A 56,503-nucleotide genomic window follows, 5' to 3' on the forward strand; every position below is an offset into this window, starting at 1 on the left:
GTCCAACGCGATGTGATCCGGGCTCGCATCGCTGGCGGGCTGTAGAGCTGCCTTCTGCACCCAGTCGTGAACCGCTTTTCGTGACCGATGGACACCGAACTTCTCAAGTTCTGAGACGGTATTCGAAAGTGATAATCCAGCCAGATGTAACCGAATACCGAGCTTCATCAACTCGCTCGGTGTCCGCTCTCGCTCCACAAAATCTAATTCAAGCCAGTCGTTACAACCGCTGAGGCGAGTGATTTCCGCCATAGACCAGCCGAAATTCACTCCGCCTCAGTTTTCACTCTTAACTAAACACGACCGGCTGTGGACGAACAACACTTTAGCTATCGGGCCGCGTAGCACGTCCAAATGGTACTCGATGATCTCGGGAGTTCGCTGCGGGGCACCCTCGACAACCTCCGCGGGAAATCCCGGCTGGAGGAAGACGATATTCAGGAGGTCGTCAAGCAGATCCAACGCTCGCTGCTGGAGGCCGACGTCGAAGTCGACCTCGTGATGGCGCTGTCGGACTCGATCAAGAGCCGCGCGCTCGACGAGGAACCGCCAGGCGGCACGTCCGCACGCGATCACGTCCTCAAGATCGTCTACGAGGAACTGGTCGAGCTTGTCGGTGACTCCACCGAGTTGCCGCTGGAGTCCCAAACGATTNTGCTNGCNGGCCTNCAGGGGTCGGGGAAGACCACCTCGGCCGCGAAGATGGCGTGGTGGTTCTCGAAGAAGGGGCTCCGCGCCGGCGTCATCCAGACGGACACGTTCCGCCCCGGCGCCTACGACCAGGCGAAGCAGATGNNCGAANNCGCCGAGGTNGANTTCTACGGCGACCCCGACGCCGATGACCCGGTCCAGATTGCCCGCGACGGCCTCGAAGCGACCGAGCAGGCCGAAGTCCACATCGTCGACACCGCCGGTCGACACGCCCTCGAAGAGGAGCTGATCGCCGAAATCGAGGAGATCGACTCGCTTGTCGATCCCGACACTCGACTGCTCGTCCTCGACGCAGCAATCGGGCAGGGCGCGAAAGAGCAGGCCCAACGCTTTGAGGAGGCCNTCGGCNTCGANGGNGTCGNCATCACGAAGCTCGACGGGACGGCGAAGGGTGGCGGCGCGCTCGCCGCGGTCGACCGAACGGACTCCTCCATCGCCTTCCTCGGCACCGGCGAGGAGGTGCAGGACGTCGAGCGGTTCGAGCCGGACGGCTTCATCTCCCGGCTGCTCGGGATGGGCGACCTGAAGCAGCTCACCGAGCGCGTCGAGCGCGCGATGGAGGAGACTGGCACCGAGGAGGACGAGTGGGACCCCGANNNNATGNTNNAGGGGAGTTTCACGCTGAAAGACATGCAGAAACAGATGGAGACGATGAACAANATGGGGCCGCTCGNNCAGGTGATGGATATGATCCCGGGCATGGGCGGCGGGATGATGGACCAGCTACCGGACGACGCGATGGACGTGACACAGGAACGGATGCGGAAGTTCAACGTCATCATGGACTCGATGACCGAGGGGGAACTCGAAGAGCCACGCTCGATCAGCGCGAGTCAGGTCGAGCGCGTTGCCCGCGGCTCCGGCACCGACACCGAGACGGTNNNCGAACTGCTNGAACAGCACAAGATGATGNNCCNNANNNTGANNCAGTTCCAGGGNATGGGCGACGGCGACATGCAGCGGATGATGAAGAAGATGCAGGGCGGCGNCGGCGAGGGTGGTCTTGGCGGCCTCGGCGGCGGTGGCGGCCCCGGCGGCATGATGTGAAGCCGTGCGCTTACGATTTTGCAATCGGGTATCGATCTAACGCCGCGACGACATCCGCCGGCGGATCGACGACTTCCTGTGGCATCCCCAGCGGCGTCACGCTGATCTCGCCGTCGACGATAGCGGCGCGGTCGCTCCACGCCGGGTAGTCGTCCTCGTAGCCATCGAGACCGATGGGAAAGCCGTCGCCTTCGACGGGATGGTTCGCCCAGTAGTTGCTCTCGAACGCGCTCTCTCCTTCGCCCTCGCTGTCGACGACGCGGGTATCGTAGTCGGCCAGCGGCCGCGTCAGCGCGATGGTGTCGCTGCCCGCGGCCGGGGCGTTGACGTTGAGGTAGTCAGTGTCGCCTTCGAACAGCGAGGTGTTCTCGATCAGCGCGAGTAGATCGCGCGTTGCCGCCGCGATGGCATCGAACGAGTGGTCGCCGTCCTCGGGGAAGTACGCCTCGTGGTCGTAGCCAGAGACGGCGACGGCGGGCGTCCCGAGAAAGGCTGCCTCGACGGCCGCGCCGACGGTCCCCGAGTGCCCGAGGATGTAGCTGCCGACGTTCGGGCCGTTGTTCGCCCCCGAGACGACGAGGTCGATCTCGTCGGCTTCGGGGATGTGTCGGAGTCCGACAGCAACACAGTCGGCGGGCGTGCCGTCGACGACGTACCCCCACTCGTGGTCGGTGATCGTGATCTCGTTGTCGAGTTCGAAGGAGAGGTCCGACCGCGTCCGGCCGACGCCGCTTTGATCTTCGGCTGGCGCGACGACTGTCACGTCCCACTTTTCGGCGAGGGCGGTGTAGAGTGCCGCTAATCCCGGACTGTGGATACCGTCGTCGTTGGTAAGGAGAATCCGCATTACCGCCTCCTTGCCAGCCTCGGTGTATAAATTTCTCTACCGCCCGCGGCTGCGCTCAGTGAACCCGAACCGCAAGCGTTCGCGTTCGTGGCCCGTCGCACTCGACGGCGAGGATCGACTGCCAACGGCCCAGTTGTAGCTCGCCATTGTCGACGGGAACGGTCACGTGCTCGCCGACCAGCATCGCTCGGACGTGGCTGTCGGCATTGTCATCGATCTGATCGTGTTGCCAGCCGTCGTCAGGAATGAGCTCATCGAGCGCGTCGCTGAGATCGTCGAGCAACCGGCGTTCGGCTTCGTTGACGACGACGCCCATCGTCGTGTGCTGGCTGAACACGGTACAGACGCCGCTGGCATCGTCAGGCAGTGTCGCCGCCACGCGATCGGTTATGTCGATACATTCGGTTCGGCTATCGGTCTCGACTGTGATCGTTGACATACCAGCCGTTGACTGGCGGGTCCCGAAAACGTGGTGGCAGCGGGACCGACGATCATTTGATCGCGCCGCTCGGACGGACGACTGTGCCGCCCGCTGTCTTCGTCTCGGCTGTCGCCAGCGCGCTCGTCGCGGTGGCCCCGCAGGTCGCCCGGATCACCGCCCTCGTGTCTGTGTCGGTCTATCTCGCCAACGTCGCCGTCGCCTTCGGGCTGGTCGAGAAGATCGCTGGCCTCTCGCGGCTGCTGACCGGGCCCGCGAATCTCCCTGACGAGGTCGGGACTACGATTTTGACGACGACGGCGTCGACGACGGCGGGTTATTCGATGCTGGCCGATCTGCGCGAATCCGGCTATCTCGACGACCGGGCAACGTTGATCGCCGTCGTGATGAACACGTTCTTCGGCTTCGCCCAGCACGTTTTCACCTACTATATTCCGGTCCTCATTCCGATTCTCGGGCTCCACGTCGGCGTGTTGTACGTGAGTTTGCGCGCACTCATCGCGTTGGCGATCACGCTGGTCGGCATCCTCGCTGGCGCGCTGTTTCTCTCTGAGCGAAACATCGACGCGGACGCTCAACTCGATCCCGACGCGCTCGATGACGAGGAGCAAACACCGAAAGAACGGCTGCTGGCGGCGTGGGATCGCACCCGACCGACGCTGCGACGACTCGTCCCGCGGCTCGTGATCGTCTATACCTTGGTCACACTGCTGGTGAGTCAATACGACCTCGCGGAGATCACCGGCTCCGCGGATCCGCTGGTCGCGCTGGTCGGCTTGCCGTCGGCTGCTGTACCGGTAATCGCAGTCTACACGTTCGATACGACCGCCGGCGCGGCGACGATCGCACCGCTGTTGGGCGACGTGTTCACCCCGCGGCAGGCGGTGGCAACGCTGCTNNTCGGCGGNATCGTCTCCTTCGCCGTCTCNACGTTCAANCGNTCNATNCCCTTCCANTACGGCATCTGGGGCNCNGAGTTCGGNACGAAAGTCATTGTCGTCAACACGGCCCTGAAGATCGTTTTCATCAGCATCACGGTCGTGTTGCTGCTGGTCGTCTGAATCGGGTTAGAGGGTGGAAGGAAAGGGAGAAGCAGTGTGGTGCTTGGCGACGGTGAGCCGGCGCGTCAGTTGGTTCGTTCGACGCGCCACGTCGTCGCGCCGGTGTAGGACCAGCGTTCGATGGAGAGATCGGCGACCGAGTCCTGCAGTTTGAGGATCAGCGCGCCGATCTCCTTTGCGGAGAGATCGACGTCGTCGGCGATGAACTTGCTCTTGAAGTACACCTCGCCGTCGTCGGCGCGCTCGCGGAGATAGGCCGCGAGCCGCTGCTGTTTCGTCGCGGTCGATTCCTTGTCGGCTGTCTCGTCGGACTTGTCGCTTGGTTTGTCGCGGGCTGTGCGCGTGTCGTCAGCGGGGGAGTGGTGGGACGTACTCATGGGTGATCTTGGTTGTAGTCGTGACCGGCGAACAGTGCGAGCAGGTGGCAACCGAGGAGGCTGAGGCCGACGGTGCCGGGTTCGGGGCCGATGCCGAAGGCGAGGATCGGCAGATACACCAGCGGCAGCAGAATCGCGGCCCAAAACCCCGTCCAGCGAACCGTGGTGTGGAGGGCGTGCTGGCCGTGGGCGAGGACTCGCTGTCCGCGGCGAACGGTTCCTGCGGCTGCGTTCGTCACAACCGTCTCGATGCGTCGGGTCGATTGGAGGCCTTTCATTTCGTGCTCACCGTCTGTCTTCCCCAACGACCCATACCCACATATAGTGGCCAGAGCGTTGGAGTAAATTCACTCGGAAAAACGGCGAAAACGGTGATTGGGCGACTGTTCACAACTGTTTTAGATTCGTTTAAACGGTTTAGAAACTATTTTGCGCCCGTTTCCCGTTCGTGTCAAGTAAAAAGAAATAAACGCAGTAAGGTCGGCTTACTCCGCCTTCGACTCGGGATCGACGGGCGTTCCGTCCTTGGTCGGCGGCGCGACGCGGTCGATCATCGACTCCACATCTGGCTCGCGCACCGTTACCGACACCTCGATGTCGCCGAGTTCGTCCGGGTTGCCGACGGCGAAGTTAATGACGCCCTGAAAGGCAGCCTGCTTTTTGAGCGCGAACTCGAAGCCATCGTCGTCAGCGTGCTTGTGGAACTCCCGGCGCGCAGTATCGAGGATCTCCTGTTCGTGGAGCAGATCGGAAAACGGGTCGAGGGTATGGGTCTCGCCGACCAGTAGCCCGTCCTCGTGGCTGAACTCGGCGTTCGGGAAGACGTTGCCGACGGCGTCGGCGACGCGGTCGGTGACCTCGGTGTCGTTGACCGGGGCTTCGATCCGCACGTCAATGCTGTATATCATTGGTCCCCACCTGCGAGAGCAACTCGCGCGCGTCGGCTCGGAACGCTTCGAGGCTATCGGTATTCTGGATTCGGTAGTCGGCGGTGTCCATCACGTCGCCCATGCCGAACTCCAGTTCGCGCTCTTCGCGCTTTTTGAGCTGTTCGCGGTCGGTGTCGGTGCCATCCCGGCCGCGCTCGCCGAGTCGCTCGGCGCGAAGCTCGAAGGGGGCTTCGATGCTGACGATCGAGAACTCGTCGCCGAATTCGTCGGTGAACGCCTCGACTTCGATCATCGACCGCAGGCCATCGACGACGACCGTGTCGGTGCCGTCGTCGGCCAAGTGCTCGCGGATGTGCGGCAGCGATTCCTCGGCGATGGCGGCGGGGCCGTTTTCCTCCCGCAGGGCTTGGGCGACCTCGCCGTGGGCCTCGGCGGGATCGAGCCCGCGGTCGCGGCAGGCCTGCCGGATCACGTCGCCCATCGTGACGACCGGGACGCCCGCCTCGCGGGCNACCGCGGCGAACTCGCCTTTCCCGCTNCCGGGAAGGCCGACCGTTCCGAGTACGTGCATACACGCGGTACTCCGCTGACGGACTTGAGCCTGTGGCTTCCGATTCGCCATCGCCGTCGGCGTGGCCTATTTAGCGGTCGATGCCCTACTCCTGTTTGTGACCGTCCGGACGAACGCCATCGACGCGCCGGTGTTCGGCGTCGACATCCAAAGCGGCGATATCCGGGGCGACGCGCCAGCGTACGCGTTGGTCGTCCTCGACGACGGCGAGATCGAGCGCGATGTCGTTTCCTTCCGGAAGCTCTGCCGACTCATCGACGACGAGGAGCCCGCACTCGTCGCTACCGACAACGCCTACGAACTCGCCGCCGACAAGAACGAACTCGTCGGCTTTTTGCGATCGTTGCCCTCGACAACGAAACTCGTCCAAGTGACGGGCGACGAACGTCCCGAACCGCTCTCGCGGGTCGCCTCCAGACACGGCGTTCCCTACGAGAAAAAACCGATGGCTGAAGCCGAGGCCGCCGCGCGGCTGGCGACCGCCAACGTCGGCTGTGAGGTCTCAGCGTTCACTGACACCACGACCGTCAAGGTCGCCCGCGGCCGCTCGACCGGCAGCGGCGGCTGGAGTCAGGACCGCTTCACGCGCCGGATTCACGGCAACGTCAAGAAGGTCGCCCGCGAGGTCGAATCCAAACTTGACAGCGCGAATCTCGACTACACGAAGGACGTGACCGAGAAGTACGGCGGCTACTCGAATGCGATTTTCACCGTCGAGGCGACGCCCGACGAATTGCCCGTCTCTACGCATCGCGCCGGCGACACCCGGATCGAGATCGAACGCGAGCAACGTGACGGGATCAGCTACGAACCGCTCGTCAAGCGGCGCGACCGCGTGATCGTCGGCATCGACCCCGGGACGACGACCGCCGCCGCCGTCGTCTCGCTGGACGGCCGCGTGTTGGCGACCTTTTCGAGTCGAACGGCCGACACCGCCGCCGTCACCGAGTGGCTGATCGAGCAGGGTCGCCCGCTGATCGTCGCTGCCGACGTGACGCCGATCCCCCAGACGGTCGAAGAGTTCCGCCGGAGTTTCGAGGCGACCGCGTGGACGCCCGAGAGCGATCTCCCGGTCGATGAAAAACTCCACCGCACCCGCGATCACGAGTATGAGAACGACCACGAACGCGACGCGTTAGCGGCCGCGCTCTACGCCTACGACGACCGCGAGGATCAGTTCGATCGCATCACCGAAAAGACGCCACCGCAGTTCGACCGCGAGGAGGTCATCGCCCACGTCGTCGCCAACGAATCCTCTGTCGAGGCCGCGCTGGCGGATCTCTCAGACGAGGACGACGGCGACGACGAGGAGTCAACTCACGAACCGCGAGAACTCACCAGCGAGGAACAGCGCATCAAGGACCTCGAAGCACAGGTCGACCGCCTGCAAGCACACACCGAGGAACTCCGCAACGAGTTGGCCGACCGCGAGGAGACAATAGAGGAATACGAGGAAGAACTCTCGGACGCCAAACGCGAGGAACGCCGGGAGGCCCGCGAGCGACGCGCAGTCTCGCGGCTCAAACGCGAAACCGACCGACTGGAACGCGAACGTGACGAGGCCCGCGAGCGCGCCGACGAACTGGAGGCCAAACTCGACCGCCTCAAAGAGCTCTGGAAGCTCGACCACTCGGATGCGACCGTCACCGGCGACCGGAACCTCGTTTCGGTGAAGATCGTCGAGCAGTTCACCAACCGCGCGCTCGACGACGCCGAAGACGAGGTCGGCCTCACGCGCGGCGACATCATCTACTTCCGTGACGCGTCGGGAGCCGGCCGGAGCACGGCCGAACGCGTCGCCGAGATCGAGCCGCGGGTCGTCCTCCGCGGCGGCGGGCTGTCGGATGCGGCCGACGAGGTGCTGTTCGAGGCCGGTATCCCCGTCGGCCCCGCTGAGGACGTGTCGATTCAGGAAATCGACGAGTTGGCCGTCGTTGACGACAGCGAGATCGAGGCTGTTATCGACGACTGGAAGGACCGTGCCGAAGCGCGCGAACGCGAGGCGAAAGCCAGCATGGTCGACGAACTCATCAGCGAACACCGGGCGGATACGAAAAGCGGCGGCACGTAACTCGGTCAGGTTCCGGCCGTATTCAGAAGTCATTTTACACCGCTGACCCGACGGGAGTGCATGGACGCCTACGAGCTGATCACCCGGAACGCTGCCGAGGTGGTCACCGAGGAGGAGCTTCGCACGCTAGCCGACGACCCCGACGGCAAGCGCGCGTACGTCGGTTACGAACCCTCCGGCGTCCTCCACCTCGGCCACATGCTGACCGCGACGAAACTCATCGAACTCCAGGAGGCGGGCTTCGAGGTCACCGTCCTCCTGGCCGACGTGCATGCCTACCTGAACGACAAGGGTAGCTTCGAGGAAATTCGGGAAACGGCCGACCGCATGCAAGAGCAGTTTATCGCCTACGGCCTCGACGAATCCCAAACCGAATTCGTCCTCGGATCGGAGTTCCAACTCGACGAGGAGTACACCCTCGACCTCCACGCCGCTGAACTCGAAACGACGCTCTCGCGGGCCAAACGCGCGATGGCCGAAATCCAGCGCGGCGACCACGCGAAGGTCTCCCAGATGGTCTATCCGCTCATGCAGGCACTCGATATCGAATATCTCGATGTCGACCTCGCGGTCGGCGGTCTCGACCAGCGGAAAGTCCACATGCTCGCCCGGGAGACACTGCCGGAACTTGACTACGAGGTTCGACCCGCCCTCCACACGCCGATCATCGCCGATCTCGACAGCGGCGTCGGCAAGATGGCCTCCAGCTCAGGCGTGACGATCTCGATGGAGGACAGCGAAGACGAAATCGAGGCAAAAATCAACGACGCCTACTGCCCGCCGACAGCTGATCCCGACCCCGACGGCGATGGCAACGAGCGTGAGAACCCCGTCCTCCAACTGTACCAGTATCACGTCTTCCCGCGAGTCGAGACGGTCGTCGTCGAACGCCCAGAGCAGTACGGTGGCAACCTCGAATACGACGACTACGAAACGCTGGAAGCCGACCTCGAATCCGGCGACCTCCACCCGATGGACGCGAAATCCGCGCTGGCTGCGGAACTCAACGCGCTCATCGAACCCGGTCGCCAGCAACTGAACGCCTAACGCTTCGCCACGACGCTTCTTCCTTGCGGCCGATGTTTTTTGTTGGATACCGCGACCACGCTGCCCAATGCGTTTCTCCGACAGTCGCGGGCAGTCGCTGCAGATCGGTGCGATCCTACTGTTCGGCTTTCTCCTCATCGCGGTGACGACGGCGCAAGCACATCTCGTCCCGGCGGATATCAGTCGCGCGGAACTGGACCACAGCCAGCGCGTGGCCGATCAGTTGGTCGGTCTTGAAACGGCGATCTTCGAGACCAGCGTGACCGGCCGCCCGCAGCCGGCGACGCTCGATCTCGGGCCCACGTACGACGACCGCCTGCTGTTCGTCTATCCACCGCCCCAAGCCGGCACGCTTCGCACGACTGAACCGGCGACACTCCACATCGACAACGCCGAAGCCGTCGGCGACGACGACGCGTTTGCCACCTACTGGAACGGGACCACACGGAGCTACGTGACGCGGGCGCTCACCTACGAGCCAGCCTACCGGGAACTCGATGAGACGCCGCGCTACCGCATCGAACACGGCGTACTCGCTGCTCAGCACGAATCGGACAGCCGAATCGAGATGGCCGCCAACCGTCAGCCGGTCGTTGACGATACCGACCTCTCGCTACTCGTTGTCGACGGTGAGTTGGCGGCAGCGGGCCTCGGAACTGAATCCGTCGTTCCCGAACGCGTCACCGACTCGACGACAGTAGAGATTGAGGACAGCGGCGATCCGATTCGGCTTCGACTGCCGACCGAACTGTCGGCTGAGACGTGGCGTGAGACGATTCTCGACGGACAGGCGGCTGTCGATTCAGTCGCCGTCGCTGGCGACGTTGTCACCATCACTCTCGACAGTGCGGAAACGTACGAGTTGACGCTCCACAAGATCGATATCGGGACGAACGCCGCAGAACCATCGCCGACCTATCTGCGAAACGCCACCGCTGACGCTGATTGGCCGTTCCCGGTGGATGTACGGGATCGGTACAACGACCGCGTCGCCGATACGACGACGGTCTACGTCTACAACGACAGCGACTACGACAGCCCGGAAGCGTCGTTCACGGTGCCGGACGGCTCCGATCCGGCGGTGGCTGGCGACTTGTGTTACACGCTAACGAAAGACGTGGTCGCTGCCGACGCGCCGGAAACCGTCGAATCGACCGCTGGCGGGTGTGCGTAGCCCTGTCTCGTGGCTCACTCGCAACCCCACGATTTTTACACCCGTGATTCCCTACCGTCGCGTATGAGCGACAACGAGGGGCGACGTGACCTCCGCATGCCTGACGAGGGGGAGGTCTTCGCGGAGGTCACCGACATGCTCGGTGCGAACCGTGTCACCGTCCGGTGTGCCGACGGTGTCGANCGAACNGCCCGCATNCCNGGNCGGATGCAGAANCGCGTCTGGATCCGCGAGGACGACGTCGTCCTCGTCGAGCCGTGGGACTGGCAGGACGAGAAGGGCGACATCNCGTNNCGCTACGAGNANAGCGNGGCCGACCAGCTCCGCNACGAAGGCCACATTCAGTAACCGCTGCCGACCGGCGACTCTTTTCCCGCTGCCGCGTGTAGCCATCGGCAATGACCGACGAGTATGGACTGCTCGATACCGATCCCGAGGCCGCTATCGGCGACGAGTGGGAGGAGATCGACGTCACCGACACCGAGGCCGACCGGATCGCCCGCGAGCGCGACCGGGAGTTCGAGCAGTTCGAAGAGCAGATCAAAGACGCCGAGCAGTTCAAAGTCGAGCAGTCGGTCTTCGACGACGCGACGTTCGGCGCGCTCTACAAACTCGTCGCCGACGGCCACATCGAGGCCTTCGGCGGCCCGATTTCGACCGGTAAGGAGGCCAACGTCTACGAGGCGATGGGCGGCGAGGGGACCGAGGTCGCCGTCAAGATCTTCCGGGTCAACGCCTCGCCGTTCCAGCAGATGCGGACGTATCTGGAGGGCGACCCGCGATTCGAGGGGATCGGCAACGACAAGAAACAGGTCGTCCTCGCGTGGGTGCGCAAAGAGTTCGCCAACCTCGGCCGCGCCCGAGAGGCCGGCGTCCGTGTCCCGCGTCCCATCGCCGTCGAGCGCAACGTCCTCGTGATGGAACTGGTGGGGCTGGTCGAGGATCGCGCCCGCAGACTCGCCGAGGTAAACGTCGAAAACCCCGAGACAGCCTACGAGGTCGTCCGCGAGTACATGCGCCGGCTCCACACGGCCGGGCTGATCCACGGCGACCTCTCGGAGTACAACATGATCATCCACGACGGCGAACTCGTGATTATTGATCTCGGACAGGCTGTCACCGTTCACCATCCTAACGCTAGCGACCTGCTGTACCGCGACTGCGAGAACGTCGCCTCCTTTTTCAGCCGACAGGGCCTTGAGACCGATGCCGACGAACTCTTCGAGTTCATCGCCGGCGACGACGACCGGATCGTCCGCTGAGGCGTCGCCCGCCGCCTGCGTCCCGAGGAACACGCTTAAACGGATTCGCCGGATACCACCGGTATGCAACACGTAAAAGTCCCGCAGGATCGGATCGGCGTCCTCATCGGCGAGGGTGGCGAGACGATGCGGGAGATCGAATCCCGCGCGGAGGTCCGGCTCGATATCGACTCCGAATCGGGCTCCGTCGCCATCGAGTCTGTCGGCGACCCGGTCACCGCGTTGGTCGCGCCCGACATCGTCCGGGCCATCGGCCGCGGCTTCAAACCGGAAACCGCGCTGTCGCTACTCGACAGCGACCTCCGCCGGTTCGACCTGATCGACCTCTCGGAGAAAACGCGCAACGACAACGACCTCCGCCGGCAGAAAGGTCGCCTTATCGGCGAGAACGGTCGCACCCGTGAGTTGATGGAAGAGCTGTCAGGGGCCGATGTCGTCATCTACGGCTCGACGCTCGGCGTCATCGGCGACCCCGAGGAGGTCGAGGCTGTCCGGCGCGCCACTGGAATGATTCTCGACGGCGCGCCCCACGGCGCGGTCTATGCCTTCCTCGAAGAGAAACACCAAGAACTGACGCGCGGTCCGGACCTCGCCTGAGTCTCGTTTTATTCGACCGCTGGCAGCGTTCTTAGTCGACCGCGAGCAACCGTTCTCGCACTGTTTCGGCGACACCTGAGAGATGCGCCTGTCCGAACGTGGCGACGATGATCGCGCCGAGGGTGTTGAAGAGCATGTCCTTGATGGTGTCGTCAATGCCGAATTGGGCCAGCGGCATCGACACCCCCGTTTCGTCGGCGAGGATGTCGAGACCGAACTCGAAAAGCTCCCAGACGACGCCGAAGGCCATCACGACGATGAGAATAAAGCCGAACGCAAAGCGCGTTGGAATCTGGACCTCCTCGTTGTGAAGATCGACTGCCCGCGCGAACGTGTAGCCGATAGCGGCGATGAGCGTCGCCGACAGCGCGTGGGTGATACTGTCCCACCAGCCGACCGTGGCGTAGAGTCCGGCCGACCCCAACGTGTGCAGAAAGACCGCCAGCGTGATCCACAGCCCGAGCCACGGGTCCAGCGGGAGGTTGTAGTTCCGTCGCAACACCGCGGGCGTAAACGTCACGAGCAGGCCCATACTCCCGTTCGTAATCGCCTTTGGCTGTCCGAACAGGACGCCGTAAGCGACAATCCCCAGCAGCACCACCTGCATCCCGCGTGTCATTCGGCGTTGGTTTTGCACCGACGGCCGCGGTAGCAACGTCATCGCCGGACCACCTGCCGGAGGCGACGGCGCAGCGTCCGGCCGCGCCCTCTGAAGTAGGCGTCGAACAGCACGCCGGCGACGAGGCCGGCCAGCGTCACCCAGAGCCATTCCTCCATCAACGCGGCGTTGGCGGCGTCCTGTGAGACGCCCGGCTGCAGGAGGAATTCGGTGCCGAACCGCTGATCGAACAGCCAGCGCACGGCCGACCACGCCGCCACCGAGGCCATCGTCGTCAACACGACCAACAGCACGGCAAACCAGTGGGTGAGCTGGAGGTCGGTGAACATGTGGAGTTCGACGGTCACCAGCAAGGCGAGGGCGGCCAAGGAGAGGTAGGAGCCGAACGTGCCGAGTTCGCCGCCGAAGAGTGCCCGCACGAGGATCGGGGCTAAGGCGATGACGAGCAGTTCCCACGGCAGCATCATCCGCCAGTCACGGTAGGTGACCGGCGGCAACAGAACGATCGCAGCGGTGGCCGTCACGAACAGCGTCCACAGCAGGTCGATATCGAGGATGCTTTCGACGAACACGACGGCGAGAATCCCGACGAGCAGCCACGAGATGACGGCGTTGGTCCGGCCGCTCTTGAAGAGTCGGGCGAGGGCGTCGGTCCCGTCGGCACCGCTCCGGTCGGGTACCGTCTCGGAGGGCATAGCTCAGGTAAGGGTGGCCGACTTGATAAACGTACCAGAGACAGGCCAGTTGGCTGTCGTCTCCGTGTCACTAACTACTCACGTGACGGCGCACTACTACGGTTCGGCGTCGCTACCGGCGTGGTCACCGTTTTCGGCGGGGTCCTCGACGGCTGCCTCGGCTGCCGTCTCGTTGCTCCCGTCCTCCGGAGTCTCTGATTCACTGGCGGCGTCTGGAGCATCAGTGGTTGTCTCAGTTGTTGGCTCCTCGCTTGGTGCCTCCGCGGGAGTCGCCTCGCCGGTGGCGGTTCCAGCACCACCAGAATCGGCAGTCGCCGCTTCGGCACGCTTGGCCTCGCTGTCGCCTGCGTCGCCGGTCGATTCCGTCGTTGCCGCGCTCTCGGTTTCCGATTCGGCGGGCACCGTGAGTTCCCTGTCGTCGTCGCTGACTTCCCTGAGCGCGGCGGCGAACTGCGCCTGCGTCAATCGCATCTCATCGACGGCGGCTGGCTCGCCGGTCGTTCGCGCGCGGACGTGTTCCCGCACCGCAGCGGTCGCCGCCTCACGACAGAGGGCCGCCAACTCCGCGCCGACGAACCCCTCGCTGGCGGCCGCCAGCGCGTCGAGGTCGACATCGTCGGCAAGCGGGCGACTGCGGGTGTGAATCCCCAGGATTTCGCGTCGCGTTTCCTCGTCGGGTTCGCCGACTTCGATCTCCGTTTCGATTCGCCCAGCCCGCGTCAGCGCGTCGTCGATGAGATCCAGTCGGTTGGTGGCGGCGATGACGACCACGTCTTCCAACTCTTCGAGGCCGTCGAGTTCCGTCAGGAGTTGGCTGACGACCCGCTCGCTCACGCTGCTGTCGCTGTCGCCGCTGCCGCGCTGGGTGGCGATGGCGTCGATCTCATCGAAGAAGATCACCGTTGGCGCGTTCTCGCGGGCCTTCGAGAAGATTTCACGGACGCCCTTCTCGCTCTCGCCGACGTACTTGTCGAACAGTTCGGGGCCTTTCACCGAGATGAAATTCGACTGGGCCTCGTTGGCGACGGCCTTGGCGAGCAGCGTTTTGCCCGTTCCCGGCGGGCCATGAAGCAGGATACCCTTCGTCGATTGCAGATCGACCTGTCGGTAGGCGTCGGGGTATTCGAGCGGCCACTGGATCGCCTCACGGAGCCTCGCTTTCGTTGCCTCCAGCCCGCCGACATCGGCCCATGTGACGTCCGGTGTTTCGACGAAGACTTCTCGAAGCGCGCTCGGTTCGATTTCCCGGAGCGCGCCGCGGAAGTCGCGTTCGGTGACCGACAGCCGCTCCAACGTCGCGGCGTCGATCTCGTCGCCTTCGAGGTCGAGTTCCGGCCGGACGCGACGGAGGGCGTTCATCGCCGCCTCCCGGACGAGGCTTTCGAGATCCGCTCCGACGAATCCGTGCGTGCTGTTGGCGTACTGGTCGAGATCGATCCCCTCGACCAGCGGCATCTCGCGGGTGTGAATCCGAAGGATCTCGCTTCGGCCGTGGGTGTCGGGCGCGCCGATCTCGATTTCTCGATCGAACCGGCCGCCGCGGCGGAGTGCGGGATCGACGGCGTCGATGCGGTTGGTCGTGCCGATAACGGTGATCTGCCCGCGGTCCTGCAGGCCGTCCATCAACGAGAGCAACTGCGCGACGACGCGGCGTTCCACGTCGCCTTGGGTGTCGTCGCGTTTGGGCGCGATGGAATCGATCTCGTCGATGAAGACGATCGCAGGTTCGGCCTCCTCGGCCGTCTCGAAGACCTCCCGGAGTCGTTCCTCGCTTTCGCCGTGGTACTTCGACATGATCTCCGGGCCGGAGATCGTCTGGAAGTTCGCGTCGATCTCGGTCGCCACGGCTTTCGCAATCAGCGTTTTCCCCGTCCCGGGTGGCCCATGTAGGAGGACACCCTGTGGCGGTTTGATGCCGAGGGCTTGGAACAGTTCGGGGTGTCGCATCGGCAACTCGATCATCTCCCGCACCATATCGAGTTCGTCATCGAGCCCACCCACGTCCTCGTAAGTGATTCCCGGCGGCTCGGCACTCTCCTCCTCGTCGTCGCTGGCGGTTTCGGGTGGTTGTTCGACGATCTCGACAGTGGTCGAGCCGGTGACGACGACGGTGCCGCCGGGATCGGTATCGACGACCTGCACCGGGATTCGGCGGTTCGAACTCCCGTTGAGCGAGCTAAAGCCGAGCGTCACCGCCACGGTCTTGCCCGCGCGGACGCCGCGGTTGGTCAGCTTCTCGTGGACGTAGGAGGCGAGGTCGCCCTGAATCCGGAGTTCGTCGGGGAGGACGACCGCGATGCGGGACGCCGGCGAGACGTCGACCGGTTTAGCCCGGACGAGTTGGTCGATTCGGGTCCCGATGGCCTTCCGTGTTTGGCCGTCGATCCCGATGACGCCGCGCTGGCGGTCGCGGCTCCGCCCGACGCGGACCCGAAGGACGGCGGTTCCGCTGTCGCCTTTGATCCGGACGAACTCGCCGTTGCTGACGCCGAGATCCGCCATCGCCTCCCGGTCTATCGTTGCGATCCCCTTGCCCGCGTTCTCCCGATCGAGCGGTTTGACTCGTAGTTTCATAGTGCGTCGTCGGCCACTCCCGGGGCCTGCCCGGGACCCGCTGGAGTGGCTGGTAGTGCGTGGCTACTCGTAGCGCGAGCGGCTTGAAATAGGTGGGTGCTTGCGAGCGGCGTCGCGCGTCGAGCGTGCGTCGGGCCGCTACTGATATCGTTCGGGGACGTACGACGCGAGCCAGTCGGGCGCGTAGCCGAAGACGACCGGCGCGAGCGACGCGAGCCACCGCCGGAGGCCGACATACAGGACGCCGACAAGCAGCGCGAAGCCGACGACGAGGCGGAACGGGTCGTCAAGCACGACCAACAGCGGGAGGGCGACCGCCGCCAGCAACAGCAGGTCACGCGGCGAGCCGTCGTAGGGGATCCACCGTTTCGGCTCGCGCCACTCGCCGCGAGCGTGATCGTAGACCGCGCGGTCGGAGGTGCCCTCCCACGGCTTGAGTTCGAGCCCGCCGCCGTAGCGATCCATCCGGCAGTGGGCGACCGCGCCGAAGACGAAAAACGCGAGGCCGACCGTGATCGGGCCGGGCGCGAGCAACGCGGCACCCGCTGCTGGCAGGGCGGCGACGACATAGCCGGTCGGGAAATGGAGCGTTTTCCGGTGGCCGAAATAGAGATCGAGATCCGGGAAGATACCGCCAAGCAGGCCGCCGGTGAGCGCGGCCGGCGCGAGGTCGGGCGCGAGCGTCAGCAGCGGCGTCGCTATCGCCAGCCCGACGACGGCGTGGGTCGGAAGCATCATCTGCGGTAGCCTCTCACCCCGACGGAGTAGCTTGCGGCTTATTAGTGCTCCTGTCGAAAAAACAGCGGCAGTCTCGCTGTCGCCGTTCTCAGTCGTCGGCTTCGACCGCGGCACCCGGCGCGTTGCGTTTCACGCTCTCGATGCCGTCGCGGGCCTTGATTCGAGAGGCGTAGCCTTCGCCGCTGTCGGCGAGGATGTTGCCGTTGCGGTGGCGGAGCCGCCAGCGGAACTCGCCGCCTTTGTCCTCGTAGATTTCGAAGGCCGCCAGCCCGATATCGAGGGTGTCGGCGTCGGGCGCATATTCCTTGACCTTCTCGACGGCGTCCTCGGCTCCCGATTTCGAGTCGTAGCCTTCGCCGCTGTCGGCGAGGATGTTGCCGTTCGCACTCTCGACGCGGAAGCGGTACTCGCCGGCGTTGTCCTCGTAGACTTCGAACTCGAGGTCGGCAGCGTTCTCCTGCAGCCGGGTGACGGCACGACTGGCGTCGTGTCGCCGGCTGTAGCCCTCGCCGCTGTCGGCGAGGATGTTGCCGTTGCGGTGGACGAGCCGCCATCGCCACTCGTCGGCTTTGTCCCGATAGACTTCGAACCCGGTCGGGTCGAACCAGAGGTAGTCGGCCGGGCCGACGTAGGTTTTGAGCTTCTCGATGGCGCGTTTCGCGTTGGATTTCGAATCGTAGCCCTCGCCGCTGTCGCCGATGATGTTGCCGTTGTCGTGGCGGAGTCGCCAGCGCACGTCGCCGCGTTTGTCGCTGAACGTCTCGAAGGTCGCCTTGCTCTCGATTTCTTCGACGGCTGCGGGGACGGCTACGACCGGCTCGTCGGCGTCGTCGGGCGATTCGTCTTCTATTTCGGGGTCGATCCGGAGGACGCCCGCGCCGAGGGCGTTGCGGCGGACGCTCGCCAGCCCTTTCTGGGCGTTATGGAGGGCAGTGTAGCCCTGTCCGCTGTCGGCGATGACGTTGCCGTTGCGGTGGCGGAGCCGCCAGCGGTGCTTGCCGCTTTTGTCGGTGAACAGCTCGAAGCGGCCCTGACTCTGGCGGGTCGCAGCGAGTTCGGCCTGGAGGGCGGTTACTTCGGCTTCGAGGTCGGCCGCGCGATCGGTTGCGGCGGCCAGCTCTTCGTCGGCAGCGGCCAGCTCCTCGTCGTGTGCCGCCTGCGCAGCCCGCGTTTCCTCGTCGTGAGCGGCTTGGGCGGCTCGTGTTGCGTCCTCGTGGCTGGTGTCGACCGGCGCGGTCAACAGCGGGACGAGGGCACCGGCTAATCCGAGTAGTAGGATCCCAAGGCTGTAGAGGCCGATGATGCCCGTGTTGCCTGAGGCGGTGAACCAGCCACCGGGGAAGACGGCGACGAACCAGATGACTGCGATCGAACACACGAGCGCGCCCGCGTAGCCGATGGAGGTCGCCGCCTTTCGGAGCGGGAAGCGGATGATCGCCCCGAGCATGAGGAACGGCGGCGACAACGCCGCGAGAGCGTAGCCCAGTCCGCGGCTCCCGGTGGCTGCTTCGGTCAGCAACACCACCACGATGCCGAGGAGGCCCAGGAGGATCCCGGCCACGAACAGCCAGTAGCCGTTCACCTCGTCGTCCGTCGTCGGGGTGCCAATTCGTTGATTGTACCAGCCTGCGAGCAGGCCGGATGGCTCGTTGGATGCCATAGAGTGGCAATTACTGCCGGCGTACTTATAACAGGGGCTAATATACCAGATATCCAAGCACTGCGGCCTGCTTGAGACGTGATTTCTTCCGAATAGCTATATATAAACCACGTCATTGATAGACACTCACACACCCAAATATGGGCGACTGAGCGGCTTTCGATCGTCCCCACACACAACATTTATATAGAATCACAAACAATCCGGAGGTGACTATGTCTCAACAACAGCGAATGGGTAATCAGCCGATGATCGTCCTNTCGGAGGACAGCCAGCGAACCTCCGGCAAGGACGCNCAGTCGATGAACATCACGGCNGGGAAGGCCGTCGCCGAGTCCGTCCGGACGACGCTCGGCCCGAANGGNATGGACAAGATGCTCGTCNNNGACTCCGGCGGCNNNGTCGTCGTCACGAACGACGGCGTCACCATCCTCNAGGAGATGGACATCGAGCACCCGGCNGCNAACATGATCGTCGAGGTCNNCGAGACNCAGGAGNACGANGTCGGCGACGGGACCACCTCCGCCGTCGTCGTCGCGGGTGAACTCCTCGATCAGGCCGAGGAACTGATCGACTCCGAGATCCACGCGACCACCATCGCCCAAGGGTACCGACAGGCCGCCGAGAAGGCCAAAGAGATCCTCGAAAACGAGGCCATCGAGGTCTCCGCGGACGACCGCGACACCCTCGTCCAGATCGCCACCACGGCGATGACCGGCAAGGGCGCGGAAGGCGCGAAAGACCATCTCGCCGAACTCGTCGTCGACGCCGTCTTGGCAGTCGACGACGACGACGGCATCGACCTCGACAACATCGACGTCGAGACCGTTGTCGGCGGTTCTATCGACAACTCAGAACTTATCGAGGGCGTCATCGTCGACAAGGAACGCGTCGACGAGAACATGCCGTACTTCGCCGAGGACGCCAACATCGCGCTCTTCGACGGCGCGTTCGAAGTCAAAGAGACCGAGATCGACGCCGAGGTCAACGTTTCCGACCCATCCCAGCTGCAGGAGTTCCTCGACCAAGAGGAAGCCCAGCTCAAGGAAATGGTCGACCAGCTCGCCGACGCCGGCGTCGACGTGGTCTTCGTCGGTGACGGCATCGACGACATGGCCCAACACTACCTCGCCCAGGAGGGCATTCTCGCGGCCCGCCGCGTGAAAAGCTCCGATCTCAAAGCCCTCGCTCGCGCGACCGGCGGCCGCGTCGTCTCCAACCTCGACGACCTCACCGCCGACGACCTCGGCCAGGCCGGCAGCGTTGCCCAGAAGGACATCGGCGGCGACGAGCGGCTCTTCGTCGAAGATGTCGAGGACGCCAAAAGCGTCACGCTNGTNNTNCGCGGNNGCACCGANCACGTCGTCGACGAGGTCGAACGCGCTATCGACGACTCGCTCGGCGTCGTCCGNNCNACGCTNNANGANGGNAAGGTGCTNCCCGGCGGCGGCGCNCCNGANACNGANCTCGCNCTCNNGCTNCGNGACTACGCCGACTCCGTCGGGGGCCGCGAACAGCTGGCCGTCGAGGCCTTCGCNGACGCNNTNGANGTCATCCCGCGCACNCTCGCNGANAACGCCGGNCTNGANNCCATCGACTCGCTGGTCGCACTCCGCTCCCAGCACGACGGCGGCGACTTCACCGCCGGGCTGGACGCCTACTCGGGTGACGTGATCGACATGCAGAGCGAGGGCGTCGTCGAGCCGCTCCGCGTCAAAACGCAGGCGATCGAATCCGCAACCGAAGCCGCTGTGATGATCCTCCGCATCGACGACGTCATCGCCGCTGGCGACCTCTCCGGTGGTCAGGTTGGGGACGACGACGATGACGGACCAGACATGCCCGGTGGCGGCGGCATGGGCGGCGGCATGGGCGGCATGGGCGGTATGGGTGGCATGGGCGGCGCAATGTAAGCGAGGCAGGCAAAGACGAACCACCGGTGAGTGGCAAACTGCCTCGATGTCGAGCGGGCGGCCGGCGACGCCGGCCGCCTCTAACGTGGCGGCGCAGCCGCCACGCGGGCTTCGCCCGCGAGACGAAGTAGGCCCTGAGCCAACTCACACCCACGCCAACCTGACCGCTGTACTGCCTTCGAATCGACTGCGTTGCGATTGCGGCCATTCTCGTTTTTATTTACGTCGCGTATCGAGGATAGCGACTCGTTTCCGCTGGAGTCTGTCAGGGTATATTGTGCAAAATGAGGGGCGGCCGTCCCGTCTCCAATTTTACGAGCCGTCGGTTACAATCTCGAACCGCGCACCGCCAGCAGCACTCTCCGAGACACTGATCGTCCATCCGTGCGCCTCAATCAGTTCACGGATGATTGCCAGACCGAGTCCGGTCCCGCTCTCGTTGGTGGTGTACCCGTGCTCGAATACTGTGTCCTGTTCGGATTCGGGGATTCCCCCGCCGGTATCCTCAATGTAGAACCCCCTGTTGTCTAACTGGCCGACAGATATGGTCACTCGGGAGTCGTTGTGTTCAACTGCATTCCGAAAACAGTTCTCGAGGACGTTTCGGAGTAACGATTTATCAGCCGCGACTGTCATTGATTCCGGAATTTCACATTCGAGAATGGCTTCATCCGTCTGGGTTGTTTCCCACGTCGTCACGACGATATCAGCCAGCACGACCGGCTCGGTTTCCGGGTCGACCGTCTCCGCGCGAGCCAGTGTCAGAAAGTCATCAATCATCGTCCCCATGCGGTCGAGTGCCGCTTCGACCGTATCGAGATCGGCCTCGTCATCCGTCTCACGAGCTTTCTCTAGGTATCCTTCCGCGATCTCAAGCGGATTTCGAAGGTCGTGGGAAATCATCGACGCGAACTCATTGAGCCGCTCGTTTTTCCGCTGGAGGGTCTCTTTTGTCCGTTCGAGTTCGCGTTCACGCTCTTTCCCCTCGGTGATGTCGGTTTGAATTCCGATCACCCGGTCAGGGTTCCCGCTGTCATCGTACTCAACGACACCACGGGCTCGTATCCATCGCTGGGCTCCATCCGGCTGCTGCACCCGAAAATCAGCTTGATACTGCTCGCCGGTCTCAATAGCGTGGTCGAGCTGTTGGGAAACACGGTCTAAATCCTCCGACGGGATTCTGTCGTCGTAGTCGGGTCGATACTGCGCGTCTGTCTCAGTATCGGGGTCGGATTCCGCCGCACCAGGCTCCGAATCGTGCTCCGTGGCTCGACTGCCGACCCCAGCGTAGGTGCCTGGATACTCTCCGGGTTCGTACCCGAACAGTCGTTCACTTGTTGTATCCCAGCGGACGGTGTTCGAATCGAGATCGAGTTCCCAGATCCCCGTATCCGTTTCCGCAAGCGCGAGTTCGAACCGTGTATGGAGGTTTCTGAGGTCCTGCTCTCGCTGTTTGCGGGCTGTAATATCACGGGCGATTCCGATAATCCCGGTTGGGGTTCCGGCGTCGTCAGTCATCGTGACGCCTCTGAACTCGTGGGGGATGTCTCGCCCGTCTTTCGTCGTGATTTCGGCCTCGGTTACGTCTGAGCCTGTCTGAAGGATGTTCTCGATGGCTGCTTCTATCGATTCGCGGTGCTCGCCCTCGAAGAATTCGAGGGCGTTCATCGAATCGATTTCCGCGTCCGTGTAGCCGGTCAGGTCCGGGAGTTTGTCGTTCCACCGCTGGAAGTTCCCCTCGGTGTCGACTACGTAGAAAATATCTGTAATCGTATTGAGACCTGCTTCAATGAATGCTCGGTCGGACTCGAATTCGTGTTGGTTCTCTTTCACGACTCTGGTAGCCTCGACTTCAACAACGTTTCACAGTTACACTTCACCTGAATCACCAACTCATTAGAGCGATTGCCAGTCTCTCCGACTGGTGATGCTTTTCTCATGTCAGCAATCTCTATATTGCATATACCAACGATGTTCTGGCATATCTTTCTTTTTATTAATCACGTGTAATCTAACTGTCTCGTTGTGTGACTTTAGGTAGTGAGCGGGTCGTACCGTGCCCTCGTGAGGAACAGTTTTCGTCCTACCAGTCGTTGTTGCGATATGACGACGACCGTCGCAACACCCGTCGCTGACCAGACGTGTGCATACTGTGGAGCCCATATCTTCGATCACGACCCGATCTGTGTCCGTGATTGTACCGCTGATTGTGGCTCACCTGAATACTTCTGTAACCACGCCTGTCTTGCCGTCTACATCGACGAAAACAGCCTCACGACTGGCGATGCGTGTGCGTGGACACCCACTCAAAACGACTGTTGCTAACTGGGCGACGCAGTAGATTCGTCTCCTCCGAGATTTCGTCGGGTAGCCTGTCTATCGAGGAGGCCAGCACAATTCTTGTTCTAGTAACGGTCGGAGCCGATGGACCCCTACATCGCCGAACACCACCCGGACGTGCTGTGAGGGGGTGCGGCTGCCATCAACACAAGCGAATACGATGGCACCCCACCGGAGCGACCGTGAAACTAAGCGGCTCCTGCTAGTAGTCTGCATATGCCAATGGGAATCGTCGGGAAAGAAGAGTTAGCCCGAGAGGTCGCAGCCGCGCTTGGCGACTGGACACCGGCCCAAGCGTACGAACAAGACGGTGAGTTTCGAGATGACCTCCATGCGTATCTCGATGCACGACTGAATGCTGGCGGCGGGAAAATACTCGACACCGGTGGAAACTTCGTGGTTGAACGAGCGTATGGAGAACTGGAACCCGACGTTGTCGTTAGCGATACGGTTGGAATCACGATCAGACGAAATCTCACAGCCAATGGGATCGATCAACTGGCCGGACACGTACACGAGTATCAAAAATCGCACACTCATGTCGTGGTCATTGCCTGCGGCAGTATTGACGGCGACAACTGGGAGAAATTAAAGAACACGTATGCGAATCAGCAGGGCATGAACAACGACCCCGGCAGCACGCCAGTCATGTTCCTCCGTCGCCGGGAACCCAACTACGGCAAAGGCGATGCCGCTGAGAACTACCAACAGCCGAGTGAGGGAGATACCGACGGGAATATCCTGCAGACGACAGTCTCGTTGGTGCAACGAAGTTTACGACGACTCCGCTAGCCGCTATCGCCCGTGGATCACCGTTTTGATATACGCCGACCCACTGCCTCTCAGCATGGACGACGTTAGCGACCAGTATTCGCCCGCCGACGTGGAGGCGGCCATCGACGACTACTGGGACGACCACGACGCCTACGAGGCGACCAAGGCGGCCCACGCCGACGACCCCACCTTCTTCTTCGTCGACGGCCCGCCCTATACCTCCGGGCAGATGCACCTCGGCACCGCCTGGAACAAGACCCTGAAGGACGCNNNNATCCGCNANAAGCGGATGNNCGGCNACNANGTCACCGACCGNCCGGGCTACGACATGCACGGNCTCCCNATCGAGNNNAANGTNGAGGANNANCTCGGCTTCGAGANCAANNAGGANATCGAGGACTACGGGATGGAAGCCTTCATCGAGGAGTGCAAGACCTTCGCCGAGGACAACCGCGTGGCGATGGACGACGATTTCCAATCTATTGGCGCGTGGTTCGACTGGGACAATCCCTACAAAACCATCTCGCCGGAGTACATGGAGGCCGCGTGGTACGGCTTCAAGCAGGTCGCCGACCGCGGCCTCGTCGAGCAGGGCAAACGATCGATTTCGCAGTGTCCGCGCTGTGAAACCGGGATCGCCAACAACGAAGTCGAGTACGATCAGGTCGAGGATCCCTCGATCTACGTCAAATTCCCGCTGGCCGACCGTGAGGGGAGTCTCGTCATCTGGACGACGACGCCGTGGACGATCCCCGCAAACACGTTCGTCGGCGTCGGTGAAGACCTGACATACCAGCAAGTCCGCGCAACGAAAGGCGGCGACGAAGATGTCCTCTACATCGCCGCCGAGTGTGTCGACGACGTGCTCGGCAAGGGCCGCTACGACGACTACGAGATCGAAGCCGAACTCGACGGCTCCGAACTCGTCGGGTGGGAGTACGACCACCCACTCGCCGAGGAAGTCCCCGACTACCCGAGCTTCGAGGGCGCGGGCGAAGTCTACACTGCCGACTTCGTCGAGGCCGACCGCACCGGCCTNGTCCACTCNGCNCCCGGCCACGGTGAGGAGGACTTCNACCGCGGGCAGGAACTCGGCCTCGATATATTTTGCCCCGTCGCCGGTGACGGCACCTACACCGACGCTGGCGGCAAATACGCGGATCAGTTCGTCCGCGACGCCAACGATGAGATCACCGCCGACCTCGACGCCAACGGCGCGCTGCTGGCCGAGGAAACCTACACCCACTCCTACGGCCACTGTTGGCGATGCGATACGGACATCATCCAGCTCGCCACCGATCAGTGGTTCATCTCGATCACGGATATCAAGGACGAACTGCTGGACAACATCGAGGACGCGGAGTGGCACCCACAGTGGGCCCGCGACAACCGCTTCCGGGACTTCATCGAGAACGCCCCCGACTGGAACGTCTCCCGACAGCGGTACTGGGGGATTCCGATCCCAATCTGGGTTCCCGAAGACGCCGCCAGCGACGGCGGCGACGGCGACGCCAGTCTCGACGAGGAGATGATCGTCATCGGCACCCGCGAGGAACTCGTCGAACGCGCCGATCAGGATATCGACCCCGACGACATCGACCTCCACCGCCCGACCGTCGACGACATCACGATCACCGAGGACGGCACGACCTACCGCCGCATCGAGGATGTCTTCGACGTGTGGCTCGACTCCTCGGTGGCGACGTGGGGAACCCTCGATTACCCCACTGAAACCGACGCTTTCGACGAGCTCTGGCCCGCCGACCTCATCATNGAGGCNCACGACCAGACNCGCGGNTGGTTCTGGTCGCANCTCGGCATGGGNACCGCCGCGCTCGGCGAGANNCCCTACNAGGANGTNCTCATGCACGGCTTCGCCAACGACAAACACGGCCGGAAGATGTCGAAATCCGTCGGCAACATCGTCACGCCGGAGGAAGCTATCGAACGGGCCGGCCGCGACCCGCTGCGTGCGTACCTGCTCAGCCACGACCAGCAGGGCGTTGATCTCTCCTTCGACTGGGACGGCCTCGGCAGCATGGTCGGGACGCTCAATATCTGCTGGAACGTCTTCCGCTTCCCGCTCACGTACATGGATCTCGACGGCTACGATCCCGCCGACCCGGACCTCAGCGAAGGCGAGCTGACGACGGTTGACGAGTGGGTCCTCTCGCGGCTGCAATCCGTCATCGAGGAGGCCAGCGAGGCGTGGGCCGACTACCGCATCGACGACGCGCTCAACACGGTGCTGGATTTCGTCACCGAGGACGTCTCGCGGTTCTACATCAAGGCGACCCGCGAACGGATGTGGGAGGAGGGTGATTCCCCCACGAAGCTCGGCGCATATGCAACCCTCGCCACCGTGACCAACGCGGTCATCCGCCTGCTGGCACCGGTCACGCCGTACATGGCCGAGGAGATGTACCAGACCATCGACGGCAGCGCGACGACCGTCCACGCACTCGACTGGCCCGAGGTCGACGACGACCTCCGGGACGCCGACCTCGAAGCCGACATGGCCGTCCTCCGCAATGTGGAGGAAGCCGCGGCCAACGCACGCCAGCGCGGCGGTCGGAAGCTCCGGTGGCCCGTTTCGCGGGTCGTCGTCGAAACCGACGACGAGGACGTTGCCAGCGCGGTCGAAAATCTCGCTGATCTCCTCAGCGAGCGCGTCAACACCCGCGCGATCGACGTTGTCGACGAATTTGACGAACTCATCGCGTACGCCGACCCACAGATGGGCGAGATCGGTCCTGCCTTCGGTGGCGACGCACAGGACGTGATGAATGCCGTCGAGGGCGCGACACGCGAGGAGGTCGAAGCCGGTATCGAAGTCAATGGCGAAACAGTCGAACTCGACGACGAGATGGTCGAGTACCGCAAGGAGCCGCCGGAACACGTCACCGGCACCGACTTCGAGGGCGGCACGGTCTACGTCGATACGACGCTGACCGACGAGCTCGAAGCCGAGGGGTACGCCCGCGACGTGATCCGTCGGATTCAGGAGATGCGGAAGGAACTGGATCTCGATGTCGAAGCCGAAATCAGCGTCGGCCTCGCTGTCGCCGACGACCGTGTTGCTGGCTTCGTCGACGAGCACCGCGACCTCATCAGCGAAGAAGTTCGGGCGGCCGAACTCACCGACACACCGAGCGAGAACGCCGACCGACTGGAAACGTGGGAAATCGAGGATACCGAAGTCGAAATCGGTGTCTCGGTTGTCGCAGAACAGACGGCCTAATTCCGGTTCCGGGTACGCTCGATTACTGCTCCGCGCAGAGATCGACGAAGTTCCGGAGGATTCGCAGACCGGTCTCGCCGCTTTTTTCCGGGTGGAATTGGGTGCCGAAAATCGTGCCGTCCTCGTTAGCGATCACGGACGGGAAGTCGACGCCGTAGTCTGTGCTGGCGACGACCGCGTCCTCGTCGTCGGGAGCGGCGTAGTAGGAGTGGACGAAGTAGGCGTACTCGCCGTCGATACCTTCGACGAGTGGGTGCTCCCGTTGGACGTTCAGTTCGTTCCAGCCCATATGCGGGACTTTCTGCTCGATGTCGAATCGGACGTTGGTGCCGGGCACGAAGTTCAGCCCCTCGACATCGCCTTCACCGGCGTGTTCGGCCTCCTCGCTGGAGCCGAGTAGCATCTGCATACCAAGACAGATGCCGAAAATCGGCTGGCCGCGGTCGGCGGTGTCAGCGAGTGCCTCACGGTAGGGGCCGGCGTTCTCCATGCCTTCGCGGAACGCACCGACGCCGGGGAGGACGATGCCGTCGGCGGCGGCGAAGTCAGCAGGGTCGTCGGTAATCGTCACGCCCGCGTTCGCGCGTTCGAGCCCGCGGGTGACGCTGCGGAGGTTGCCGAGCCCGTAGTCGACGACGACGACATCGGCTGCCGTCGCCGTTTGGTGGGTGGTGCTCATACCGGTGCTCTGTCGGCGACTCTCAAGGGCTTTCCGCTCGGTCGCTGTTTCCGTCCGTTCGCCCAGTTCTGTGTTGTTCGGTTCCGACTACCGCTACCGCCGCTACGCTCGGCTGGCGGCATCGGAGAAGCAAATAGGGTGTTGTGCGGTCGTTAGTCCTCGTCTTCGTCAACGTCGAGATCGAACTGNTCGTTNTCGNCGACGGNGTTGAGCACGACGCTCGTGTTCGACTCCTTGATGTCCGGATCGACGAGCAGCTCCTTGATCTGGTCGTTCATGTGGTCCGTGTCGGTGAACTTCCCGATGGCGATGATGTCGTGGTCGCCGGTCACCTCGTAGACGGAGACCATCTGNTNNTGCTCTCGGAGNCGGTCGGTGATCTCCNGNAGCGCNNNCCCCTCGNCCTTGAGGTGGATAACGGCAGTGACATCGTAGCCGAGATTCCCGTAATCGACGATCGGCGTGTAGCCGTTGATAACCCCCTCCGCTTCGAGATCGCGCAGGTGATTCGAGACGGTCGTTACTGAGACATCGAGGTCCTCCCCTAGGCTTCGCAGACTGGCCCGCCCGTTCCCGAGTAGTGCATTGATCAACTTGGCGTCCAAGTTTTCGTACGTCATACAACCTACCGACGGACTGGGGGGTTTAGAATTTTACGAATATCCAGTTTCTGAGTTCGAGCGGTGTAATTGCCATAAGCGACAAGACCTTTATACTGGCACTAAATGATGTAGCTGTCCGGAACATGACCGAAAAGAACGTCGCTACAGACGGTGGATTGACCGAAGAAGAACAGGAAGTTATTGACGAAATTGAAGATGAGGGAATCGACTTCCTTCGTCTACAGTTCACGGATATCCTTGGCACGGTAAAGAACGTTTCAGTTCCNGCNNACCANGCNGAGAANGCNTTNACNGAGGGNATCTACTTCGANGGNTCCTCGATCNANGGNTTCGTCCGNATCCAGGAGTCCGACATGCGGCTNAANCCGGANCCCGAGACGTTCGCCATTCTCCCGTGGCGACAAAGCGAGGAAAGCGGTGCGGCTCGTCTCATTTGTGACATCATCGACACCTCAACCGGCGAGCCCTTCGAGGGCGACCCACGCTATGTCCTGAAAGAGGCACTCGACAAAGCCGATGACCACGGCTTCACGGTCAACATGGCCCCCGAGCCGGAGTTCTTCCTCTTCAAACACGACGAGGACGGCTATGCGACGACGGAGTTCGCCGACCACGGCGGTTACTTCGACCTCGCACCGAAGGACCTGCAGAGCGACGTGCGTCGNGANATCATCTTCNNNCTCGANGAGATGGGCNTCGACNTCGAGGCCAGCCACCACGAGGTGGCACAGGGCCAACACGAGATCAACTTCGNGTACGNNGACGCCCTGACGACNGCNGACAACGTCGNNACNTTCCGNNNNGTCGTNCGNGCNNTCGCNGCNCAGCACGACCTNCACGCGACGTTCATGCCCAANCCNNTNCCGNNNATCAACGGCTCNGGNATGCACACNCACNNNTCGCTGTTCANNNAGGACGGCGAGAACGCCTTCCACGGCGACGAGGACNNNTTCGACCTCAGCGAGACCGCCCTGTCGTACATCGGCGGTATTCTCGATCACGCACCGGCGATCACGGCCGTCACCAACCCGACCGTGAACTCCTACAAACGCCTCGTCCCCGGCTACGAGGCACCGGTCTACATCGCGTGGTCCGACCGCAACCGCTCGGCGCTCGTCCGCAAGCCGGCGGCCCGCGAGCCGGTCGCAACCCGTATCGAGGCACGGTTCCCCGATCCGTCCTGTAACCCGTACCTCGGCTTCGCGTCGCTCATCAACGCCGGTCTCGACGGCATCGAGCGCGATCTCGCCGACGAGGCTCGCGACAAACTCAAACGCGAGAACATCTACGACTTCAGCGAGGAGAAACTCGAAGAGGAAGGCATCGAGACCCTCCCGAAGAACCTCGGCGACGCCGTCGAGGCACTGGAAGACGACGACGTGATCCTCGGTGGTCTCGGCGACCACGTCGCAGAGAAGTTCGTCGAAGCAAAGAAAGAAGAATTCAAAGAGTACCTCGTCAACGTCTCTCAGTGGGAAATCGACCGCTACCTCGAGAAGTTCTAAGCGGGCTCACTGATTATCGCGCTTTTTTCGACGCCACGACTCGACCAGCGGCAGCCACAGAATAATCGTCACGCCGACCGCGCTGCCGACGACTGTACCGACGAGCCCGAACACTCCTTCGTAGGCACCGATCCACAGCGCACCGGCGACGACGATGCCGGCGAGGGCGACCGGCAGCGAGACGGCTGGTGCGTCAGTCAACCGCTCGCCGACGCGGTGCCACACGCCGAGCGCGCCGAGTGTGGTCCCGATACCGATCACGCCCTGTCTCACTTCTTCAGTGTGGCCACCCTGCCATGCGACGACGGCACCGATACTGGCAGCGACGCCGGCCAGCACGAAGACGCGGTCGGGGCGTAAGCGATCGCCGTCGCGGGCGAGTTTCACCCCACCAGCGACCAGCAACGTCCCAAGGAGCATGCCAGCGATAATATCTCGTGGGTAGTGGACGCCGATGACGACCCGCGAGAGGCTGATCAGCCCGATCGCCACCCCGGCCACGAGATACCGAAGTCGCCGCCGACCGACCGTCAGCAACACCGCGAGACTCCCGTAGACAGCAGTCGATCCGGTAGCGTGGCCGCTCGGGAAACTGAACCCGTCGGAGTCGAGTTCGCCGCCGACGAAGTCGGCGAGCCCGCCCGGCAGGACCGTGGGATCGATCGGCATCGCCGCGGGTCGCGGGATCGCGGTGTAGCTCTTGACTGCGAGCACAACGGCCAACGCGAGCATGGCGACGGCAATCGTCGTCGCCGCGGCCGGCCGCGTCGTCTCGTCGAGCCGTGGCCCGAACCAGTATCCCAGCGAGAGGCCGACAAAGAGGACTCCCACGTCGCCACCCAGCGTAATGAACGCGAAGACGGTCACGAGGAGTTCGGTCGGCGTGAGCAGGGGCGTGGCTGTCACCATTTGGTACCCTGTGTCGGTCGCCGTAGTAGTGGCTGTCGAACTACTGCTTGAGACTGACATGGGGTTCGTCGTCGCCATCGTTGACAACGACCAGCCCGTCGTCAGCGAGATCCGAGACCAGCCCTTCCAGCCACTCCCGGCCGGTGTCGCCGCCGTAATCGACGCGGATCCGCGGGCCCAACTCCGACAGCGGCAGGTCGTCGTACTCGCCAAGCGTCTCGATCACGCGCCCGCGGAACTGCCGGCGACTCCCCTCGAAACTCGGCTGGGTCGGCACGTCCGGCGCGGTGAAATCACCGGTTTCGTAGGCGTGACACCAGCGACGCCATGGACAGCCGGCTGCATCGCAGCTGGGGGTTTTCTCGCAGGCGACGCCACCGAGTTCCATGATCGCGTTGTTCCAGACGCGCGAGTCGCCCGCGGGCATGAGGTCGCTGGCGACCCGCTCAAATTCGGTATCGTCGTCCGGTACGTCGAAGGCGCGATACAGCACGCGTTTGACGTTGGTGTCGACGACGGCGTCGCCGTTGTTGAACGCGAAGGAGGCGACGGCGTTGGCGGTGTAGGGGCCGACGCCCATCAACTCCTGTAGCTCCTCGGGTGTGTCGGGAAACTGGCCGTCGTACTCCTCGACGATTTGGGTGGCTGCCTCGTGGAGGTACTTCGCGCGGTTGTTGTAGCCGAGGCTGTGGCCGCTCCAAAACGAAACCACGTCGCTCCGTGGTGCGTCGGCCAACGCTTCGACGGTCGGCCAACGATCGAGGAAATCGCCCCACGCGTCGACAACGCGATCCAGTTGAGTCTGCTGGCTCATGATCTCCGAGACGAGGATCGGGTATGCGTCGTCGGTTTCGCGCCACGGGTACTCGCGGTGATCGGCCTCGTACCACTCGATCAACGCCGAGCGGACCGCATCGAGCTCGTCGGCAGCCGGGAGGAAGGCATCGCCGGTGTCGGCCTCGGTCATTACCTGCAGTGAGGACGCGGTGAGTTTAGGAATACTGCTTTCGACGGGGCGCGGAGACACATAATCACTATCTGTCGGTCGTCCCACCGATCGGATATGAGTCTCGACGATCTGAACGACGATATCACCAGCCAGTACAGCGATCTCGACGACGAACTCGCCGTCGACCTCGACCGCGAAACGAAAAACGAGCTGGCGATGCTCGCAGCCGTCTTCGAGACTGACGAGCCCGCCGAACTGCTCCGCCGCGGCGTCCACCTGCTGTACCGGCAGGCTGTCGAGAGCGGCGATCTCGATTTCCACCTTCGATCGGCCTACGACGTGACCTACGACGAATATCTCTCGGGGATGACTTACGATGAGATGGCCGGCGGCGACAGCCTCCCGTCGCTCGACGACGAGAACCGGTATCGAATGTGAGCCCGGTCGCTCCACCTTGATCAGCTGGCTCCGAACACGTCCGCCAGCGAGTCGGCGAGCAAGTCACAGCTGAGATGCACCTCGCGTTCGGTTACATCGAGCGGTGGCAGAAGTCGGAGTACCGAGTGCCCACAGCCGAGCGTCAACAGCCCTCGCTGGAGCGCGGCTTTCTGTACAGCATCGCGGTCGGCCTTCGTGTCGAACTCGACGGCGAGCATGAGCCCGAGTCCACGCACGTCGGTGATCGCCTCGAAGTCGGCTGCCAACCCAGCCAGTCGATCGAGGAACTGTTCGCCGCGCGTCCGCGCGTTCACTCGGAGGTCGTGTTCCTCGATGGCGTCGATCGTGAGCGCGCCCTGCAGCGCGGCGAGGATGTCGCCGGCTCCCCATGTCGAGGAGAGTCGGCTCTTCTGATCGGGAAATATCTCGTCAGTTGAGATCGTCGCACCCACTCGGAGGGCTTTCGCGGCGGCGATCACGTCCGGCTCGAAGCTGTAGTGATCCGCTCCCCAGCGTTTGCCCGTTCGGCTCAGCCCGCTTTGGATCTCATCGGCCATGAGCGTGATGTCGTACTCGTCGGCCAGTGCGGCGATCTCGTCGCCGAACGACTGGCTCGGAATCCGGTAGCCACCTTCGCCCTGCACCGGTTCGAGGATGATGAACGCGATCTCCTCAGGATCGAGGACGCCGCGGTCGCCATCGACGAGCCGGCGGAGCTGGGAGCCCTCGTCGGTGAAAAACCCGCAGTCACAGCTCTCAGCGGTGCAGTCGCGGTCGGTACAGAACGGCACGCTGTGGATCGACGGCAANCTCCGGGAACCCGCGTTTGTGGACGGCCTTCGAGCGNTTNANCGAGAGCGNNCCNAGCGTCCGGCCGTGGAACGCGCCGTCGAAGGTGANNCCGTANTNGCCGNCGCTGTGNTCGTAGNNGATCTTGAGCGCGTTCTCGACGGCTTCGGCCCCGGAATTCGAGAGGAAGATCCTCTCCATACCGTACTCGTCTGTGAGTTCGACGAGTCGATCCATCAGTCCGGCCGGGCCGGGGAGGTCGTCGGCATCGGGTGCGCCGCCGCTGGAGACGTAGAAATCCTGTCCGGCGATTTTCAGGGGATCGACGAGATCGAACTCACGTAGTCGATCCATGATTTTCGGGTTGTTGTAGCCGAGCGGTGCGGCAGCGACGTGACTCGTGAAATCCATGAGCACGTTGCCGTCGACGTCGGTACAGAACGGCCCCGCTGCCGGCCCGGAGAGGTCCCACACGAATTCGTAGACGTAGGTGCTCGGCGCGGCCGTCGTGTGGTGGTATTCGACCCATTCAGCGGCCCGTTCGCCCGGCAGCCGCTCGACCTGTGGCTCGGCCGTGTCACGATCCATGCTAACAATTCAACGAAGACCCGGTAAAGCGTTCCGCCGGGAGGCTGGTGGACTGGTAGATTTGCGGACTAATCGACGATTTCAGGCTTGCGCGTCGGTGCTGGCGGTCCGTAGTGCCGACATTCTTTTTTCGCGCCCACAGAGCTATATGGTATGTCCCTCCGGCAGACCCTCCACGACCACCCGCTGTGGATTCTCCTCGGGATCGTGCTGTTCGGTGCCCTCGGCTACGTGCTGGCTGCGTTCGTCGGTACCGTCATCGTCGCCGTCTTCGTCTACTACGCCGCCCGTCCGATCTATCGACAGCTCACCGACCGCATCGAGAACAGAACCGCCGCCGCCGGTATATCGATTATTGCCCTCGTGTTACCGGCCATCGCGCTGGTGGGGTACGCGCTGCTCATCGTCACCCGCCAACTCCGGGAAGTTGCCGACGTGGTCACAGTACGGCCGCAGGATCTCGGGATCTCCCCGGAACTGTACAACCGATTGACCGATCCGACGTTCTTCGTTTCGGGCGAGTTCCGGCAGTTGTTCAGTGGCGAACTCGCCGGGTCGGTCATCGACTCGCTGGCGTCGGTCGCCGGGGCCGCGACCACCGTCGGCGTCATCGTCATCAATCTGTTTGCGATGGTCGTCCTCGCCTTCTACCTCCTGCGGGACGACCGCCGCCTCGCAGGGTGGGTCAACGACCAGTTCGAAACCGACGACAGCATCGTCAGCGACTTTGGTCGTGCGGTCGACCGCGACCTTAGCAGCATCTTCTTCGGTAATATTCTCAACGCGATCATCACCGGCACCATCGCCGTCATCGTCTACTCGTTGCTGAACGTCATTGCTCCCGAGGGTGCGGCGATCCCGGCGGCCGCGTTGGTCGGACTGCTTGCCGGCGTCGCCAGCCTGATCCCCGTCATCGGGATGAAGATCGTCTACGTCCCGGTTGCCCTCTACATGGCCGCCCGCGGCGTGATGACCGCGGGCGGCGAGACGCTCTGGTTCGTGGTGCTGTTCACGGCCGTCTCGGTCGTGATCATCGACCTGATCCCCGATATGATTCTTCGCCCCTACGTTTCCGGGAAGAACATCCACATCGGGTTGCTAATGCTGGCGTACATCCTCGGCCCGCTGTTTTTCGGCTGGTACGGGCTGTTCCTCATGCCCGCGCTGTTGGTCGTTGCAGTGCAGTTCGCCCGGATCGTTGTTCCGGCACTCGTCGACGAAGCAGCCGATCCGCAACTTCCGCCGAGCGGCGCGCGGATCGATGCGAACCCGTTACTTCGGACGACAGTCGGCACGGCGGCACCGGAAACGACCGACGAAGCGGCTGCTGGCACGCAGCCGCGAACCGATGTTGCCGAATCGACAGCCGATGACGACGATTCGGTCGACGACGCCGATCGAGAGACATCGACATAGTCGGCTCCGTCGCTGTCGACGACAGCAGTGAGGAGAGAAGCGAAGAGGATTCGCCCGGTGCCTGTCTCAGGCGTCGATGTATTGGGCTTCCCACTCCGAGCGGGCGTCGATCTCGCGGTCGCCGCGGCGGGTGAGCGTATAGAAGTTGGTTCGCCGGTCGCGCTGGCCTTTTTCCACGAGACCCTTGTCGACGAGGGTATCCAGGTTCGGATACAGGCGGCCGTGGTGAATTTCCTTTTCGTAGTACGCTTCGAGTTCGTCCTTGATCGCAAGGCCGTGTGGCTCTTCGAGGCCGGCGATGACGTACAGCAGGTCGCGTTGGAATCCAGTCAAGTCGTACATCGGTTATGTTCGATTACCAGTTATTCTCTCCAACAAATAAATATATCGAATGATGTGTTCCAGCGCGTCGAAACCGACCGCAGGACGGCTCTATCCCGAATGCGGAACGTGTTTTTCTCCTGTTGTATCTACAATCGCACCGCCCGTATATCACATGATTGTTCGTTTCAGTGCCGCCCACTATTTATTATGGTTCGTCGCCTCCAGTAAGGTATGCCCGAAGAAGTCCTCTTCAAATCCGAATCCACCCAGTCCCGGGACGAAATCGCCAGCTACCTCCGCTCGGTTGCCGACAAACTCGACAGCGGCGAGTCGGTGACGCTGAGTGCCGGGGCCGAAACAACGACGCTTGACATTCCATCCCGACCGACCTTCGAAGTCAAAGCCGAACGCGAAACCGACAGCAGCGGCGGCAACGCCGAGCAGTCCCTTGAACTGGAAATCGAGTGGGACGAAGACGGCAGCGACGGCGGCGAATCCGGGTCGCTGAGTATCGAGTGACGAGTCACCGGCGACCCGGCTGGCTATTGTGTAACGCCTGACCCGAGCTATTATGTCCTGTCGTGGCCGACAGTAAGTTATGAGCATCGCCACCGTCAGCGGTGTCGATATCGCCGTTGCGGCCGCCGTCCTCATCGGGCTCGTACTCGGCGGCCGCGGCCTCCGGCAGTACTGGCGACTCTCTAGCGTCGTCCGCCGCGCCGAGGAGACGACCGCCACTATCGAACGGGCGGCTATCGAGCCGGTCAGAGGTGGCCGATCGCGGAGCTACATCCCCGCGGTCGAATACACCTACCAGACGCCAACCCAGAAACGCGAGGGTGAGACGGTCTACCCGGGACAGAGCCGATTCGTCAAGCGGTTCGGAACCGAAGCCGCCGCGCGCAACGCCATCGACTCCTACGAACCTGGCACTCAGACGCGGGTCTACTACGATCCGAACCAGCCGAGCCACTCGTTTCTCGAACCCGAGGTCCAGACCGGTCCGCAGTTCTCACAGCTGGTCGTCGGTCTCGCCGCGCTCGGGGTGGCCGTGCTGCTCGCGGTGGGGCTCTGAGGGGCCGCCACTCCGCTCCTCGCCGCGGCTCGCCGCATCCACCACCACCGGTTTTACACAGTGCAACCGATAGCTACCGACGAGAAACGCATGGGCCGCATCAACCGACGGACGCTTCGGATTGCTTACGCCCTCACTACTGCCGTCGGTGTCGCGCTTCACGAGTTGGCCCACAAATGGTTTGCCGAGGAGCGCGGGCTGGCGGTTACCGAGGTAACGTACTTCCAGTTGGGCGAGCCCGCGGGCTACGTCCGACACGAAACGCCCGACAGCTACCGCTCGCTGCTGGCTGTTTCGCTGGCTCCGTTTCTTGTCAACTCGTCGGTCGGGGTCGCCGCGTTCGTCGCTGCCAACTGGCTCCGGTATACCACCGATTTCTCGGAGCCGTCGCTGCCGGTGTGGGGTGGGTTCACGGTCTGTCTGTGGCTCGGTGCGGCCTGCTGTCTCCACGCGTTTCCCAGCCGCACCGACATCGGCAACGGGGTTGACGAACTCCGAGCCCGCTTCGCCGGCGCGGGCCTGCCATCGCTGCAGTCGTCGCTCGCAACAACGGCCGCTCGCCACTGGAGTTTGTGGCTGCTGGTGGCTCCGATTCGGGCGATAATTGCGGTACTCCAGATGGCGTGGTTCTCCATTCGTCACCTCGGTGCGCTCTTGACGCTCCCCCTCTTGGTGGTGATGAGTTTCTGTAGCCGGACCCGCCGGTACGGATCACACGTCATCTACACTGGCCTCGTTTTCTGGGTCGCAACCGTCGTCGTCAGCCGGTACGCACCACTCGTCTCGGGGTTGCTCGCCTGACTCGATTCCCCCGGACAGAACCGTTAACCCGCTTGCGGCTGAGGTGCCCGTATGGCTGGCAGCAGATCGGTCGTCATCGCCGCGCTCATCGCCAACGGAGCGATTGCTGTCCTCAAGTTCTTCGCCTACCTCCTCACCGGAAGTCCGTCGATGCTCTCGGAAGTGTATCACTCCATCTCGGATACGGGCAACCAAGTCTTTCTGTTGTTTGGGATCCGATACAGCGATCGGGCCGCAGATCAGAACCACCCGTTCGGCTACGGGAAAGCCCAGTTCTTCTATAGCTTCCTCGTTTCGGTGCTGCTGTTCGGGATCGCCGGCTGGGAGTCGCTCAAACACGGCTACAGTGCCGTTGTCAACCCTCATACGGCGGCGGCAGACCCGGTAACGATCCTCGGTGTTGGGCCGTTCCCGCCGTGGTACGTGAGCGTCGTCGTCCTCCTCGGTGCCATCGGTTTCGAGATTTACGCCTTTGCCAAGGCAAACGCCGAACTCCAACGTCAGATCAAGACTCATGGCTGGGCTGGCATCCCCGAGGCGTTCCGAAAGACCAGCGACGTGACGACGCTCACCGCCTACACTGAGGACGCCATCGCCCTCGCGGGAGCCAGCCTCGCATTGATCGGCATCCTGCTGACGGAAGCCACCGGCAACCCGATCTACGACGCGGTCGCGGCGGTCTGTATCGGCGTGCTGCTGATGGGATTCGCTCTCGCGTTGGCCTGGGAGAACAAGCGACTCCTGTTGGGCGAAAGTCTCGATGGGGCGGTCGAATCCGAACTCAGAGCCACGATTCTTGCGGATGACGGCGTCGCCAATGTCGACGGCCTGCGGACGATGTTCATCGGGCCACAGGAAGTCCTCGTGACGGCCGATGTCTCCTTCGAACCGACGGATACGGACGACCTCGACGCCGTTATCGAGCGGCTCGACGCTGCACTCAAATCAGCAGACAGCCGCGTGAAGATCGTCTACATCGAACCCGAAGCCTAACTGACCGACCCCACAGGCCGAAACTCACACGAACTGAAAGCCGACGTGGACGAGACACAACAGTAGTGCGACGTGTTTGACACCCGCTCGAAGCCGTCCCTCTCCCAGTTTGCCAGCGACCAACCCCGAGCAGACCGCCTGCACGGCCGCGATCTGGAAGAACAGCGATTCGTAGGCACCAATCGCGCTGGCGGCAATGTCGCCTCTGCCGGTGGTCGCTGGGATAGCACTGCCAACCGCCGCGGCCGTTGATTCTTGCGCGGCGGTTTCGAGTGCCGGTACGAACGACGCCGACAGGGCGACGACGATCCCGAGGAACACGACGACGGCGACGTATATCACGAGCAGATAGGTCGCCATCATCCGCTTTCGATTCGCGGCGAGCCGCTGACTCGCCCGGAGTTCGTCGGCCGCGATCGAGAGGACAGGCGCGATATCGCTGCTCGCTCGGAGTGCGTTCGTGACGAGCGTGACGGCTCCCGTGACCAGCGGCGAGCGAACGCGTCCGGTCAGCCGCTGCAGTGCGGTTTCGGCGTCGGCACCCAACTGAACGTCTTGCCAGACCTTCTCGACTTCTGGCGTCAACGCACCGAGATCACCCGACGAGACCTGTTTGAACCCGCCGATGATGGACATACCTGCGTCGTTGAGGCTGCCCAATCGGTCGAGGAAGTCCGGGACTGCCCGCTCAATGCGCCGTCGCCGACGGGTAGCGAGTTCGTAGCCGACCGAGTAGATTCCACAGACGCCGATGGCGACGACCGACAGCGGCCGAATGAGGGCATCCAGCAGTTCGACTGGTGTTACTGCCGGAATACGAACTGTCGCCGCGAGCCACGCGACTCCGACTGGGACGGTCACCAGCAGCGTCAGCCACGGGTTGCCGATGACAGCCGCGACAGGGTCCCGTAGCCAGCGATGGCCGCGTTTGAGTCGATCGTAGCATCGGAGTGTCGCTCGCTGTCGATTTCGTTTTTCGTCCTCCTTAGTGCCAGCGTTGTCGACGACTGTCTTTCGTGCCTGGTGGCTCTCGTCGGCATCGACTCCTTGCCGCGTCGGCGACATTCGCCTCGATTCGAGGACTCGATCAAGTCCCAGAAGAAAGCCGGCTGTCGCCAGCGGGAGCACACCGAACGTGATGACGTGGAGCGCGGTCAGCGTCTCGGTGACCACCAACCCGACGACGGTGAGCGTCGTGATCACGAACAGCGGGCCGACAACCAACACCGTCACGTAACCCTCCGCACACATCGATAGCAGATCGAGATACTGCTGTTGTTCGGCGGCCGCTTCATCGCGGTAGCGGTCGTGTTGTGCCTGAAGATACGCCGGCAAGCTCTGCCCGCTGTTGAGCACGTTACCGAGATTCTCGGTCAGTTCCGCAAGTCCGTCCGACGGCGTTCGCTCCCCGACCGTCTCAAGCGCGGTGATCGGATCGCGGCCGAAGGTGTCGATCTCGCGGACGGCGATGCCGAGTTCGGTCGCAGCCGCGCCGTAGGTGTCCTCGTTTTCCGAGAGGAGCCGCAGGATCCGCGGCAGCGGCATCCCGCTGCGCGACAGTGCGTACATGAACGCGACAGTCCGCGGCAGCGTCGCCTCGATCCGTCGCTCGCGGGCCGCGGCGCGCCGACTGAGGAGCCACCACCGGAGTTCGTGCGTTGCGACCGCGCTCCCGGTAGCACTGAGTACGCTGCCGACGATCATAACTCCGATTACTATCGGTTGGACCGACTCTATCGATAGTACGCCCGCGGTGAGTGGTGTTCCACCCGAATCCGCACTAATTTGCCCGAGTAGCGATCCCGCAACTGGGAGGGCTGACAGTGCGCAAAATCCTGTACCGACACCGACTACGACAGCGGCGAGGAGTGTTCGGGACTCGAATACGTCGTAGGAATCTGCGGCGTGCATGGCCGCCAGCGTCTCAGCGCGGTCGGGCCGGCGAAGGTTGTCGACCAGCCAGCCGAACAGCGCGAGGGCGACGCCATCGACGACGCGACTCGTCTGGTCGCTTGTGATTGTAACTACACCGGCGACAACGCCGCTCAGTCCGATGACTGCCGGGACTCCTGTCATTACCAGTTGGTGACTGCCTTCGGATCGAAGTGGGCTGCGGGGTCGGTCGTCTCGTCACCATCGGTCTGATTCGCACCCGCGTTGCCCGCTCTATCTTGCTCAACCGCTGTGAGCGATTCGCCCGCGTCGCCATCTGAATCGACGGCCTCGATCCGATCTAACACAGCCTCGCTATCCGCGTAGTAATCGCCGACCAGCGTGGTGAACGTCCGGTAGTCGGTGATGCCGTGTTCCTGTAATCCGGTCAAGAATCGTTTGCGGTCACGGAGTTCGCGGCGGAGGTCGCTGCGGCTCCAGCCCCGTTCGGTCCGGATCGTCTCTACGAGCCCGCTATCGTTTTCGACGAACGAATCGGACTGTGGCTCCCACTCGAAAGCCGACGCGTAGTCGAGTTCGCCGGTCCGGCCGTCGATTCCGCGGATCTCGCCGATCACGCCCGCCCGCCGGACACGCCGGCCGTCGAGCCGTCGCTGGGTCTGCACGGAGATGAGATCCAGCGATTCGACCATCGATCGCGGCACGTTGATCGGCTCGTTTTCGAGTCGGTTGACGACNGTCTNGANGGAGTCGGCGTGNATNGTNGACANCGTCGTGTGGCCGGTGTTCATCGCCTGGAACAGCGTNNNNGCNTCCTCNCCNCGAACCTCGCCGACGAGGAGGTACTCCGGGCGGTGCCGGAGGGCCGACCGCAGCAGGTCATACATGTCGATGTCCGTGCCGTCGTGCAGTTGATCCCGCGTGACGGCGGCCAGCCAGTTGTCGTGGGCTAAGGCGAGTTCGCGGGTGTCTTCGATGGTGATCGTCTTTGCTCCTGGTGGGATAAACATCGATACCGCGTTCAGCGAGGTTGTTTTGCCGGCCGCGGTCCCGCCAGCGAAAAGGAGGCTCTTGTTGTGTTCGATGCAGAGCCAGCAGTAGGCGAGTTGGGCGGCATCAAACGTCCCGTAGTCCAATAGATCGATCGGGGTCAGCGGTTCGGTGGCGTACTGTCGAATTGTGAACGCCGAGCCGCGCGGCGTCACCTCCTCGCCGAGGGAGAGTTCCGCCCGCGAGCCGTCGGGCAGCGTCGCTTCGACTAACGGGTCGCCGACGCTGATGTGTTGGCCCGATTGTTGGGCCAACCGGACGACGAAATCGTCGAGAGCGGTTCCCTCGAAGCTGATGTCCGTCTCGATGTCGGTGTAGGTCTCGTGGTAGATGAACACCGGCAGCCCATAGCCGTCACAGGAGATGTCTTCGACGCGGTCGTCCTGTAGCAGTGGATCCAGACGGCCGTAGCCGCGGAAATCTCGGTAGAGGTAGTACCACAGCGCGTGCAACGTCTGCGTGTCAACGGTGATGCCGTACCGCTCGATACAGGCCGTGAGTTCGGTGGTGAGTCGCTCGTCGGGGGCGGGTTCGTCGCCGATATCGGCCGTGCTCGATCCCTCCAATAGCGGCGGCCGGATATCGCGTCGCACGCGGTCGAGCACGTCAGCTTCGAACTCGTCGAGATCGGGTTCGACGGTGTAGTAGCGGTGCTCGTTGTCGTCATCGTCGTAGGTGATGACGACGGCAGCGAAGGGGGCGTTGACCCAGTAGCGATCGATCTCGGTTTCGCCAGCCGGCGGCTCGAACGTCGCCAGCGGCGCGTCGATCCCCGAGCGATGTGGACGATACTCGACGGTTGAGCCGCGGAGGACGCGAGCCACGCGTCGCAATCGATTCCACTGCTCTGACTTTGACTCGTCTGTCAGCTCACTCTGTGAGTTGGTCGCCGTTTCGGCCGATTCAGTCTCCTGTGGCCGTTCTGCCGTCGATTCTGATTTCGACGTCGCTGACGGTAGCAGTGGTTTGACTGCCGGGAGCGGCGTATCGAACGGTAGCTTCGCAGTGAGGCGGCTCCAGTCGAGTGAGGGTGAGCGATCCGACATGCGCCGAAGGGGTCGTCGCTCGGAATCATATATATAAATCTCCGGCGCGGTCGCGTTAGAGTTCGATCCGTTCGACCAACGAGTCGTCGCCTTTCGTGTTGAGGGCGACGATGCGAACGTGGTCTTCGAGTAGCGAGTCCTCCAGCTTCGCTTTCAGGAGGTTATCGACCTGATAGACGCCGGCGGCGTTGATCATCTCGATTTCGACTAAGACGGGTCTGTCTTCGCCTTCTTTGAGCCGGACTTCCTCGATGGCCTGACTCGAGATTGTGTTGATCCCGCGGCCGCCGTGCTCGTAGGGGATGCGTGAGCGACCGCGCTCCATGTCGAGACCGTCGGCGATCCGGATGATGCCGGCTTCCGTCGTCAGCGGTGTCTCCTCGGTATGATGACAGAGAATCGCGTGGAGTACTTCGGCTTTCACGCGAACCGCGGTATCGACGCTGTAGCGATCCATCAGGATCCGGTCGAGTACGTCGGCCGCAAGCGGGATTGAGTAATAGGAGTGGTCGTGGCGGTGGACGACGTGGCCGATGTCGTGGAGTGTTGCTGCCAGTAGGATGATAACTGGCTCGAAAGATTCATCGAGCCCCTGATCGCTCGCGCCGTTGAACGCGACGCCGCCGCGTTTGAGCAGTTCGTAGAGCCGGAGGGCGCGATTGCGGACGATTTCGATGTGTTTCGGGCCGTGGTCACTGTACCGGAGTCGCGTGACGGCGTTGACGTTCTGGGCTTCGAGGTAGGTCGTGATCTCAGGATCCGCGGTGATGACCGGCAGGAGTTCGTTGAGCCGGTCGTCGGGGAAGGAGTGGTCGGCATCCGGGTCGTACTCGCGGGTGCCGTTGGGCGTACTCGTCATTCGGTTGGTGTACTGCCCCGACTGGGAAAAAGACACACGACGGTCGGAGCCGCGTTCGAGCCTATCTATTTGTACCGAACCGTCCACAGACCGCACATGCCAGCGGTCGATCTCACGACGTTCGTCGATGGTATCGTTCACGAGCCGACACAGACCGACGGCTCGGGGCTGGATCTCACCGTCAGCGAGGTCTACGAGGTGACGGCTCCCGGCCGCGTCGATTTCGGCGGCGGCGAGCTGGAATCTGCTGACACCGAACCACATCCGACCGCCAAACGCAATCCGGATGACGACTACGAGTGGTGGACCCTTGAGGCCGGTCAGTATCTGATCGAATACAACGAGACGTTGTCACCACCGGAGGACGTAACGCTCGTCGTCCAGACCCGCGACGAATTGCTGGCCCGCGGTGCGTTCCATCCGACCCTCCACACGCAGGATCTCGACCGCGTCCCGCTGAGCGTCGCTGGGGCCGGCCTCAAGCTCAAAGAGAACGCCCGGGTTTCGACGATCCGTCGCGCCGAACGGTCGTAAGCAGTTGTCGGCAGGTCTCAATCGAACACCGGCTTACGCCACCGACTCGACCGCGTCGGCGACGGCGTCGTAATCGGGTTCTTGTCCGGGGTTGTCCGCGCGCCACGCGTAGCGGACGATGCCCTCGGTGTCGATGACGAACACTGCCCGCTGGGCGACCTCCGAGAGGCTGATGTGGTCCCACTCGTCGACGACATCGTAGGCGTCGATGATCGCGCCGTCGTTGTCGCTAACGAGGTCGAAACCGAGGTCGTGCTTATCGCGGAACTGACTGAGTGCGTAGGGGAGATCGGTACTAATCCCGAAGACGCGGGCATCGAGCTCGGTGAACTGTCCGAGTTCGTCGCGGAACGTACACAACTCTTCGGTACAGGTACTCGAAAACGCTGCCGGGAAGAAGGCTAAGACGACGGGACCGGTGCCGCGGCGGTTCGAGAGCCGGAACGGTTCGGTCTCCTCGCCGACGAGTGGGGCTGTGACATCAGGTGCGTCGTCGCCAACAGTGAGCATAGCTCCACTATCGGCGGGTTTGGCGTTGAAAGTATCGATCGCGTGACCCGTGCGGCGAGCAAAAGGCCTATATTCGCCACCGGGGTAGGTGTGGGTATGAGTAGCCTGCTTCCGTTGTTCGGCCCGGTCGGCCCAGAGATGCTCATCATCTTGCTCGTGTTAGTCCTGCTGTTCGGCGCGAACAAGATCCCGAAGCTCGCACGATCGACGGGCGAGGCGATGGGTGAGTTCAAGAAAGGCCGTGAGGAGATCGAACAGGAACTTAACGAGGCCGCCGATCCCGACGCTGAGCCGGTCGAGGACGTTTCGGAGCTCGACGACGAGGAACTCGAAACCGACACCGAGAAGAACTGAACGGCGACCGTACGGCGCAGGGCCGTCGCGCTTTTTTCCGGGGCATGTGGCCTAGTGGACAGGGCGAGCGGTTCCTAACTGCTCGATCGTGGGTTCGAATCCCACCATGCCCGTTCACTCCCGTTGGTCGGTCACGGGCATGGTTGACTCCCACTCGCTCACTGCGTTCGCTCGCGGGAGTCCCACCGTGCCCGTCATCTGCGAGCGACAGCGAGCAGTGACGGAACAGGATTCGAAGCAGGGAGGGCGCGCGCAGCGATAGCGAGCACGGCCGACTGCGATTCGACTTCCAATACCTCATATTCCGGACCGCCAGCGGGCGACGCCGTTATATTCGCTGAATTTTGAGCGTGTGAACCGTTACCGACGAGCAAACTGCTGCAAAACCGTGCGAGCGGGCTGGATTCGCCCCCCCGAGTATTGTGTTGTTCTGGTCACAACATTTATATGCGCTGAGAACAAAGGAAAGGTACGGACGCACCCCTCACCTGTCTTTCTTTCTCCGGGGACGGGCGCCTCCACCGCAAACCTATGAGCAACAGCACACCACGGCACCCCACCACCGTCAGTCGAGAGGAACAGACAGCCGACGAACACCAGCACGACGAGACCACGAGCTGTCCGGAGTGTAGCGGCCAGCTCATCACCGACGAGGAACACGGCGAAACCGTCTGTGTCGACTGCGGGCTGGTCGTCGAGAGCGACGAGATCGACCGCGGNCCGGAGTGGCGCGCNTTCGACNNCNNNGANCGNGACNNCAAGTCCCGCGTCGGCGCGCCGACGACGAAGATGATGCACGACAANGGGCTNTCGACGAACATCGGCTGGCAGGACAAGGACGCCTACGGCAANTCNCTNTCNAGNCGGCAGCGGCAGAAGATGCAGCGGCTCCGCACCTGGAACGAGCGNTTCCGNACNCGCGACAGCAAAGAGCGCAATCTCAAGCAAGCCCTCGGTGAGATTGACCGCATGGCGAGCGCGCTCGGACTGCCGGATGCTGTCCGCGAGACTGCGTCGGTCATCTACCGCCGCGCCCTCGACGAGGACCTCCTACCGGGACGCTCGATCGAAGGCGTCGCTACGGCCGCGCTCTATGCCGCCGCGCGGCAGCTGAACAACCCCCGCAGCCTCGATGAGTTCGCTGCGGTCGCCCGCGTCGAGAAGATGGAGATGACGCGGACCTACCGCTACATCGTCCGGGAACTCGGCCTCGAAGTCAAACCCGCCGACCCCGAGCAGTACGTCCCGCGGTTCGTCTCCCGGCTCGACCTCAACGAGGAAGTCGAACGCGAGGCGCGGATGCTGCTCCGGAACGCGAAGGAAGCTGCCGTCACCAGCGGGAAGTCGCCGGTCGGCCTCGCCGCCGCCGCGGTGTATGCGGCCGCGCTGTTGACGAACCAGAAAGTCACCCAGAGTCAGGTCGGCGAAGTCGCCGACATCTCCGAGGTGACGATCCGGAACCGCTACAAAGAGCTGCTGGAATTGGATCACGACGAACTCCTCCAGTAGACTCTCAGCCGCGGTGTCGCTCCTCTATCTATTGTGAACAATTGAGAACGACCTATGGTAACTTGTCTCAGGACACTACTATAACCCTCCAGTCGCTACCACTGAGTGCTCATGAAAAAGCAGGAGCTCATTCACCTACACGGCCTGCTTGCCGAGGTACGTACGCAGTGTGAAATGTGGGAAGGCGAATTCGACCTCACAGAGTACGAATCTCTTGGCATCAAGCCGACATCGATCCACAAGTCAAAGACCGATCACAAAGCAGCTGTTTTCGAACTCGCAAAAGGCATCACGTCCTCGATGGACGAGGCCACGTCCGAAGACGCCGAGCCGCTGGCGCCGAACGCGGACTAACACAGTTTCGTCGCTGTGTGCTGTTCTCAACTCCTGAGCAACAGCACTCGGTAGCAGGCTGAAAGCAGGCCACGCTGGCCGCGTGTCTGTACTTTCTCTTTCGGCCTATTCCGCTTCGTTTTCGAGCCGTGCGGCAATCTCGGCCCCGATACGCTGCGGGTCAGCTTCAACGATCTCGATCTCGTCGCCGACGGCGATTTTGCCGGGCGTCGTCACCGACGCACAAATCCCGCCGCGTTCATCGCCGAGCGCGCGGGCGACGCCCTCCTCGTCGGCGACCTCCTCGACGTGCGCACAGGGCGGTCGGGGGCGGGTCCCGCGAAGCTCGGCCTCGCCGATTCGTACCGTCGCGTCCAAGAGGTCGTCGAGATCGACACCGCGAGTGACGATGTTGCGGCGATGGCGACCGTCCCAGAGATCGATCCCATACTCCTCTCGAATCGTATCCAGTGCCTCACCGGCGACTAGCGTCACTTCACATACGTCGTACGGCGAATAGTACCCATTCCCACGGAGATAGCGGTCGCCGACGAGTCCACCTTCGACGGCTTCGATCTGCTCGCGGGGCTCCATCGGCTCGCCGGCATCGGGCGCGGTGTAGATGTCGACGACTTCGGCCATTGGTGTTCTATCGGGCTCGCCTGCCCTAAGTGCTCCCGCCCGCGCCGGCCCAAACGCTATGCGTCGCCGCCGACTCTGCGGTGGTATGACACAGGTCACCGTCTGGAACGAATACCGCCACGAGCGCGACAGCGACGTCGTCGCGGAGGTCTATCCCGACGGAATCCACGCCGTCATCGCCGACGCGCTCGAATCCGGCGGCTTCGACACACGGACGGCGACGCTCGACGAACCGGAGCACGGCCTGACCGAGGAAGTTCTTGATGACACTGACGTACTGACGTGGTGGGGCCACGCCGCCCACGACGAAGTCCGCGATGCGATCGTCGATCGCGTCCACGAGCGCGTCCTCGACGGCATGGGCTTGCTCGTGCTGCACTCGGGCCACTACTCGAAAATCTTCACCCGGCTCATGGGCACCTCCTGTTCGCTGAAATGGCGGGAATCCGCCGAGACTGAACGGCTCTGGGTCGTCGAACCCGGCCATCCGATCGCCGACGGCCTCGACGAGTATATCGAGATCGACGAGGCCGAGATGTACGGCGAGCGGTTCGACGTACCCGCCCCCGATACGCTCGTGTTCAACTCGTGGTTCGAGGGCGGCGAAGTCTTCCGCTCGGGCTGTTGTTATCGCCGCGGCAACGGGCGAATCTTCTACTTCCGACCGGGGCATGAAACGTATCCCGTCTATCACAACGACACTGTCCAGCAGGTGCTCCGCAACGCTGTGCGGTGGGCGGCTCCGGGTGACGGGCCGACCCCCGAGTTCGGGAACAGCGAGCCGATCGAGGAGATCGACCTGAGCGACGATCGGACGGTTCACTGAGCGACTGTGCGACAGCGCTGTCGTGCCCGCCGTCGTGGTAGCTAAGTGTGCGCCACCCCTATCGCGGACAATGAGTGCAGACGATGCCGACGCGGATCGACAGGCTGGCTTGCGGCTGATGTTCCTCCTCGGTGGGGTTGCGACGTTGATCTTCCTGCTGGGGTTTGTCGTCATTTACTATCTCAGCTACGGTGGATAGCCACCAGCCGGCACGTCGTGGGACCGCCGTGTGATGGGTCATTTTAAGACGTGGGCGGTGGTTACCCCGAGCAAGATGGCAAACGATCAGTCCGGCGGGGTCGTGCAATGGCTCGCGGAGTATCCGAACCTCAAGAGCATGCGGATCGGCGGCTTCGGGCTCATGTTCGTCCTCTTCGGTGCGATCCTTTTGCGGATCACCACCGGTGGGTTCACCGGGATGCAACTCTCGCTGATCGGGTTCGGCACGGTCATGTGTCTCTGGATCGCGTGGGCCGGCTGGTACACGTCGTAACCCCTCCTTCGGGCCGTTACTCGGGACTGTAGGTCTCGCCCGCTCGCTCGTCGGCGTCTTTCCGGCGGATCGCTGCCGACGCTTGGGCCGCATCGTAGCCGAACAGCACGTCCTTCGCGTAGGTGTCGGCCACTTCTGCGGCACCGATCAGTTTGTCGACGTCGACATCGACCGCGTAGAGTTCGACCGATAGCGGTGTCTCTGGTTCGGCCCCATCAAGATGATAGTCGCCACCCAACGCCGACCGGAAGCCGCGGACGAGGCTTTCGAGCCAGTAGGTCGTCCCGTAGTCGAGATCGTACAGCGGGACGACGAACTCGTCGACGTACTCGGTCAGGGCGTCGAGATCCAGCCCCGCCCGGCTGTAGAGGTGGCCCGGATAGGGGTCGGGATACAGCGTCAGATAGGTCCGACCGGGGATCCGCTCGCTGGCGGCGGCGACGAACTCGGTGATGACCGATGCGCGCCACGCCTCCCAGTCGTCAAACTCGCTGTCGGCGAACGCCGCCTCACAGCGGTCACAGTGGCAGTACCCCTCGCGTGGGAAGCCGACATCGTCCAGCCGCACGTCGTCGTTGGCGGCCGCACAGTCGGCGATGATCTCCAATAGGCCCTCGCGGTAGCCCTCATGGGTCGGGCAGATGTAGGACCAATCGAAGTACTTCCGATCGCGTGTCGCCGGCCGGCCCTCGCTGTCGACCGGTACCAGATCGGGGTCTTCGCCCGCGGCGGCGTTATCGCCGAAACAGGAGACCATGTTGATCGCGCCGCTGATCGGCTCGGAGGGGCGTCCGGCAACGTCTTTGACCTCGTAAAAACTTAGGTCGAATTCGTCCCACTCAGTCTCCGGTTCGTTGCGCGTGACGACCCCGTACATACGGCGTCGTTGCGGGCCGCCGTGGGTAAGTCGTTCGTTCCCAAGAGTTGGGACTCGGCGGTGGTGGCTAGACTGCGAAAAGGGTGTGTTCGCGGGCTATTCGTCGACTTCCACTTCGACGGGTTCGGTGTCTCCCGAGAAGAGGACGTATGCCAGTACGACAACCGCGAGGACGACGAGCAGTTTCGCTTTCTTCGACATACCCGTACCGACGGCTCGCCGGGTTATATGCTTTGCGTGGCATCTCGATTTCACCACCCCCGCTGTATCGCTATCGCTATCGCGCCGCCGTGACCGAAACACCGATGCCGACGGCTCCCGCAGTCCCCGTATGCACGTCGTCGTCAACGCCGCGATGAGCGTCGATGGCAAACTCGCCTCTCGCCGCCGCGAGCAACTCGCCATCAGCGGCCCCGAGGACTTCGACCGCGTCGACCGGGTTCGGGCGGCCGCGGACGGCGTCATGGTCGGTGTCGGGACCGTGCTGGCCGACGACCCCCACCTCACGCTTGATGTGACCGACCGCCGCGTCCAACGACAGCGACACGGCCGACCGGGCAATCCCGCCCGCGTCGTCGCCGACTCCACCGCACGCACGCCGCTGGATGCCCGCATCCTCGACGACGAGGCGACGACCTACGTCCTCGTTGTCGAGTCCGCGCCCGAGGAGCGGCGGACCGCGCTGGCCGACGCCGGAGCCGAGATGGTCGTCGCCGGCGACGACCGCGTCGATCTCGCGGCTGCGTTCGATCAGCTTGCCGACGAAGGCATAGAGCGACTGATGATCGAGGGCGGCGGCGAACTCATCTTTTCGGCGTTTGATGCTGGCCTCGTCGACGAACTGTCGGTTTTCGTCGGCTCCAAGATCATCGGCGGCCACGACGCGCCGACGCTCGCTGACGGTGAGGGGTTCGTCGAGGAGTACCCCGCGCTGACGCTCGATGACACCGAGCGACTGGACGACGGCGTGGTGTTGCGCTACACAGTTGACGGCTGAGCGGTGCGGTTGTGTGGGCTGTCAGCAACGCCCCTTCATGCTTATATGTAATGCTACCGAAGGAGGAAATATGAGCCAAGCAGCAACCGAGCCGATCCACGTCAAGGACAAAGACCACTTCGAGGAACTGATCGCGGCCAATAGCGTTGTGCTCGTCGACTACTACGCCGACTGGTGTGGGCCCTGTAAGATGCTGGCCCCGACGGTCGAAGAGCTGGCCGCCGAAACCGACGCTGCGGTCCTGAAAGTCGACATCGACGAACTCCAGGAACTGGCCGGCGAGAAAGGCATCCGGAGCGTCCCGACCATCGAGTTCTATCACAACGGCGAAGCCGCCGACCGCGTTGTCGGCGTGCAGGACAAAGCCGACCTGCAGGCAGCCCTCGACGAACTGAGCGGCTGAACGACTGAGCCACGTCGGATCGGTATCGGTCACTGATCCCCGGGTTGCCCCGGGATCACATGCTGCTATTTTGTTCCGTGTTATCATACAGCCAGCTTCAGTCCCAGAACCGCTCGAACTGGCTATCGAGGTATTCGGGTGTTAGCCGCTGGAACTCCGCGCGCTCTTGGTCGGGAAAGAACGGCGCGACCGACCGCGGCTTGTCGGGGAGGTATCGCTCGCCGACGAGGATTCGGACGCCACGCTCCTCCGGGCCGCGCAGGACGCGGCCGATGGCCTGCCGCACTTGCCGGACGGCCGGGACTGTCAGCGCGTAGTCGAAGGCGTTGTCGCGGCCGAAGCGGTCGCCGTAGGCGTGGCGCACGGCCTGCACGCGCGGCGAGCCGATGTTGACGAGCGGGATGCCGAAGACTGCGCAGGTGTGTAGCTCGTCACCCTCGTAGTCGACGCCCTCGGTCAGCGTCCCGCGCGTGCTCGTCACCAACACTGCGTGGTCGTCGTCGACGAACCCTTCTCGGAGGTCGTGAGTCGTCTCGTGGCTTGAGGACTCGTCGAGATAGACCGGTTTGTCGATCTCCTCGCGCAGCCGCCCGGCCGCCCATTTTGCCTCCGCATAGTTCGGATAGCACAGTAGGATGTTGCCGTGACTGCGGGCGATTTCGCGGGCGACGTAGGCGTAGCGGTCCCGAGTCGCGTTGTCCGGCCCCCCAGTATCGCCGCGGTTCCGCGCGGTGAACGGCTCCACGTCGACGATCCAGCTTTCGCGGTTGGCGACCGGAAATTGGAGGTCGTAGCTGCGGCGGTCGACGCGGCGGGCCGGTCGGTCGTCGCCGTCACCGCCTGTGCTGCTGCCTGCTGCCACCGACGCTAGCCCGCTGACCGCTTCAAATACGTCAAGCGGTTCCAGCGTCGCGCTCATCAGCACGCCGCCGCCGAACTCGCCGAGGATCTCGCCGACCTGTTCGGCGGGAATACAATTATACATCACCAGCGACGCGTTGTAGGCGGTACGCCACGGCTGCTCGGGGTTCCGATGGTCGGCGTCGGTCGGATCCAGCGTGATCTCCCGGAAGAACGCGGTGTGATCGCGCGTCCACCACTGGCCGAACCGCGCGCCGACGGCGGTGCAGACGCAGTCGCGGTCGATCCCAAGCTGGCTGAGTGCGTCTTCGACCGCGCTGCCGATTTTGCCGAGCGTCCGGAAAACGTCGCCGTCGTAGCCCGCGTTTTCGGCCCACTCGGTGAAGGCATCTCGTTCGTCGGTTTCGGGATCGCGGAGTTCGATCTCGATGCCCTCGTCCGGGAGTTCGTCGAAATAGCCGGCCGCGTAGCCGTCGAACCGCTCGGCGAGGGTGCGGTCGACGTACTCATCGAGCCACTGGATCGCCTCGCCGTAGAACGTCTGGGCCTGCTCGACTGCCTCATACGGCACGTCGTGTTCGGCGAGGTGATTTTCGACCAATTCCTTGTTGTCAGGATGCTGGCTGGCCCGATCAAGCAGTTCGCCGAGGTCGCGCTGGGCCTGTTTGAGCGTCACGCGGCCGACCGTGTCGCTGACGAGATCTCGGACGCGTTCCTCGATCCGGTGGGCCTCGTCGAGAATCACCAGTGTGCGCTCGTCGAGGATCGGCTCCGTGAGGTTGCGGGTGCGGCTGTCGAAGAGGTGATTGTAGTTGCCGATGACGACATCCGCGTGTTCCAGTAGGACGCCCATCGCGCGATGGGGGCAGGTCCCCGCCTCAACTGACGCCGGGAGAAATTCCTCGGTCGAGAGCACGTGATCGACGCCCTGCTCGAAGCCGACGGGCGAGCCTTTGTCGCGGGCGTACCAGTCGGCTTCGAACGGACAGTACAGCGGTGTCGACTCGCCCTCGGTCATCGCTTCGGGTGCGGCCGGCTGGGCGGTGCCGTAGGGCGCGCTCGCGCCGGCCGTTTCCAACGGCGTGGCGTCGTTGTCGCCGCCGGACTGCTGAGCCGCGCGGAGGTCCTGTTGGGCCGTCCGCACGAGTTCCAGCGCGCGCTCGGTGTCCCACCACTGTTCGGTATCCTCGCGGCCGGCCGTAAGGCGCGCGGCGGGCTCGGGCGCGTCCGACTCGTCGTCGGCGACCGCGCCAGCAACGCTGCCGAGCAGCTGTGTTGTCATCGACGTTTGGGTCGTCGTCCCGCCCGCGCCGTCGTTGTCGTCAGCGCGAATGAGGTCGGCCGTCGAATCGCGGAGGTCTTCACACCGGTCGTGGACGCTCGAATCGGCCGGGAACAGACCCTCGCGGCCGTATGGACAGAGATCGGTTTTGCCGACGAGGGCGACGCCGGCGAGCGGCTCGTCGATACCGCGGTTGATGGTTCGAAGGTCGTCGATGAACTGCTGGCGTTGCTGTTTGACCGGCGTGGCGACGAAGACGTTGTCGAAGGTATCGGTTTCTCGAAGCAGGGTCGCCGCGGCGGTGAGGGCAGCCATCGTTTTCCCGGTCCCGCAGGGCCCTTCCATGGCGAGGTAGCCGCGGTCGCCGACGGTCTCGATGGCTGTTTCGATGGCGTCGGCTTGGTTTTCGTACGGCGAGTCGAAGCCGAAATACGGCTCCCAGTCCGCCGACTCCTCGGTGGCCACGCCCTGCGTTCAGCCCCCATCGGATTTATATTCTCGGTACTGACTCAGGGGCGGAGTGAATCGACGAACTGGTGCGGGAAGGGATCAGTGCCGGTGAGAACGGTCATCTCGTTCGTTGTCGTCGACACGACTTCGGCAGCGTCGAAGTGGTGTTCGATCTTGTTTTGGACGGAGTTGGCAAACCGGAACTCGTCGTGGCTGACGATCATCCGGAAGCCGTAGAAGACGGTCATCGGGTAGGCGTCATGATCCGGCGTCATCACCTCGGCGAAAAAACCCGCGGTGACGCGGTCGCCGAACTCGGATTTGAGTTGGTAGACTGGCTGAACGATGTTTTTCGCCGTGACCATCCCGGCTCCCTTGAGATTCGTCGGATCGCACTGTTTGGCGATTTTGATGCCGCGGGACGCCGGGATCAGATCGGCGTGATGATCGAGCGGGGAACAGCGGACGCGATGACTGGTGACTTGGCAGTCCTGTGGGATGCCCTCGCCGCCGAAGGCGATTTCCACCGGACATGGGTCCGCGTCGCCACCCTTGGCTTCCGCTGCCATGGTATAGTGTCAGTCGGTTGTACTAAAAAGCGTATCTGACGATATCTGACAAATTTTTCCGGTTCGGATTCGAAACCGGCTGTTTAGGATAGTTACTCCCGAAAATCGACTGCGGCTCGGGCTTAGAGGAAGTCTTCGATCGACTCGGCGACCTCGCCGGGCGTGTCGGCGACCGGGACGCCGGCGTCGTTGAGCGCGNTNATCTTCGANTCGGCNGTNCCGGTGCCGNNGCCACCNGANACGATGGCGCCNGCGTGGCCCATCCGCTTGCCCGGCGGGGCGGTNCGTCCGGCGATGAAGCCGGCGACCGGCGTGTCCATGTACTCGGCGATGTAGGCGGCGGCGTCCTCCTCGTCCTCACCGCCGATCTCGCCACACATCGCGACCGCCTTCGTCTCGGGGTCGTTCTCGAAGTACTCCAGCGCGTCGACGAAGTCCGTGCCGATGATCGGGTCGCCGCCGATGCCGACCGCGGTGGTCTGGCCGATNCCNCGNTNGGTNAGNTTNNNNACGACNTGNTANGTCAGGGTNCCNGANCGGGAGACGAGCCCNACGTNACCNNCNNCGAAGATGTTGCCCGGCAGGATNCCGAGNTTNGCCTCNCCNGGCGTGATGATNCCCGGGCAGTTCGGCCCGATGAGGTTCGTGTCGACCTCGGAGAGCCGCTTGTTCACCTTCGCCATGTCCTGGGTGGGGATGCCTTCGGTGATGGCGACAACGAGATCGAGGTCGGTATCGAGGGCTTCGAAGACCGCGTCGCCGGCAAAGGCTGGCGGGACGAAGACGACCGAGGCGTTCGCGTCCTCGGCGTCGACGGCCTCGTCGACCGTGTCGTAGACCGGGACGCCGGCGACCTCTTGGCCGCCCTTGCCCGGTACCGCGCCGGCGACGACGTTGGTGCCGTACTCCAGCATCTGCTCGGTGTGGAACTTCCCTTCGCCGCCGGTGATGCCCTGCACGACGACGCGGGTGTCATTATCGACAAAAACGCTCATTGGGCCACCTCCTCGGCGTTTTTGACCGCACGTTGGACAGCATCCTCAAGCGTTGCTTCGACCNGCACGAGGTCNGTGTTGAGGATNTCCATNCCCTCCTCGGCGTTGGTGCCGGCGAGGCGGACNACGACCNNNTTCGGAATCTCGTCGAANNNNTCGAGNGCNTCGTTGATCCCCTTNGCNACCTCGTCNCCNCGGGTGATACCGCCGAAGATGTTGAACACGACCGAATCGACGTTCTCGTCGGAGAACACCATGTCGAGNGCGTTNNCGANNCGNTCGGCCTTCGCGCCNCCGCCGANNTCGAGGAAGTTNGCGGGCNNGCCGCCGNAGTAGTCNACNAGGTCGAGCGTCGNCATCACGAGNCCCGCNCCGTTGCCGATGATGCCNNNGTTGCCNGANAGGCGNACGTAGTCGAAGCCGTACTCGNNNGCCTTGNNNTCGAGNTCGTTCTGGTAGGAGTCCTCTTCCATCTCGGCGAGATCCTGCTGGCGGAAGAGGGCGTCCTCGTCGATGTTCATGACCGCGTCGGCGGCGATCACGTCGTCGTCGCTGGTGATCATCACGGGGTTGATCTCGATGTCGCTGGCGTCGTTGGCCTCATAGAGGTCGTAGAGCGTCGAGAGGATCGAGGACACCTCGCGGGCGTACTCGGCGGGGACACCGGCGTCGTAGACGACCTTGCGCGCTTGGTAGGGGTGCAGCCCGAAGGCGGGGTCGATGTGCTCTTGGGCGATGGCCTCGGGGTCTTCCTCGGCGACGGCCTCGATGTCGACGCCGCCGCGCGTCGAGACCATGGCGACGGGTTCGCCCTCGCCGCGGTCCATCGTCACGCCGACGTAGTACTCGTCGTCGAAGTCGACGCCCTGTTCGACGAGCACGCGGTCGACGGTGTAGCCCTTGAGGTCCATCCCGAGGATGGATTCGGCGGCCTCGCGGGCCTCCTCGCGGCTCGTTGCGATCTTGATACCGCCGGCCTTCCCGCGACCGCCGACGTGGACCTGGGCCTTGACGGCCGCCGGGTAGCCGATCTCGTCGACGGCGTCGAGGACGCCCTCGACGCTGTCGGCAAGTTGTGATTCCGGTACCGGAATCCCAGCTTCTGCGAAAATCTCCTTCGCTTGATACTCGTGAAGTCTCATACGTCCATACCCCGGCGGGACGGACGCTTAAAACCGTCCATTTGCGGTGGTTGCATACAGCCCCGAGGGCCGTCGAGGTCGTTGCCGGCAGTCGAATCCTGTTGCTATTCCGCGTTCCGATTCAATCGCTGCCGCCCGATGCCGACGCCCCCGATGAGCAGGCCCGCCGCTATCAGTCCGGCTCCGGCGGTCACCAGTGGCTGGACGCTGAACGTGTTACAGCCGTCGGTGTAGCTCACCGACAGCGACGCGCTGTCGACGCCGACTAGGGAGTACGACGGCTCGTGGTCGTCACAGGCAACGTCTGTGCCCCCGGCCGTCGCACCGAACGCGACCGCCGACAGCGTCGCCAGCAAGAGGCCAAGCGTAAGCAGGAGGACGCCGACGCGTTGCAATCCCATGGGTGATCCCTCACTGCGGAGCTATATGGGTGCTGGGTTCGGGAGTCGGCGAAAAGAAAGGACTAATGTAATCGACACCCCGAGGTACAATCGCAGTCCCGTGGTGTAGTGGCCAATCATATGGGCCTTTGGAGCCTATGACGGCGGTTCGAATCCGCCCGGGACTATCTTCTGCGAGCGATAGCGAGCAGTAGTCGTCACGACGCGGATTCGAAACAGGGAGCAACTTCGCTGCGACCGTAGTTCGAATCCGCCCCGATATCACGACGCTGTCCGTGTAATCAGCCCCAGCATCCAGATCTATCTCCTGCTCGCAACGACTCCGCGACTCGCCATTTCACTTCGGTTACAATATCTATATATTAGTTTGTCACATCTTCACACACGATGGTGTCGCAACCACCGGACGATGTTCCGCCACCGGGGGCTCTCGGTTCGGACTCCAATCTCACGAAAATAGGGCTTCTACTGTGGGTGGCTGTCGGGCTCCTGTTCGCGGTGTTTCTGTTCACCGATGTAGGCGGCTCACAAGTCGAATCAACGTTTGCGACCGTTTTCGGATTGGGTGCAGCCGTGCTGATAGCACTCCTTCTCGGGGCCGTCGTCTATCAGATCCTCAAACGATTGAACCTCGTCGGCGGGCTGTTAGCGAACGTGTTCTGGGGCATCCTCCTGTCGCTGACACTCCCGCTTGTTGGATTCTTCCTGATTCAGGAGCTGGGCCTGCTGAGTGGGTCGGT

The 56,503-nt window shown here is 63.1% G+C and carries 55 protein-coding genes, 2 tRNA genes and 4 pseudogenes (1 of these 61 cut by a window edge); 31 read left to right on the top strand and 30 right to left on the bottom strand.

Annotated features, from left to right (window positions below):
* Window positions 1-252, bottom strand: a pseudogene (locus EGH24_RS03510) (IS6 family transposase); the annotation flags it as partial.
* A gap of 102 nt (window positions 253-354) precedes the next feature.
* Between EGH24_RS03510 and EGH24_RS03515 the strand changes: the two are divergent.
* Window positions 355-1,758: pseudogene (locus EGH24_RS03515) on the top strand (signal recognition particle protein Srp54).
* A 10-nt stretch (window positions 1,759-1,768) separates the two neighbouring features.
* Here the strand turns inward: EGH24_RS03515 and surE are convergent.
* Both surE and EGH24_RS03525 read right to left on the bottom strand, forming a co-directional pair.
* Window positions 1,769-2,605, bottom strand: a complete 837-nt coding sequence (gene surE, locus EGH24_RS03520; RefSeq protein ID WP_142978800.1) for a 5'/3'-nucleotidase SurE — start codon at window positions 2,603-2,605, stop codon at window positions 1,769-1,771.
* A gap of 55 nt (window positions 2,606-2,660) precedes the next feature.
* Window positions 2,661-3,044: a secondary thiamine-phosphate synthase enzyme YjbQ gene (locus EGH24_RS03525; protein WP_142978801.1), complete on the bottom strand. Its 384-nt coding sequence runs from the start codon at window positions 3,042-3,044 to the stop codon at window positions 2,661-2,663.
* 83 nt (window positions 3,045-3,127) lie between these two features.
* On the opposite strand from EGH24_RS03525, the gene EGH24_RS03530 reads away from it, so the two are divergent.
* Window positions 3,128-4,105 (top strand): nucleoside recognition protein, encoded by a 978-nt coding sequence (locus tag EGH24_RS03530; RefSeq protein WP_142978802.1) that lies wholly within the window; start codon window positions 3,128-3,130, stop codon window positions 4,103-4,105.
* Window positions 4,106-4,170: 65 nt separating this feature from the next.
* Here the strand turns inward: EGH24_RS03530 and EGH24_RS03535 are convergent, their stop codons facing one another.
* The 4 genes from EGH24_RS03535 to EGH24_RS03550 form a co-directional block, all read right to left on the bottom strand.
* Window positions 4,171-4,482: a DUF7123 family protein gene (locus EGH24_RS03535; protein ID WP_142978803.1), complete on the bottom strand. Its 312-nt coding sequence runs from the start codon at window positions 4,480-4,482 to the stop codon at window positions 4,171-4,173.
* Window positions 4,479-4,760: a hypothetical protein gene (locus tag EGH24_RS03540; RefSeq protein ID WP_142978804.1), complete on the bottom strand. Its 282-nt coding sequence runs from the start codon at window positions 4,758-4,760 to the stop codon at window positions 4,479-4,481. The genes EGH24_RS03535 and EGH24_RS03540 overlap by 4 nt, the downstream gene beginning before the upstream one ends.
* Window positions 4,761-4,967: 207 nt before the next feature.
* Complete coding sequence (locus tag EGH24_RS03545) at window positions 4,968-5,390, bottom strand: RNA-binding domain-containing protein (RefSeq protein WP_142978805.1); 423 nt, start codon at window positions 5,388-5,390, stop codon at window positions 4,968-4,970.
* Window positions 5,374-5,943 carry an AAA family ATPase gene (locus EGH24_RS03550; protein ID WP_142978806.1) on the bottom strand — a complete coding sequence of 190 codons (570 nt, stop codon included), beginning with the start codon at window positions 5,941-5,943 and terminating at the stop codon, window positions 5,374-5,376. The genes EGH24_RS03545 and EGH24_RS03550 overlap by 17 nt, the downstream gene beginning before the upstream one ends.
* A 97-nt stretch (window positions 5,944-6,040) precedes the next feature.
* On the opposite strand from EGH24_RS03550, the gene EGH24_RS03555 reads away from it, so the two are divergent.
* The 6 genes from EGH24_RS03555 (at window position 6,041) to EGH24_RS03580 (ending at window position 12,094) form a co-directional block, all read left to right on the top strand.
* Window positions 6,041-8,014 (top strand): DUF460 domain-containing protein, encoded by a 1,974-nt coding sequence (locus EGH24_RS03555; RefSeq protein ID WP_142978807.1) that lies wholly within the window; start codon window positions 6,041-6,043, stop codon window positions 8,012-8,014.
* A 60-nt stretch (window positions 8,015-8,074) separates the two neighbouring features.
* Window positions 8,075-9,061, top strand: a complete 987-nt coding sequence (locus EGH24_RS03560; protein WP_142978808.1) for a tyrosine--tRNA ligase — start codon at window positions 8,075-8,077, stop codon at window positions 9,059-9,061.
* Between the two features lie 67 nt (window positions 9,062-9,128).
* The gene (locus EGH24_RS03565; RefSeq protein WP_142978809.1) at window positions 9,129-10,235 is read left to right on the top strand and encodes a hypothetical protein; all 1,107 of its coding nucleotides are present in this window, start codon (window positions 9,129-9,131) and stop codon (window positions 10,233-10,235) included.
* Window positions 10,236-10,298: 63 nt separating this feature from the next.
* Window positions 10,299-10,583: a translation initiation factor eIF-1A gene (locus tag EGH24_RS03570; protein WP_142978810.1), complete on the top strand. Its 285-nt coding sequence runs from the start codon at window positions 10,299-10,301 to the stop codon at window positions 10,581-10,583.
* Window positions 10,584-10,633: 50 nt separating this feature from the next.
* Window positions 10,634-11,497, top strand: a complete 864-nt coding sequence (gene rio1 / locus EGH24_RS03575) for a serine/threonine-protein kinase Rio1 (protein WP_142978811.1) — start codon at window positions 10,634-10,636, stop codon at window positions 11,495-11,497.
* A 63-nt stretch (window positions 11,498-11,560) separates the two neighbouring features.
* Window positions 11,561-12,094 (top strand): KH domain-containing protein, encoded by a 534-nt coding sequence (locus EGH24_RS03580; protein ID WP_142978812.1) that lies wholly within the window; start codon window positions 11,561-11,563, stop codon window positions 12,092-12,094.
* A gap of 31 nt (window positions 12,095-12,125) precedes the next feature.
* On the opposite strand, the gene EGH24_RS03585 is transcribed toward EGH24_RS03580, so the two are convergent.
* From EGH24_RS03585 to EGH24_RS03605, 5 genes are all read right to left on the bottom strand, one after another.
* Window positions 12,126-12,755, bottom strand: a complete 630-nt coding sequence (locus EGH24_RS03585; RefSeq protein ID WP_185903224.1) for a hypothetical protein — start codon at window positions 12,753-12,755, stop codon at window positions 12,126-12,128.
* A complete protein-coding gene (locus EGH24_RS03590) occupies window positions 12,752-13,408 on the bottom strand; it encodes a hypothetical protein (protein WP_142978813.1) in 657 nt (218 codons plus the stop codon). Before EGH24_RS03590 ends, EGH24_RS03585 begins: the two co-directional genes overlap by 4 nt.
* Window positions 13,409-13,504: 96 nt before the next feature.
* On the bottom strand, window positions 13,505-15,982 hold the full coding sequence (locus EGH24_RS03595) for a CDC48 family AAA ATPase (protein ID WP_142978814.1): 2,478 nt from the start codon (window positions 15,980-15,982) through the stop codon (window positions 13,505-13,507).
* A 138-nt stretch (window positions 15,983-16,120) separates the two neighbouring features.
* On the bottom strand, window positions 16,121-16,720 hold the full coding sequence (locus tag EGH24_RS03600; protein ID WP_142978815.1) for a metal-dependent hydrolase: 600 nt from the start codon (window positions 16,718-16,720) through the stop codon (window positions 16,121-16,123).
* A gap of 88 nt (window positions 16,721-16,808) precedes the next feature.
* Entirely contained in the window at window positions 16,809-18,380 is a 1,572-nt protein-coding gene (locus EGH24_RS03605) for an HVO_2922 family protein (protein WP_142978816.1), read from the bottom strand.
* A gap of 248 nt (window positions 18,381-18,628) precedes the next feature.
* On the opposite strand from EGH24_RS03605, the gene thsA reads away from it, so the two are divergent.
* On the top strand, window positions 18,629-20,293 hold the full coding sequence (gene thsA, locus EGH24_RS03610) for a thermosome subunit alpha (RefSeq protein ID WP_142979369.1): 1,665 nt from the start codon (window positions 18,629-18,631) through the stop codon (window positions 20,291-20,293).
* A 312-nt stretch (window positions 20,294-20,605) separates the two neighbouring features.
* On the opposite strand, the gene EGH24_RS03615 is transcribed toward thsA, so the two are convergent.
* Entirely contained in the window at window positions 20,606-22,126 is a 1,521-nt protein-coding gene (locus tag EGH24_RS03615; protein ID WP_142978817.1) for a sensor histidine kinase, read from the bottom strand.
* 270 nt (window positions 22,127-22,396) lie between these two features.
* Here EGH24_RS03615 and EGH24_RS03620 point away from each other — a divergent pair, with 270 nt between their 5' ends.
* The 3 genes and pseudogenes from EGH24_RS03620 (at window position 22,397) to ileS (ending at window position 26,648) form a co-directional block, all read left to right on the top strand.
* Window positions 22,397-22,618, top strand: coding sequence for a hypothetical protein (locus tag EGH24_RS03620; protein WP_142978818.1), 222 nt, complete (start codon window positions 22,397-22,399; stop codon window positions 22,616-22,618).
* Window positions 22,619-22,849: 231 nt separating this feature from the next.
* The gene (locus EGH24_RS03625; protein ID WP_142978819.1) at window positions 22,850-23,425 is read left to right on the top strand and encodes a hypothetical protein; all 576 of its coding nucleotides are present in this window, start codon (window positions 22,850-22,852) and stop codon (window positions 23,423-23,425) included.
* Window positions 23,426-23,480: 55 nt separating this feature from the next.
* Window positions 23,481-26,648 (top strand): annotated as a pseudogene (gene ileS, locus EGH24_RS03630) (isoleucine--tRNA ligase).
* Between the two features lie 22 nt (window positions 26,649-26,670).
* On the opposite strand, the gene hisH reads toward ileS, so the two are convergent.
* Window positions 26,671-27,327, bottom strand: coding sequence for an imidazole glycerol phosphate synthase subunit HisH (gene hisH / locus EGH24_RS03635; protein ID WP_142978820.1), 657 nt, complete (start codon window positions 27,325-27,327; stop codon window positions 26,671-26,673).
* 152 nt (window positions 27,328-27,479) lie between these two features.
* Window positions 27,480-27,947, bottom strand: coding sequence for an HTH-type transcriptional regulator Lrp (gene lrp, locus EGH24_RS03640; protein WP_142978821.1), 468 nt, complete (start codon window positions 27,945-27,947; stop codon window positions 27,480-27,482).
* A gap of 125 nt (window positions 27,948-28,072) precedes the next feature.
* On the opposite strand from lrp, the gene glnA reads away from it, so the two are divergent.
* Window positions 28,073-29,455 (top strand): type I glutamate--ammonia ligase, encoded by a 1,383-nt coding sequence (glnA, locus tag EGH24_RS03645; protein ID WP_142978822.1) that lies wholly within the window; start codon window positions 28,073-28,075, stop codon window positions 29,453-29,455.
* A gap of 6 nt (window positions 29,456-29,461) precedes the next feature.
* On the opposite strand, the gene EGH24_RS03650 is transcribed toward glnA, so the two are convergent.
* Entirely contained in the window at window positions 29,462-30,364 is a 903-nt protein-coding gene (locus EGH24_RS03650; protein WP_185903225.1) for a phosphatase PAP2 family protein, read from the bottom strand.
* A gap of 40 nt (window positions 30,365-30,404) precedes the next feature.
* Window positions 30,405-31,331 carry an A/G-specific adenine glycosylase gene (locus EGH24_RS03655; protein ID WP_142978824.1) on the bottom strand — a complete coding sequence of 309 codons (927 nt, stop codon included), beginning with the start codon at window positions 31,329-31,331 and terminating at the stop codon, window positions 30,405-30,407.
* 96 nt (window positions 31,332-31,427) lie between these two features.
* Between EGH24_RS03655 and EGH24_RS03660 the strand changes: the two genes are divergently transcribed.
* Window positions 31,428-31,751 carry a hypothetical protein gene (locus EGH24_RS03660; protein WP_142978825.1) on the top strand — a complete coding sequence of 108 codons (324 nt, stop codon included), beginning with the start codon at window positions 31,428-31,430 and terminating at the stop codon, window positions 31,749-31,751.
* A 20-nt stretch (window positions 31,752-31,771) separates the two neighbouring features.
* Here EGH24_RS03660 and EGH24_RS03665 read toward each other — a convergent pair.
* Window positions 31,772-33,128 (bottom strand): annotated as a pseudogene (locus tag EGH24_RS03665) (class-III pyridoxal-phosphate-dependent aminotransferase).
* Window positions 33,129-33,281: 153 nt separating this feature from the next.
* On the opposite strand from EGH24_RS03665, the gene EGH24_RS03670 reads away from it, so the two are divergent.
* Window positions 33,282-34,544: an AI-2E family transporter gene (locus EGH24_RS03670; RefSeq protein ID WP_142978826.1), complete on the top strand. Its 1,263-nt coding sequence runs from the start codon at window positions 33,282-33,284 to the stop codon at window positions 34,542-34,544.
* Window positions 34,545-34,610: 66 nt separating this feature from the next.
* Here EGH24_RS03670 and EGH24_RS03675 read toward each other — a convergent pair whose 3' ends face one another.
* On the bottom strand, window positions 34,611-34,886 hold the full coding sequence (locus tag EGH24_RS03675; RefSeq protein WP_142978827.1) for a PadR family transcriptional regulator: 276 nt from the start codon (window positions 34,884-34,886) through the stop codon (window positions 34,611-34,613).
* 213 nt (window positions 34,887-35,099) lie between these two features.
* Between EGH24_RS03675 and EGH24_RS03680 the strand changes: the two genes are divergently transcribed.
* The 4 genes from EGH24_RS03680 (at window position 35,100) to EGH24_RS03695 (ending at window position 37,737) form a co-directional block, all read left to right on the top strand.
* Window positions 35,100-35,387, top strand: a complete 288-nt coding sequence (locus EGH24_RS03680; protein ID WP_142978828.1) for an amphi-Trp domain-containing protein — start codon at window positions 35,100-35,102, stop codon at window positions 35,385-35,387.
* A gap of 79 nt (window positions 35,388-35,466) precedes the next feature.
* On the top strand, window positions 35,467-35,943 hold the full coding sequence (locus EGH24_RS03685; protein ID WP_142978829.1) for a DUF3592 domain-containing protein: 477 nt from the start codon (window positions 35,467-35,469) through the stop codon (window positions 35,941-35,943).
* 60 nt (window positions 35,944-36,003) lie between these two features.
* Complete coding sequence (locus EGH24_RS03690) at window positions 36,004-36,744, top strand: metalloprotease family protein (protein WP_142978830.1); 741 nt, start codon at window positions 36,004-36,006, stop codon at window positions 36,742-36,744.
* A gap of 51 nt (window positions 36,745-36,795) precedes the next feature.
* Window positions 36,796-37,737, top strand: a complete 942-nt coding sequence (locus EGH24_RS03695; RefSeq protein ID WP_142978831.1) for a cation diffusion facilitator family transporter — start codon at window positions 36,796-36,798, stop codon at window positions 37,735-37,737.
* 24 nt (window positions 37,738-37,761) lie between these two features.
* Here the strand turns inward: EGH24_RS03695 and EGH24_RS03700 are convergent, their stop codons facing one another.
* From EGH24_RS03700 to EGH24_RS03710, 3 genes are all read right to left on the bottom strand, one after another.
* Window positions 37,762-39,813, bottom strand: a complete 2,052-nt coding sequence (locus EGH24_RS03700) for a type II secretion system F family protein (protein ID WP_142978832.1) — start codon at window positions 39,811-39,813, stop codon at window positions 37,762-37,764.
* Complete coding sequence (locus tag EGH24_RS03705) at window positions 39,813-41,549, bottom strand: type II/IV secretion system ATPase subunit (RefSeq protein ID WP_449271758.1); 1,737 nt, start codon at window positions 41,547-41,549, stop codon at window positions 39,813-39,815. Before EGH24_RS03705 ends, EGH24_RS03700 begins: the two co-directional genes overlap by 1 nt.
* A 232-nt stretch (window positions 41,550-41,781) precedes the next feature.
* Complete coding sequence (locus tag EGH24_RS03710) at window positions 41,782-42,585, bottom strand: HD domain-containing protein (protein WP_142978834.1); 804 nt, start codon at window positions 42,583-42,585, stop codon at window positions 41,782-41,784.
* 96 nt (window positions 42,586-42,681) lie between these two features.
* Between EGH24_RS03710 and EGH24_RS03715 the strand changes: the two genes are divergently transcribed.
* Entirely contained in the window at window positions 42,682-43,119 is a 438-nt protein-coding gene (locus tag EGH24_RS03715; RefSeq protein ID WP_142978835.1) for a dCTP deaminase, read from the top strand.
* A gap of 33 nt (window positions 43,120-43,152) precedes the next feature.
* Here EGH24_RS03715 and EGH24_RS03720 read toward each other — a convergent pair whose 3' ends face one another.
* On the bottom strand, window positions 43,153-43,629 hold the full coding sequence (locus EGH24_RS03720) for a redoxin domain-containing protein (RefSeq protein ID WP_142978836.1): 477 nt from the start codon (window positions 43,627-43,629) through the stop codon (window positions 43,153-43,155).
* A gap of 96 nt (window positions 43,630-43,725) precedes the next feature.
* Here EGH24_RS03720 and EGH24_RS03725 point away from each other — a divergent pair, with 96 nt between their 5' ends.
* The 4 genes from EGH24_RS03725 to EGH24_RS03740 all read left to right on the top strand — a co-directional run bounded on the left by EGH24_RS03725 (window position 43,726) and on the right by EGH24_RS03740 (window position 45,846).
* Window positions 43,726-43,983, top strand: a complete 258-nt coding sequence (locus EGH24_RS03725; RefSeq protein WP_142978837.1) for a Sec-independent protein translocase subunit TatA/TatB — start codon at window positions 43,726-43,728, stop codon at window positions 43,981-43,983.
* Between the two features lie 40 nt (window positions 43,984-44,023).
* Window positions 44,024-44,096 (top strand) — tRNA-Arg (locus tag EGH24_RS03730).
* A gap of 418 nt (window positions 44,097-44,514) precedes the next feature.
* Complete coding sequence (locus EGH24_RS03735; RefSeq protein ID WP_142978838.1) at window positions 44,515-45,492, top strand: transcription initiation factor IIB; 978 nt, start codon at window positions 44,515-44,517, stop codon at window positions 45,490-45,492.
* Between the two features lie 111 nt (window positions 45,493-45,603).
* Complete coding sequence (locus EGH24_RS03740) at window positions 45,604-45,846, top strand: UPF0058 family protein (RefSeq protein ID WP_142978839.1); 243 nt, start codon at window positions 45,604-45,606, stop codon at window positions 45,844-45,846.
* Between the two features lie 105 nt (window positions 45,847-45,951).
* Here EGH24_RS03740 and EGH24_RS03745 read toward each other — a convergent pair whose 3' ends face one another.
* A complete protein-coding gene (locus tag EGH24_RS03745; RefSeq protein ID WP_142978840.1) occupies window positions 45,952-46,467 on the bottom strand; it encodes an MOSC domain-containing protein in 516 nt (171 codons plus the stop codon).
* A gap of 85 nt (window positions 46,468-46,552) precedes the next feature.
* Here EGH24_RS03745 and EGH24_RS03750 point away from each other — a divergent pair, with 85 nt between their 5' ends.
* The 3 genes from EGH24_RS03750 (at window position 46,553) to EGH24_RS03755 (ending at window position 47,786) form a co-directional block, all read left to right on the top strand.
* Window positions 46,553-47,293, top strand: a complete 741-nt coding sequence (locus EGH24_RS03750) for a ThuA domain-containing protein (RefSeq protein WP_142978841.1) — start codon at window positions 46,553-46,555, stop codon at window positions 47,291-47,293.
* 70 nt (window positions 47,294-47,363) lie between these two features.
* Entirely contained in the window at window positions 47,364-47,492 is a 129-nt protein-coding gene (locus EGH24_RS15750; RefSeq protein ID WP_281284926.1) for a hypothetical protein, read from the top strand.
* A 75-nt stretch (window positions 47,493-47,567) separates the two neighbouring features.
* A complete protein-coding gene (locus tag EGH24_RS03755; protein ID WP_142978842.1) occupies window positions 47,568-47,786 on the top strand; it encodes a hypothetical protein in 219 nt (72 codons plus the stop codon).
* A gap of 16 nt (window positions 47,787-47,802) precedes the next feature.
* Here the strand turns inward: EGH24_RS03755 and EGH24_RS03760 are convergent, their stop codons facing one another.
* Complete coding sequence (locus EGH24_RS03760; RefSeq protein ID WP_142978843.1) at window positions 47,803-48,663, bottom strand: hypothetical protein; 861 nt, start codon at window positions 48,661-48,663, stop codon at window positions 47,803-47,805.
* Window positions 48,664-48,994: 331 nt separating this feature from the next.
* Between EGH24_RS03760 and EGH24_RS03765 the strand changes: the two genes are divergently transcribed.
* Window positions 48,995-49,660, top strand: a complete 666-nt coding sequence (locus tag EGH24_RS03765; RefSeq protein ID WP_142978844.1) for a 2,5-diamino-6-(ribosylamino)-4(3H)-pyrimidinone 5'-phosphate reductase — start codon at window positions 48,995-48,997, stop codon at window positions 49,658-49,660.
* Between the two features lie 70 nt (window positions 49,661-49,730).
* On the top strand, window positions 49,731-50,063 hold the full coding sequence (gene trxA, locus EGH24_RS03770; RefSeq protein WP_142978845.1) for a thioredoxin: 333 nt from the start codon (window positions 49,731-49,733) through the stop codon (window positions 50,061-50,063).
* Between the two features lie 97 nt (window positions 50,064-50,160).
* On the opposite strand, the gene EGH24_RS03775 is transcribed toward trxA, so the two are convergent.
* From EGH24_RS03775 to EGH24_RS03795, 5 genes are all read right to left on the bottom strand, one after another.
* On the bottom strand, window positions 50,161-52,671 hold the full coding sequence (locus EGH24_RS03775) for an ATP-dependent DNA helicase (protein WP_221886706.1): 2,511 nt from the start codon (window positions 52,669-52,671) through the stop codon (window positions 50,161-50,163).
* A 44-nt stretch (window positions 52,672-52,715) separates the two neighbouring features.
* Complete coding sequence (locus tag EGH24_RS03780) at window positions 52,716-53,225, bottom strand: hypothetical protein (RefSeq protein WP_142978846.1); 510 nt, start codon at window positions 53,223-53,225, stop codon at window positions 52,716-52,718.
* Between the two features lie 122 nt (window positions 53,226-53,347).
* The gene (gene sucD, locus EGH24_RS03785; RefSeq protein ID WP_142978847.1) at window positions 53,348-54,220 is read right to left on the bottom strand and encodes a succinate--CoA ligase subunit alpha; all 873 of its coding nucleotides are present in this window, start codon (window positions 54,218-54,220) and stop codon (window positions 53,348-53,350) included.
* The gene (gene sucC, locus EGH24_RS03790) at window positions 54,217-55,362 is read right to left on the bottom strand and encodes an ADP-forming succinate--CoA ligase subunit beta (RefSeq protein WP_142978848.1); all 1,146 of its coding nucleotides are present in this window, start codon (window positions 55,360-55,362) and stop codon (window positions 54,217-54,219) included. The genes sucD and sucC overlap by 4 nt, the downstream gene beginning before the upstream one ends.
* A 104-nt stretch (window positions 55,363-55,466) precedes the next feature.
* Window positions 55,467-55,763, bottom strand: a complete 297-nt coding sequence (locus EGH24_RS03795; RefSeq protein ID WP_142978849.1) for a hypothetical protein — start codon at window positions 55,761-55,763, stop codon at window positions 55,467-55,469.
* 94 nt (window positions 55,764-55,857) lie between these two features.
* Between EGH24_RS03795 and EGH24_RS03800 the strand changes: the two genes are divergently transcribed.
* Window positions 55,858-55,930: transfer RNA gene (locus EGH24_RS03800), tRNA-Gln, on the top strand.
* Between the two features lie 220 nt (window positions 55,931-56,150).
* Window positions 56,151-56,503: the 5' portion of a hypothetical protein gene (locus tag EGH24_RS03805; protein ID WP_142978850.1), read on the top strand. Its footprint extends 85 nt past the window's final position; only the first 353 of its 438 coding nucleotides appear in the window; its start codon is at window positions 56,151-56,153; its stop codon lies off the right edge, out of view.

Source organism: Halonotius terrestris, from assembly GCF_006861665.1.
Taxonomy (GTDB): domain Archaea; phylum Halobacteriota; class Halobacteria; order Halobacteriales; family Haloferacaceae; genus Halonotius; species Halonotius terrestris.

Bases quoted from the DNA above. Each gene is read 5' to 3' on its own strand.
- EGH24_RS03745 (WP_142978840.1), bottom strand. From the start codon at position 46,467: ATGGCCGAAGTCGTCGACATCTACACCGCGCCCGATGCCGGCGAGCCG.
- EGH24_RS03605 (WP_142978816.1), bottom strand. From the start codon at position 18,380: ATGGCATCCAACGAGCCATCCGGCCTGCTCGCAGGCTGGTACAATCAA.
- EGH24_RS03750 (WP_142978841.1), top strand. From the start codon at position 46,553: ATGACACAGGTCACCGTCTGGAACGAATACCGCCACGAGCGCGACAGC.
- EGH24_RS03670 (WP_142978826.1), top strand. From the start codon at position 33,282: ATGTCCCTCCGGCAGACCCTCCACGACCACCCGCTGTGGATTCTCCTC.
- EGH24_RS03600 (WP_142978815.1), bottom strand. From the start codon at position 16,720: ATGATGCTTCCGACCCACGCCGTCGTCGGGCTGGCGATAGCGACGCCG.
- EGH24_RS03525 (WP_142978801.1), bottom strand. From the start codon at position 3,044: ATGTCAACGATCACAGTCGAGACCGATAGCCGAACCGAATGTATCGAC.
- EGH24_RS03695 (WP_142978831.1), top strand. From the start codon at position 36,796: ATGGCTGGCAGCAGATCGGTCGTCATCGCCGCGCTCATCGCCAACGGA.
- EGH24_RS03535 (WP_142978803.1), bottom strand. From the start codon at position 4,482: ATGAGTACGTCCCACCACTCCCCCGCTGACGACACGCGCACAGCCCGC.
- EGH24_RS03560 (WP_142978808.1), top strand. From the start codon at position 8,075: ATGGACGCCTACGAGCTGATCACCCGGAACGCTGCCGAGGTGGTCACC.
- EGH24_RS03760 (WP_142978843.1), bottom strand. From the start codon at position 48,663: ATGTACGGGGTCGTCACGCGCAACGAACCGGAGACTGAGTGGGACGAA.
- EGH24_RS03700 (WP_142978832.1), bottom strand. From the start codon at position 39,813: ATGACAGGAGTCCCGGCAGTCATCGGACTGAGCGGCGTTGTCGCCGGT.
- EGH24_RS03580 (WP_142978812.1), top strand. From the start codon at position 11,561: ATGCAACACGTAAAAGTCCCGCAGGATCGGATCGGCGTCCTCATCGGC.
- EGH24_RS03765 (WP_142978844.1), top strand. From the start codon at position 48,995: ATGCACGTCGTCGTCAACGCCGCGATGAGCGTCGATGGCAAACTCGCC.
- EGH24_RS03795 (WP_142978849.1), bottom strand. From the start codon at position 55,763: ATGGGATTGCAACGCGTCGGCGTCCTCCTGCTTACGCTTGGCCTCTTG.
- EGH24_RS03685 (WP_142978829.1), top strand. From the start codon at position 35,467: ATGAGCATCGCCACCGTCAGCGGTGTCGATATCGCCGTTGCGGCCGCC.
- rio1 (WP_142978811.1), top strand. From the start codon at position 10,634: ATGACCGACGAGTATGGACTGCTCGATACCGATCCCGAGGCCGCTATC.
- EGH24_RS03725 (WP_142978837.1), top strand. From the start codon at position 43,726: ATGAGTAGCCTGCTTCCGTTGTTCGGCCCGGTCGGCCCAGAGATGCTC.
- EGH24_RS03655 (WP_142978824.1), bottom strand. From the start codon at position 31,331: ATGACCGAGGCCGACACCGGCGATGCCTTCCTCCCGGCTGCCGACGAG.
- EGH24_RS03565 (WP_142978809.1), top strand. From the start codon at position 9,129: ATGCGTTTCTCCGACAGTCGCGGGCAGTCGCTGCAGATCGGTGCGATC.
- EGH24_RS03740 (WP_142978839.1), top strand. From the start codon at position 45,604: ATGAAAAAGCAGGAGCTCATTCACCTACACGGCCTGCTTGCCGAGGTA.
- EGH24_RS15750 (WP_281284926.1), top strand. From the start codon at position 47,364: ATGAGTGCAGACGATGCCGACGCGGATCGACAGGCTGGCTTGCGGCTG.
- trxA (WP_142978845.1), top strand. From the start codon at position 49,731: ATGAGCCAAGCAGCAACCGAGCCGATCCACGTCAAGGACAAAGACCAC.
- EGH24_RS03680 (WP_142978828.1), top strand. From the start codon at position 35,100: ATGCCCGAAGAAGTCCTCTTCAAATCCGAATCCACCCAGTCCCGGGAC.
- EGH24_RS03755 (WP_142978842.1), top strand. From the start codon at position 47,568: ATGGCAAACGATCAGTCCGGCGGGGTCGTGCAATGGCTCGCGGAGTAT.
- EGH24_RS03540 (WP_142978804.1), bottom strand. From the start codon at position 4,760: ATGAAAGGCCTCCAATCGACCCGACGCATCGAGACGGTTGTGACGAAC.
- EGH24_RS03620 (WP_142978818.1), top strand. From the start codon at position 22,397: ATGACGACGACCGTCGCAACACCCGTCGCTGACCAGACGTGTGCATAC.
- EGH24_RS03780 (WP_142978846.1), bottom strand. From the start codon at position 53,225: ATGGCAGCGGAAGCCAAGGGTGGCGACGCGGACCCATGTCCGGTGGAA.
- EGH24_RS03660 (WP_142978825.1), top strand. From the start codon at position 31,428: ATGAGTCTCGACGATCTGAACGACGATATCACCAGCCAGTACAGCGAT.
- EGH24_RS03625 (WP_142978819.1), top strand. From the start codon at position 22,850: ATGCCAATGGGAATCGTCGGGAAAGAAGAGTTAGCCCGAGAGGTCGCA.
- EGH24_RS03590 (WP_142978813.1), bottom strand. From the start codon at position 13,408: ATGCCCTCCGAGACGGTACCCGACCGGAGCGGTGCCGACGGGACCGAC.
- EGH24_RS03650 (WP_185903225.1), bottom strand. From the start codon at position 30,364: ATGGTGACAGCCACGCCCCTGCTCACGCCGACCGAACTCCTCGTGACC.
- EGH24_RS03715 (WP_142978835.1), top strand. From the start codon at position 42,682: ATGCCAGCGGTCGATCTCACGACGTTCGTCGATGGTATCGTTCACGAG.
- hisH (WP_142978820.1), bottom strand. From the start codon at position 27,327: ATGAGCACCACCCACCAAACGGCGACGGCAGCCGATGTCGTCGTCGTC.
- surE (WP_142978800.1), bottom strand. From the start codon at position 2,605: ATGCGGATTCTCCTTACCAACGACGACGGTATCCACAGTCCGGGATTA.
- EGH24_RS03720 (WP_142978836.1), bottom strand. From the start codon at position 43,629: ATGCTCACTGTTGGCGACGACGCACCTGATGTCACAGCCCCACTCGTC.
- EGH24_RS03675 (WP_142978827.1), bottom strand. From the start codon at position 34,886: ATGTACGACTTGACTGGATTCCAACGCGACCTGCTGTACGTCATCGCC.
- EGH24_RS03595 (WP_142978814.1), bottom strand. From the start codon at position 15,982: ATGAAACTACGAGTCAAACCGCTCGATCGGGAGAACGCGGGCAAGGGG.
- EGH24_RS03545 (WP_142978805.1), bottom strand. From the start codon at position 5,390: ATGATATACAGCATTGACGTGCGGATCGAAGCCCCGGTCAACGACACC.
- EGH24_RS03585 (WP_185903224.1), bottom strand. From the start codon at position 12,755: ATGACGTTGCTACCGCGGCCGTCGGTGCAAAACCAACGCCGAATGACA.
- EGH24_RS03710 (WP_142978834.1), bottom strand. From the start codon at position 42,585: ATGACGAGTACGCCCAACGGCACCCGCGAGTACGACCCGGATGCCGAC.